Genomic DNA, 57,671 nt, shown 5'->3' with positions numbered 1-57,671 from the left:
TGCTGGACCGCGGGGATGCCGCCGCGGGACGCCCGCTGCTCCACGGCGACGCCGCCGCCCGGCTCCGGGAACTGGCCGTCAGGCGTGCGCCGCTCTACCGCGAGGTCGCCCGCGTCAGGGTGGGCGTCCAGGGCAGGAGCCCCGCACAGGTCACCCTCGCGGCCCTCGCGGCACTCGGGCTCCATCCGGCCGCCTGACCCCCGCCGGAGCGCACCCGCGTCCGGACGCAGGCTCCGCCGCCCGCTCCGCTACCCGCGGCGAACGGCGTTCACCCGGCCGCCGCCTGCGCCTCCAGCTTCACCACGCTTTTAAGAGGGGGAGGATGTCAAGCGCTCCATCAGCCGCTTGCCGCGGCCGGAGGAGGTGTCGAGCCGCGCCAAAGTCTCAGGTGTCGCGATCGAGCGCGCGACGGCGCTGTAGAGCACCGCGATCCGTTCCTCCAGATCACCGCGGTCGTTCATCACCTCCGACATGAGCTGGACCCCGCCGAACGCTCCGACGATCATCTGCGCGGCGTCGTTCACCTCGACGTCCGGCAGCAGTTCGCCCAGCCGCTCCGCCTCGGTGAGAATCCTCAGGTGCTCCTCGATCCACGCCTGGTACGGGACCCGGCGGTTGATCTCGTGCACCTGGTCCACCGCGAGCCGGATGCTGCCCTGCAGCAGCCGGTCGAAGGTCAGCCGGTGAGCCACCAGCAGCCCGATGTCCATGGCCTCCTGCAACTGCACCGTGGGCTCGCGGGGCGGCACCTCCAGATACTGGATCTGGCCGCTCACCTGCTCGTCCAGCACGGCCTGGGCGAGTTCCACCTTGGACGTGAAGTGGAAGTAGAAGGCCCCCTTCGTCACCCCGCACCGGTTGTAGACGTCCTGGATCGTGGCCCCCGCGTAACCGTGTTCCGCGAAGACCTCCCCGGCCGCATCCAAGATCGCCCGTCGTGTCCTGAGCGCTCGCTCCTGCCGTGCCACGCGACCTCCCCTCTGTACTCGGGCCGCCCAGGGCGGAACGGCTTCCTGTGACCTACGGCGAGCCCGCTCCCGATCTCGACATTCACAAAAACAAACCCGCATGCCTGTACCTTATCGGCCGCAATGGGGATCATCCAGAGCCCCTGGACCATGCGTCCCCCACCCGCCGGGAAATCACCCGCGCCGCCACCCCGCCACCCCGGTCCGCCGGACCCGGCAACCGCCGGACCCGGCCCGGGCGACCGGCGGCCCGACGCGGCAGAAGAAACACCCGGGAAGCCCCTCACCCTCCTCCATGGAGGAGGCCGGCACCACCATGAACGACGCCCACGCTGAAGGCATTGTGCAAAGTGCCGCCCAGCAGCAGAGCACCGGCGGACTGCAGAACCTGGTCCTGGGCGATGACGTGCTGGCACATCGTGTTCAGATCCCGCAGCCAGCGGTCCAGCACGGAAGGCCGGTACACAGCGGCCGTAGCCGCCAGGTCGAACAGCTCCGACACCACCGACCGGGCAGTACGAAAGGCGTTCAACCGCGCCAGCACCGTAGCCGCCTGCTCCTCACGGGTCGGCACATCCCCGGCCTCAAGGATCTCCCACTGCTCACGCAGACTGCCGTAGACGGCATACCGGGCCGCCGACAGATCCATCTCGGCCCGCGCGACGACCGTCTGGACACGGTAGGTCTCCGACCACGGCATCCCGGTGGCACTGTCGACCCTGGTGGCAGCCATCTGCCGGATGTGGTCGATCGCCGCGCGAGCCACGCCCAGCGGCACACCAGGCATGTTCCGCAGCACCGCGTCCGCGGTGGCCGCGGCCCCGGTGATCCGGGGCGCCGCGAAACTGAACGTGTACTCCTCCGGCACAAACAGGTCGTCCGCGCGGTAGTCCCTGCTGCCGGAGGCGGCCAGACCCGTGCTGTACCAGGTGTCCTGGACCAGAAAGTCCCCCACGGGCGCCACGACGATCCGCCAGTTGCCCGGCGCACCGGCCGGACCGGCCTCCAACTCGCCGTCCCGCGTGACCAGAACACCGCCCACGACCCAGGTGCTGTGGGTGATGCCACTGCCGAAACGCCACTGCCCGGTCACCCGGTAGCCGCCCGGCACCCGCTCGGCCCGGCCCATCGGCATGATCGCACCGGCGGTGACGGCATCAGGATCGGCCAGCAGTCGGCGCGCCACATCCTCACCGAGAAAACCCGCGTAGATCGGAGTGTCCATACCGATCATCGCGCACCAGGCGGCGGACGCGTCCCCCGTGGCAAGAGCCTCGATGACCTCCGTCTGCTCGACCGCGTCAAGCTCGGGACCACCCCACGCCCTGGGCACGGCCATCCGGAACACCCCGGTCCCACGCAGCAGATCGACCACGTCGGGCGGCAGTCGCCGGCCGTTCTCCATCTCCTGCGAGCGTTCCCGCAGCCTCGGCGCGAGGGCCCGCGCCCGCGCCAGAACGTCCTCCGCCGTGACAGGGACCCCCTGCGCCGCGGAGGCGGAGGCGGAGTCCAGCAGATCCATCAGGCTCATGTGCCGCTCTCCCAGCGTCCGTTGTCTCTCATACGGCTCGGATGTGTGCCATGCCGTCCGGCCCGGCCCGGACGGCATGGCGGCCCGCACGGTGCGGGCGGTGCTCACGCGTACCGCCCGGCGGCGATGACATGGTGGGGGTCGACGGCGTCCTTCAGCCGCCGGGCGAACGCCCGCGCCCCCACCCCCGGGGTCAGCCGGCCGGCCCAGCCGCTGTGCTCGATGTCGAGGCGGTAGGGAACGAACCCCTCGGCCGTGAAGAGCTCATAGAGCCGCTCCAGAGCCCCATGAGCGCGCGCGGCCTGCTCGGCGTCACGGGCGAACCCCATCGTCACGACACAGTCGACGACATCGGCGTTGAGAGCGTTGAACGTGACACCGCAGCGGATCCCGCTCTCCCCGCGCACCTGCCCGACCAGCTCATGAGCCCGTTCCAGCGCCGGCCCGGTGAAGGGAACCAACGGCAGAAAGAGCAGAAAGCCGCCCTCCTCGTCGAACCGGCCGGCGGGCAGGCCCGTCTTCGCCTCGAACAGGGTGTCCGTCGTGTCGGGGTCACCGGCATAGGCCCGCTCCACCCGTACGGCGCCGTCGTGGTTGCCGGCGGCCGGATCGGTGGCGTCGGTGTCCGACACCGCGCTGAACAGACCGGACCGCACCGCTTCGGCGACGATGATCCCGGACAGCGCGTCCACCGCCTCAGCGGTCCCGTCGACACACACATGCACCAGATACTGCCCGGCCGGGCCGGCATAGGCCCTGGCCGCGGTCTCGTCGTACATCTTCACCACGCCACGGGTCAGGCCCTGGCTCACCCAGCGGCGCACCTCCGCGGTCGCGCACCGCACCTTGTCGGGAGTGAAGTTGAGCCGGACCACCCGCAGCGCCTCGGGCCTCGGCAGCAGCCGCACCGTGGCCGCGGTGACCACCCCGAGACTGGACTGGACGAACAGCTGCACCAGCGAAGGACCGAGACCGTGGACGTGGACCGGGGTCGCCCAGCCGGGCTCGGGCCACCAGCCGACCCGGATCAGCTCACCGCTCGGCAGAACGACCTCAACGCCCGTCAGATCCTCCGTGCGCTGGTGGCGCAGCCCCACACCACGGTCCAGGGCGTTACCCACCACACTGGTGTGCGCGGAGGAAGCGGTCACGTTCACCATGCGTTCGGTGCCCTGCAGGAGCTTCGCGAGCCGGGCCTGGCTCACACCGGGCTCCACCACAGCCCAGCCCCGGGCCACGTCGATGCCGCGGATCCGGTCGAGACCGGACAGATCGAGCACGACCGCCCCGTCCCCGGCAGGCTCACGCGAACCCAGTCCCCAGTTGCCCCCGGTACTGAAAACATGCAGAGGAACGCGGGCCCCGCCGTCCGCGAACAGCCCGACGACCCGCTGCACCTCCTCGGCGGTACGCGGACGCACCACACCATGGACATCCCGCGCCCGGTACAACCCGGCGTTCGGCCCCAGCACGGAGGCCGGCCCCCCACCGCTCCCATCCCAAGAACGTGTGACCCGGTCGGCGCCCACGACGCGTGCGGCCCTGTCCAGCACAACCTCCACGCCCGCACCGGCGGACGCCTCGGGCTGCAGATCGGTCACAGAACGAACGGTCATGGACACACCTCGGTTCCATCGCGCGTGAAGCGGTGAGGTCTACAGCGCCTGGGCAGACACGGCAGGCACCTACCGCCACGCTAGAAACCACGCCCCCGCACCTTCCCGGCGATCGCGCACGGACTCTGACGATTTCGCGCACGCGTTCGGGACCACGCCGTTCCGGCCTGCCGGAACGCGACGCGGATGGCTGTGCGGTTCGCGCTGCCGTGAGCGGTTCGCGGTGAAGCGCGGGCCGTCGGGCCCGTCGACGACAGCCACATCCCGCTCAGAACACGCCCCGAGCGCGGCGCCTTCCGAGGCCGGCATCGCAGGAAATCCGGTCCACCGTTTCGTCCCGCCCCCCGCCCCCGCCGCCCTCCCGGCTGCCGCTCTACTTGTTGCCGCGCAGTCTTCGGGCGCTGTCCCGGTCGAGGGTCGTCCCCGTCGTGGGGCGGCGGGACTTCGTCGTGAGCCGCTTGATGTCCTGGCCGAGCTGTTCGTTACGGGTCCTGCTGTGTTCGGCGTACTGCTGTTGCAGGTAGGCGGGCATGCCGGGTGGTGGCGGGGCCTGGCCCGCGGCGGTGACGGTCGCGATGATCTCGCCGACGTTCCAGGCCCTTTTGGCCTTGCTCCACAGGCTCATGCGACCACCGCCAGGCCTTCGTCGCCCTGCACGCCCGTGTCCCGGGCCGTGGCCCGTCCAGGCTCGGTGCCGGTCCAGGACGCCGCCTGAGCCAGTGCCAGGTCCAGGCCGTCGAGGGACAGGCGTGGGGCGGCAAGCGGGCTGCCGTAGCCGCAGTGCTGGTGGACTGAGCGGGCGTAGCGGATGGCCTGGTCCTGGGTGCTTTCGGTGACTCTTCGGTTCGCCTCGGCCCGCAGCCGTGCGCTGTCACGGAGCAACTGGCCCACGAGCCGGGCGGCCTGGCGCAGCAGGATCTCCCGCTTGGCACTCAACGCCTCCTCGGTTCGGTGGGTGCCGTGCAGTTGCGGGGCCAGGACGTCGATCGCCTCGGTCGTCGTCGAGCCGTCCGCGAACTCCGACTGGTAGGACAGATAGGCCACCGCGCCGATCACGAGGGCGAACAGCGTAGCCATGACGGCGGTCAGGAACCGATCGTCGGAGGGACCGTCGAGGACGAGCCGCCAGGCCATGGCGACACCGAGGGTCAGTGCCAGCACACCGCACAGGAGGAGTTCGGCGGCGAGGGTCTTCACGCCACCCTTGGGCGAGCCGCCCTTGGGAGAGCCGGCCCCGGAGGCGCCGCCCCTGGCGAAGTCCCATCCTCCGTGCGCGGCGCGGTACGCGCGGTGGCGCCTGCCGAACAGTTTCATCGTCAATGCGACCCCGACCGTGCCCAGGATCCCGAACAGCAGCGCGGTGACGGCTCTGAGGACGCTGTCGGCGGACTGCCAGGCCCTGCGCAGGTCGACGTTGAGGAACTTGGCCATCAGGAAGGTCAGGACGATGACATCGAGCGCGAGGAGCCCCAGCAGGAGCTTCCTGACCCGGGGCGGGATCCGCCGGTGTGCCCGGGAGCCCGCCTGTTCCTGTTCCTCGACGAGCGCCGACCACTCGGCGTGGCGGCCGTGTGCCTCGGCCGCGCTGTAGGACTCGCCGTGCGGGCCGACGTAGCGGCGCGCGCGCAGGGCGGTGAGCTGGTGATCGATGAACCGGGCCTCGGCATGCAGGCCCTGGATCGTCGCGACCGTGGGTTCGATGGTGCCGGCGATCTCCGCCTTGGCCCAGGTGTCGGCGCGGTGCTCGGCGGCCCTGCGCAGACTGTCCTCGGCGTGGGTCCATTCCTCGGCCGGGCGGTCCCGCCCGATCCGCCGGGCCTCGCCGACGAGTTCATGGCAGCGGACGATCTTCGTGAACGGCATGGGGCCCATCCCCAGCGCGGAGGTGAGCGTCTGGCGGGGCGGGATCCGCAGGCGCCCCCGGAACCCCTGGGCGCTTCCGGCATTCTTGCTGCTTCTGGTGCTTTCAGGGCTGGTCGGTGTCATGACGGGTCGGGTCCTTCTTTCGGGGTGACGGTGATCTCCACCCGCCGGTTCTGGCGGGCGAGTTGCTCGGCGAAGACACCGCCGGGCATGTTGTCGACGCGGGGACGGGTGGAACCGGCCCCCTCGACCGAGCCGATGAGGGCGGGGGAGACACCGAGCCGGACGAGGCGGTCGCCGACGGCCCGCGCCCGCTGGGTGGACAGGGCGAAGCCGCTCGCCGCCGTGCCCACTTGGGCGGTGTGGCCGGTGATCCGTACGACGACGTCGGCGCCGCAGTGTTCGAGGCTGTCCGCGATCGGTCTCAGGTAACGGTCGGCGTCGGCTTTGAGGTGCGCGTCGTCCGCGGCGAACGTCACCGACGTCGGCACCACGTAGGTGCCTTTGCAGGAGGTGGGGGTCGCACCGACCGGCACCACCGGGACGGGCCGCTGCGACGACGACATCAGCCGTGGCACGTCGTCGTCGCGCACCGTGCACGAGGCCGCCCCCGAGGCCTGGCACACCGCCCGCCACAGCGCGGTGATCCGCTGCGCCGCCGGCAGCGGCAGCTCGGGCTGGGTGCCGTAGGCGATGCCCAGGCCGACGAACTCGACGTGCCGGCCGGACGCGTCGGGCACCAGTGCGCGGCTCTTCAGGTCCCGCAGGACGGTGTCGGGGTCGAAGTTCCAGCCGAGCGTGCGCAGATCCAGTGGATCGGCGGTCTGGACGCCCGACGACACGAGGACGACCGTGCCGCCGTCGGGGGTGGCGCGCAGGGCCCGGCGGTAGGTGCCCAGGAGGTCCAGGCCGTCCGCCGCCGGCCGGCCCCCGGTCAGTGCCGAGCGCAGCTTCGCCGCCTTGGCCAGGACTCTCTCCCGGGCGGTGGCCTGGTCCTGTTCGACCTCCCGCGCGTCGCGCAGGGGGGTCAGATCGACCTCGGTCACCTGCGGGTTGGTCGACACGACCACGGAGACCTTCCCGTCGCCGGGGTCGAGTGCGCGCAGGCCGTGGCGTACGGCGAGGTCTTCCAGTACCGGGGCCCAGGGCGCCGGTTCGGCCATGCTGCCGGTGACGGCGATGGTCAACGGCGTCGGGGCGGGCCCGGATCCGCAGGCGGTGAGGGTGCAGGCGGCGAGGGCCGCAAGCAGGAGCAGGACACGCAGTACCGGCCGGCGCCCCCTCATGCCGCACCTGCCCAACGCACCACGGACGTCAGGTGCCAGCCGCCCGAACAGTGGGAGCAGCGGTAGGCCCGGACCACCGTCCATTGGGGGCGCATGCCGTTGAGTTCGGCCCGGGCCCTGGACTCCCGGGCCGCTGCCAGGAGGAGCTTGGCGTCCTTGCGTTCGCCGAGACGTCGCTTGCCGGTGGTGGCGCAGACCGGCCAGCTCCGCCGGGGCCTGCGCGGTCGTCGTGTGATGGCCATGGATTCCTCCGTCGCCGATCGCGGCGTGGGGACGGCCGTGCAACCGCCCCACCGTTGGCGAGAAGGAATAGCGCGCGGCCTTGCGACGGACTCGTGGAAATCGTGAACAGCCCAGCTCACCGGGGCAGTTCGGCACGAAGGCGCGAAAACCACCGCCACGGCGACGCCGAGGCAACCGGCCTCCGGCAAGCAACCGGCATGCACACCGAAGCCACCGAGACGCGCATACCGGCTCCGCCGAGGACCCGGTGCGTGCTCACGCCGCCGGGCCGGTAAAGTCGTGATCTTCGGATGGCGAAGCCGGCCGGAGTCCCCCTGAGGCTGTGCTCACAACGATGAACGCCCACGACACTCCCGTACGACGCCGACTCGACGGTGCGCTGGACGGTTTGGCTGTCACCTTCCGCGGGATGACGGCCCGCGCCGGGGAGACGCAGTGCGACTGCCACTGGGGCAGCGAAGAAGACCTTGCGCAGTTGAAGGTCCCCGAGGTGGAGCTGGACCCGGACCTTCTGGGGCGCACCTGGCGGGCATACGACTGGGAGGACCACGGCGCGGTGCTGCGCCGCATCCTTCCTCAGTTCGCCAGGGCTCTGGTCAGCGGCCTCGTGGAGCCCTTCTTCGGCATGGGAGAGGCCGGACGTTCCTTCGCTCGCGGTCGCTGGCAGCAGTGGCCCGCGCAGCAGAGCGCGGCGGTATGGGAGTTCCTGCACGCCTGGTGGGCATACAGCCTCACCGAACCGGAGCCTGCCGTGCCCGCGCACGAGGTCCTCGGGCTGTGCGCCGAGGCATCCGCCACGCTCGGTCCGTGGCTCACCGCCTGGGAGACACTGGAGCACCGCGTGGCCGACCAGCGTCTGGCCGAAGCGGCCGCCCACTGGGAGTACGACCTGCTGGGCGACCAGCTTCCCTGGGATGCGTGGGACAACGCCGACGCCCTGCGCACCGAACTCGCGAACTGGCTGGTCCGCCACGCACCTGCCCGCCTGCGGGCCCAGAACGTCCCCGAGGAGCTGCTCCACCGGATCCGTCTGATCGGTCTTCGCGGTCCCGCCCGCTGGGAGGACCCGCACTGGCCCGGTCACCGGTACTGAGCCGCCCCTCGCCCTCCAATGCTGCCTGCCGGGTACCGAGAGGCGCTCGAACGGGGCCGCGTCACCGCATCTAACAGAGCCCCCAACACCCCCACCCCCGCGGAGTCGTGAAAACCGCGACCCCCCGCGCGATGGCTGTCCCACACTGTGCGCAGCGCCCAGCCCGACGAACGTCACGGGGGTACGAAGAATGTCGTTGTCCCAGCAAGACCGGTTGTCGCTCGTCGACTTCCTGCCCGCGCAGGACCGGCCAACCGGTCCGTGGGGCCAGATCCTGTGGGACCTGACCGCGCCCGCCCCGATGAGCCTGTGGTCGACGCGGGTGACCGCGGCCCGTATCCACCGCTACGACCGTGTCCGGCCGTTCGCGACCCGCGGGTTCCTGCTCGCCGTGCTCGCCGTGCTGCTCGGCCTCGCCGACGGCACCCGGCCGGTCGTGTGGGCTTTGCTGTCGGTCGGCGTGGTGCAGACACTGCTGGAGATCCACCTCCACGGCCAGGCGCACGGCGGCGCCCGCTCACAATTCGCCCTGGTCCGGCTGCTGCTCGACTGGCAGGACAACTGGCAGTGGGAGCGCACGCTGCTCAACGCCACCGGGGTGCTCGGCGGGATCGCCGTGCCCGCGAACGTGATCGCCGTGCTGTTCTTCACGGGCCCCGGCGACCCGGGCTGGGTCAAGGTCGCCGCCCTGGCGGTCGCGCTCGCCTACGCCAACTCCGGCATCTTCCATGTGCTCACCGACGGCACCTACTACTCGGCCAACCAGAGCCTGCCCCGGTTCCTGGTCAGCCTGCGGGCATACGGCTGGCTGCTGGTGACGGGGGTGCTCGTGGCCGTGGTGGGACTGTCGGTGCATCTCGGGCGGTGGAGCCCGCAGATGGAGCCGCTGGCGTGGGCGGCGTGCGTACTGCCCTACCTCGTGGGCATGAAGGCGCGCGACTGCGACCGGCTCCTGCGGGCGAGCGGCGAGGAGGTGGCCGTGGCGATGAACGAGGCCCGCAGCCGGCTGGCGCAGGACTTCCACGACATGCACACCGGGGCCCGCTCGCTGTTCCGGTCCCTGGCCGACGACGAAGCGGTCAGCGCCCAGGTCAGGGTCGATGCCGCCGACTTCGCACCCATGATCACCCTGGTCAAGGAGATGGCCGACGAGAGTGCCTGGGACGCCGGGGACAAGGAGATCGCCCTGGAGGCGGTCATCGAACAACTCGCACGCGACCACACCCTGCGCATCACCACCGAGTTGCGGCTCGGCGAGCTGCGCGCCGCCAACCGGGAGCTCGTGCGACAGCTGATCACCACGGTCGTCAGCAACGCCGCCCAGGCCATGGCGCGCCACGAGATCCACGACCGGCCGGTCACGGTGTCGGGCCAGGTGTCGGACGGCATGATCCACCTCAGCATCCGCGATCCGCTCCCGCTGATTCAGGACACCTCGTGGTGCGTGGACGGCAGCACACTGGCGTTCATGCGGGACAGGCTGCGACGCCTCGGTGGCGACATCACGCAGTCCGCGGTGGCCGGCGGCAAGGAGATCCGCAGCGTATGGAGTGTCCGCCCCCCGAGGCTCAAGAGGGAGTCCACCCGATGACGATGAAATATCTCCTGATCGACGACCAGGGCAAACGCAGCCGGGTGTTCGACCAGCAGGTGTCCGTACCCGGCCGGCTCGAGTTCGAGATCATGGACGACCCCGAGCTCCTGTTGGACTGGAGCACGCAGGAACTGCGGGGGTTCAGCGGCGCGATCGTCGACTTCCATCTGAACACCCCCTCCGGCCCCGGCTACCGCCCGTTGACCATCGTCGACCCCGCCCTCTGCGACGGACCGGTCGAGGTGCGCACCGGCCTGGGCGCCATGCTGTACCTGAGGCAGCACGTCCCGGACATGACCCTGTACGGCATGACCGAGCTGACCCACGGCCACGCGCAACTGTTCCTGGCCGCGGCTGCGGTGTGGCTGGCCGCGGATCCACTGAACGTGAACGAGCCACCGGAGATCCTGCGCCGGGTGCTCCTGGCCCCCGACGGTGAACAGGCGCACCTGCAGGCCTCGCACCGCCAGATGCGCGACTCCACCGGGCCCTTCCGCCGGCTGATGGACAGCTGTCTGAACCGCAAGCACCTCGACGAGACCTACGACTGGCTGCGCTGCTACCGCCTGTGCAACGGACCACGGGCGCACCGCCAGGTCGCGGGTACCGTGAACCGTCTGATGGGTCGGCGGATCTCGGCCGACCCGGAGAAGACGTTCTTCCCGATGATGACGCAGTGGCAGACCGACCTCGAGGCGTTCGTGCGGGCCTGGGGCCAGGACACGTCGGGCTGGCCGGACGTGTCGGCGGGCGTCTCCGCGAAGACCTGGGCGCAGCACAATCCGGTGCTGGACTACGTGAAGTCGGGCGCGTACGACACGTTCTTCAACTCCCCGGACGTGCGAGCGGCGTTGACACGCCACCGCATCAACGAGAAGAAGGAGGCCCAGCCGTGACACCCACCCCCACAACGGCCCCTGCATGGGAGCCGGTCCGTGTGGCCACCGCCGACGGCCCCGGCGGCGAGACGCTGCTCGGTGTCGTGGACGGCCGGCGCGGCGCCGACGACCCGACGTTCGTGGTCGCGCAGGGCTTCCTGGCGTTCGTGGAACCCTTCGAGATGCAGCGGTTCCAGCTGATCGCCTCGATGCTGCGGGCACGGCTCGTGGTCGTGGAGACCCCGGGCGCCGGTTTCGCCGCCTCCCGGCTGCTGCCCGGCGAGCGACGCGCGCTGCTGCGAGGCGACTTCACGGTCCCCGCACGGCGGATGCTGCGGGCGGCCACCGAAGTCATCGGCGCAGACGGCCCCGCCGCCGCGACCGGCGTGCTGGGCTACTCACTGGGGGCGTCCTTCGCCGCCGCGATGGCCGCCGTCTCCGGTACGGCTCGGACGGGCCCGCCGCTGAGGACGGTCGTCCTGGTGGAGCCGGTCGCGATACGGCGATGGAGTGCCGTGGGCCTCATGGCGGCCGTGCGCCGCGAGAACCGTCTCGTCCAGCCGTACCTGGACCAGACGGCCACGGTGCCCGGCGCCGTCCGGCCCCTGGAGGCCCGCTCGGGTGACAGGCCGCTGACCCGGCGCCGCAGTGACCTGCTCCTCCTCGCGAACGCCCTGCGTGCTGCGCGCCTCGGCGAGGATCTCGCGGCCGCCGCGCAGGAGCCGGGCCCAAAGACGCGCCGGCTGGTCGTGGTGCGCGGCGAGCAGAGCGTGCTGTCGCCGCGGCAGGCGGTGCACAGCCTGATGACGGCCGCCGAGCGGCACGGGTTCAGGGCGCGGCTGCTGAGCGTTCCGGGCCCGCACGCCTTCTGGCACTCGCTGCCGGCCGTTGGCTTGGCGACGCCCCGACTGGGGACCGCTCTCGGGATGTCCCCCTCATGACCCTCCTCGCTCCCCTCCCGCCCCGGGCGGGCCGGACCGCCTGGCTCAGAGGTCTTGCCGCCGCCGCCCTCACGGCCGGCGTGGTCTGCCAGGTCGTGCAGCGAACGGACCCGACACCACCGCTGCTGTACTTCACTGTCGACTCGGCGGTACTGGCCGCGGCCGTCCAGGCCCGGCGGCTGGTGCGCGGGCCCGCAGGCGGTGTGTGGGGCGAACGGATCCGGGGCGCCGCGGTGGTCGGGGTGGTGCTCTCCTCGCTCGTCTACTTCACGGTGATCGCGCCGAGCAGCCCGTCGGGCACCTGGTTCGGCGCTCACGACGACGCGTGGGCCCGCACCGCCACGGTTCTCCTGCATGCCGTCGCACCGGTGGCGGTGGTCGCGGAGTTCCTGGCAAGCCCCTGCACCCTGGCCACGAGCCGGCACGAGGCCTTCCTGCTCACCTGCTGGCCGGCCGCTTATCTGGCCGTCGTGGGCAGCCTCGCCTGGTCCGGCACGGCAACGATGCCGTATCTCTTCCTGCGCCCTTCACAGTTCGGCGCCACGGCCGTCGCGACGGCCGTCGTCGTGCTCTACGGCATCACCCTCACTCTCGCCCTGGCCCTCCTCGCGGCGCGCTCCCACACCACGAAGTCCCGCACCAGAGCGTGACAAGCGCCATCCGCCCCTCCATGCCTTGAGTTCCGAGGCCCGTACGGCGGGCGGCCCGTGGTGCGCACACCAGCGGCGCGGCCCTGGTCGGTCGGCATCGAGCAGGATCAGAGACCCGAGAAAGCGCCTGCACTCCTCACAACCTCCCGAGACAGAACACCTAGCGGAGTGTGCGGAGCGTGTTGATGACGTCGTCGGCGCGGGTGTCCGGGTTGACGAAGGCCATGCGCAGAACCGTCGCGCCGTTCCAGAGGGTCGGCACGCACAGGACGGCGCCCGTTTCGGCAGCCCGGGCGGACCATGACGCGTAGTCCTGCGGGTCCCACCCCGGCCGTTCGAAGAGCACGACGGACAACTCGGGATCGATTGTCAGGCGTAGATGGTCACTGGCGCGTATGGCGTCGCTGACCAGTCGGCTGGTGGCCAGCGTCCGTTCCACGGCGTGCGCGTACAGGTCGGTTCCGTGGACGGCCAGGCTGAACCAGAACGGCAGACCGCGGGCACGGCGGCTGAGGTGCAGGGCCAGGTCCGCCGGATTGTGGACATCGCGGTCGATGGCGTCGAGATAGTGCGCCGACTGACGGTGCGCGGCGCGCGCCGGGGCCGGATCCCGGTAGAGCAGTGCACAGCAGTCGTAGGGTGCGAAGAGCCATTTGTGAGGATCGACGATGAAGCTGTCGGCGCGTTCGATGCCGGTGTAGAGATGCCGCACGCTGGGCGCCGCCAGGCCCGCTCCGCCGTAGGCGCCGTCGACGTGCAGCCACACGTGGTGGCGTTCGCACGCGTCGGCGATGTTGTCGAGATCGTCGATCAGGCCGGCATTCGTGGTCCCGGCCGTTGCGACCACGGCGAAGACGCCGGTGGTGGACTCCAGGACCGCGTTCACGGCGGATCCGGTGAGGTGCCCCCGCCGGTCCACCGGCGCGGTGACGATCTCCGCATCCATCGCGCGGGCGGCGGATGCGATCGAGGAGTGGGCGCTGTCGGCGCACACGATCTTCCAGCCGTCCGCCGGCCGGCCCCGCGAGGCGCCGGCGGCGGCGCGGGCCGTGATGAGAGCGGAGAGGTTGCCCAGGGTGCCGCCGCTGACGAAGCATCCTGCCGCGGCGGGGGGCCATCCGAGGAGCTGGGTGAGCCAGGTCAACGCCTCGTTCTCGGCGTGGATGGCGCCGGCTCCCGCTTCCCAGGTTCCCGCGAAGATGTTCGCCGCTGCGGTGACCGCCTCGAAGGCGAGTGCGGCACGAGTAGGCGCTGCCGGGATGTACGCGAGGTTCGTCGGCCCGTTCTGGGCGCGCGTGGCGGGCGCCAGGACCTGGTCGAACAGTTCGAGGACCGCGGCTCCGCCGATTCCCCGGGGGGTGATGGCCGCACCGGCCGCGACAGTGAGGTCCCTGGCGGGGCGGGCGCCTGTCACCGGATCCGGAGCCTGCATGATGCGCCGCCACGCGTAGTCCATGGCGCTCGCCACGACCTCGTCCTCGTCCCCCCATACCCGGCGGCCGACACGGGGAGCCTTATTCACTGAGGTGCTTTCACACTGAGCATTTTGCATGGTGAGAACGTAGAAAGGCCTACCGAACTGCGCAATATGTGGAAAAAATATTGAGCAGAATGCTCAATGCTGCCCGCGTGTGATGTGAGATGCTGGGCAGCATGCGAAACGTCGACGCCCTCGACGCCCGAATCCTCCTGGCGCTCGACGCGGATCCACGGGCCACAACGATCGCTCTGGCCGACCGGCTCGGTCTGGCCCGCAACACCGTGCAGGCCCGTCTGAAGCGACTTGAGGAAGACGGCCGACTGAAGGAGCCCAGCCGGCGCGTGGACCCCGCAGCTCTCGGCTACCCCCTGCTGGCCCTGATCACGATGTCGATCAGCCAGCGCGTGGGGCAGCCCACCCAGGAGGCGATCCTGCGCATCCCCGAGGTGGTCGAACTGCTCGTCACCACGGGCGACGGCGATCTCCTCGCCCGTGTGGTCGCCCGGGACACCGAGGACCTGCACCGCATTACGAACCTGCTGCTCGAAGCGCCTGGCGTGGTCCGTTCCAACACCACCATCGTCCTGCTGGAGGTACAGCCCTTCAGTGTCCAATCCTTGCTGCAACGACACGCCGGCCCCTGACCTCACACACGGTGGCCCGCAACTCCGCACAGCGGCTGAGACGCGACCTGCCGACGGCGTCACATCCTGTCAGCGCACTGCGCTACATCGACTCCAGCGGCAGGCTCACGTATTTCCTTAGGTATCCGTAGCGATTCGTCATCCGCCTGTGTCATGCCGTGTGCTCGGTGTCGGTGTCGTATGTGAGTGCGTGGATCGAATGCGTGACCTTCCGCGGGGGGTGTCGTTGACCGGATGACAGCATCGCGGACGGGAAGGGGTATCGGTGAGCCGGAAACTGCCGCTCGCCGGGGGCGAGATCGCCCGTACCGCGTGCGCCCGTGGTCTGCTGCGTACCGGTGTGGAGGAGAAGACGGGTGAGCTCCTGTCCGCTGCGGTGCTGGCAGAGCGGGTGGGCTGGGCTGCTGATCTGGTGTCGGGCATGGTCGCCGCGCTGCTGGCCGAGCACTGGAACGCCGCCGATGTGGACGTGCTGGCCGCCGGTGAGGACGCCGCGGGCCGCCCGCTGCCGTCGAACGCCTGGATGGCCCTGCGCCGCCTGGGCTGGACGGCTGGCCCGGCCGGGGGCATCCGGGTCAATGACCGCATCGTGCGCATCGCCCAGGAGGCGGCCGGGCGCACGCTGCGTGCGGCGAAGTGGCGCGCCGACCTGACCGCCGGAGTGCTCGCGACCTGGCCCGCCGACCCCGCCAGGCGCACCCCCAAGGAGTGGGACCGGGTGCGTGCGGCGGTGCCCGGCGGGGAGTACCTGCCGTCCAGCGTCATCAAGGGCCGGACCCGGCAGATCACCGCGTTCGTCAAGCAGCACGGCCGGATGCCGGTGAACGTGTTCGAGGTGGAGGCCGCGCCCCGCATCGCACGGATGCTGCTGCTGTCCGCCTGCGACCAGCAGCAGGCCACCCTCGAACGCGCCGACGAGCCGGGCCGGGCGCTGCTGCGGCTGCAACTGCCCACCCGCCCGGACCCGCGGTCCTACAAGGACTGGACGTGGATCTCCTGCCCGCTCAGCCTGCCGCCGACGGTCCCCGCGGGTGCGGTGCTGCACCTGCCCACCCTGCGCATCCACCGGGGCCGGGTGCGGGCCGACCTCGCCTACACCCACGCCGTCCCCAGGACGCAGCGGAGCGGACACGCAGTCGCGCTCGGCGTGGACTGGGGACTGAACACCCTGCTGTCCGCCGGGGCCGCCCGGCTGCACGCCGACGGAACCATCACCGCCCTCGGCGGCGGCGGCATGTTCCGGGCGGCTGGTGTTCTTGCCAAGCAGCACCGGCTGCGCCGCCAGGGCGAGCAGCTGCACACCAAGGCCGGTCACTACCAGCGGCTCATCGCCGAAGACGAACAGCACGCCCTGACGGCCAGGCACCAGGTCCTGGCCGAGGAGATCCGGCACGTGTCCGGGCGCCGGTCGAACCTCAACGACGCCCTGGCCCGGGCTGGTGCACGGTGGGCTGTCGATCAGGCTCTCGCCGCCGGCGCGAGCCTGATCTACGTGGAGGACCTGCGCTCGATGGAGGCCCGGGGCATGGGCCGCACGATGAACACCCGGCTCTCCCAGGCCGTGCGCGGGCAGATCGTGGACCGGATGCGGCACCTGGCCGCCGAGACCGGTATCGCTGTGGTCACCGTCCCGGCCCGCAACACCTCGAAGCACTGCCCGCAGTGCCTGGAGGTGTTGCGGCACCGCAAGGCCCCCGACCGGCCCACCATTGCGGGCTGGAAGTGGGCCCTGTGCGGCTCCTGCGGCTGGCAGGGCGACCGCGATGCGGGCGCCTGGAAGCGCATCGCCGCCCGCGGCCTGACTCACCAGACCAAGACCGTCACCGACCGCACCACCGGTGCCATGGCCATCCGCACCGTGACCGACAAACTCGAAGCGGGCGCGGTCATCACACCCGCGCCGAAGACCAGCCGGACGGACCGGTCCAAGACCGGACCCACCCGGCACCGCACCACACGTCCGACGCCCAGGCGACGCCGGACACCCTCCCCCACCGGCCCTTCGGGTCCGGCGGGCCAGCGTCCGGAGGGACACTCCCCCACTCTCGACTTCGCTCGAGCGGGGGGACCCCCATCACGGACCGCAGACGGCTGCCCCGCGCAGCCGACCGGCACCAGGGCGTGACGACGATCAGCACACCCACCAACCGGCATCGGCCACGAGGGACAGCACTGGGCGCGGGCTTCCACCTGCACGCCCACGCCACCCCTCCACAGTGGGCAGACCCCATACCGGACACCACGTCCGACATGGGATCACTAAGCTGATCAGAGACGCTGCAGGAGAACATGCCGCTGCTCGGCTCACTCACCGACCGGGCCAGAGGCCTGACCGCCGATCCGCTGGCACCGGCCGGCGACGGGGTACGCGGCCATTTCATCAACGCCTATGTCACCGCCTTGGAGAAGAACCTGGCGTGACCGGGCAGGCACGACGAGTCGGACGACGAAGCCGCCCGCCCCGGACCCCGGGGCGGGCGGCTTCGTCCCGCAGTTCACCGATGCCCCGCAGTTCACCGATGCCTGAGGGCCGAATTCGCGGTAATGCCACGCGCGGCAGGGTGCCGTGGACGCCGGCGGCCCTGCGCTGGATGGGGCAGGGGATCGAACACGTCTGAACCCGCGCCGAGCCGGCGGATATGTGGAAGACGGGGATGGGTTCCGGCCCGAGCACCAGGTCGAGCCGGAACCATCAGGTACGGCCGGTGGTCTGCGCCGCAGGAGTCGGTCTCAGTCCAGGAACGACCTGCGCGGGTCGCTCAGGAGGCTCGGGGCAGTAGGCCGGTGCGGGCGAGGCCGCCGAGCCAGGCCGCGGAGGGTTTGGGGGTGCGTTCGAAGGTGTCGGGGTCGAAGGCGATGAGGCCGAAGGTGGGCTTGTAGGAGCCCCATTCGTAGTTGTCGAGGGCGCTCCAGTGGAGGTAGCCGCGTACGTCGAGGCCGTCCTCCATGGCGGCGGAGATCTCCTGGAGTGCTCCGGTGGTGTAGGCGATGCGGCGGGTGTCGTCGTCGGTGGCGATGCCGTTCTCGGTGACGATCAGGGGGACGTCGCCGACGATCTCGGCGGTGTGGCGCAGCGCGTGTCCGATGGCCTGCGGGTAGTACTCCCAGCCGGTGAGGGTGCGTTCGGCGTCGTCGGGGGCGGGGAGGGGGCCGTCGGTGGTGATCCTGGTGCGGGTGTAGGACTGGACGCCGATCCATTCGTCGTCGCGGGCGGCTTCGATGAAGACGTCTTCGCGGGGGTGGCTGTAGGCGGCGGTGGTGGCTTCGGCGCCCGGCAGGGCCTGGTAGACCTGGTTGGCGATGGACCAGCCGACCTGGATGTCGTCGGAGATCGCCTTGACTGCGGCCCTCGCGCGGTGGTGTGCCTTGATCAGGGCGTCGGTGGTGGCCTTGTCGGGCAGCACGAGTCCCGCCGTGGGAGGTGCTTCGGTGCCCAGTTCGCGGATGGCTCCGGCGACCGCGATCATGTTGGGTTCGTTGATGGTGCACACGTGCCGTACGCCCTCGCCGATGATCGGTGCGGTGGCCTGTACGTACCGCTCGAACCGTTCGACGGCGCCCTTGGCGGTCCAGCCGCCCCGCTCGGCGAACCAGTGCGGCACGGTGAAGTGGTGCAGGGTCACCATGGGGCGCAGGCCGCGTTCGAGCGCGCCGTCGACCATGCGCCGGTAGTGGGCGATCTCCGCCTTGGAGAAGTGGCCGGGTATGGGCTCGATGCGGGCCCATTCGATGCTGAAGCGGTAGTCGGTGAAGCCGAGCCGGGCCAGCAGGTCCATGTCCTCGCGCCACCGGTGGTAGCTGTCGGCGGCGTCGAGGCTGGGTTCGGCGACAGAGCCGCCGCTGTGCTCCATGTGCCACCAGTCGCTGTTGACGTTGTTGCCCTCGATCTGGTGGGCGGCGGTGGAGGCTCCCCACAGGAAGCCGTCGGGGAAGCGGAGACCGTCGGCGGTGACGTTCACGGCGGGCATGACGGGGCCTTTCCGGAGGGGAGGTCGGGTCAGCGCGGTGAGGGGCCGGGCCAGATGGCCGAGGCGTCGTCGCGGTGAGGGTCGGGCAGGCGGACCGGGCGGACGGGGACGGGGCGCTCGTGTCCTTCGGCGAAGGCTGTCCACGGGGCGGGGTGGCCGGAGTAGCACAGGGTGGTCAGGGCGAAGACGTTGTCGGCGTAGACCTCGATGTACTCCCCGACGGTGAGGATGCGCAAGGTGGTGGCGGGGTTTGTCAGGACGGTCTCGCCGAGCCGGGTCCCGTCGGGGCCGGTGATCCAGAGGTTCTTGCCGTCGCAGCCCACGGCGAGGGCGCAACGGCCGCCGCCGGGCGTGTCCGTGCGCAGGGTGATCTCGACCGGGCCGGAGATGTCGATGTCGCCGACCGCGTGCGGGGCGGGGCGGTCGGTCTCTTCGCCGAGCCAGCCGTCCAGGCCGGGCCACCATTGCAGTCGGGGCGCGCAATCGCCGTGAACGACAAGGGATTTGGGCTGGGCGAGCATGCCGCGGCACCGCTGCCCGGTGTCGGTGAGGCCGACTTGGCGGGGCGTGGTGTGCAGTACGACGCGGGAGCCGTCGGGCGCGGCGATGACGCGCGGGGCGTAGGTGCCGGTCGGGCCGAGCGGGCCGCGCCGGGTCCAGGGGCCCCGCAGGCTCGGGGCGGTCCACGCCTCGAAACCGCGGGTGGCGCCGATGGAGCCGAGCAGCAGCCAGGTTCCGTCGTCGAGGTGTTCCAGGACCGGGCACTCCAACTCGTCGACGTCGCCGGGTGAGATGAGCGGCGGGTGGACGGTCCAGTGCTCCAGGTCCTCGGAAGTGGCCAGCGCGACGCAGCCGCTGACCTCCACCGGGAGGGAGGCGTCGCTGGCGCAGACGACCATGACCCAGCCGTCCCTCTCGTCGTCGCGTACGACGAACGGGTCGCGCCAGCCCATGCGTTCACCGGTGCGGTACCAGCGCGGATCAGCCTCGACGACCGGCACGCTCCCGTGGCGGCGCCAGGCTGTGCCGTCGGTGCGCCCGGAGTGCGCCAGCCCGATGGACTGGAGGGGCCAGCCGCCCGGTGTGAGACCGCTGACGCCCGTGTAGAACATCGCCATTCCGTCGCCGTGAGGGATCGGATGCATCGTCCACACCGCCTGCTGGTCGAAGCGGCCCGGCAGACCGTTGCCGAAGGGGGTGCCCTGGGGCTGCCAGTGGACCAGGTCGGTGGAGGTGGCCCGGCCGTAGGAGGTCTCCATCCGCAGATGGTCGAAGTCCGTTGTCCAGGGCCCCTGCAGGTGCAGCACCGCGTACGTGCCGTCCTCGTCGCGCAGGACGGCGAAGTCGTTCACGCAGAGGCCGGGCGGGGCGTATCGCATGCACAGGTCCTGTCGCTCCACAGCGCCCAAACGTGTGCGCTGACGCTGGATAACAAAAAGGTCTCTTGAGAACCGGCCCAAGTAAATATGAACGCAAACGCTTGCGCAACAAGGTGGGCGGGTTTACGGTCACGTCACCCACAGATCACACCGATGTGAAATCAACGGGAGGTATCCGCCGTGACGGCCAGCATCACCGATGTCGCCCGCGCCGCCGGAGTCTCGGCGTCCACCGTGTCCCGCGCGCTGCGCGGCCGGCCGGGGGTGTCACAGGAGGTACGGGCGCAGATCACGGCCCTGGCCGCCCAACTCGGCTACACCGCCTCACGCTCCGCCTCCAGCCTGGCCAGCGGGCGCACCTACACCATCGGGGTCGTGGTCCCGTACGTGGGCCGCTGGTTCTTCGGCACCGTCCTGGATGCCGCCGAGCGCGAGTTCAGCGCCGCCGGCTACGACGTGCTGCTGTACAACCTGGGCTCGCCGGAGACACGCAAGCGCTTCTTCACCAAGCTGCCGGTCCGCAAGCGCGTGGACGCGGTGCTGTCGCTCCTCATTCCTGACGATGCGGAGTCCGCCGCACTGCGCTCACTGGGGGTGCCGCTGGCCACCACGGTCGGCGGCACCCGGCCCGGCTTCACCGTCGTCGGCATCGACGACCGGGCCGGCACCGAAAGCGCCGTACGGCATCTGGTCAACCTCGGCCACCGCCGCATCGGCATGATCAGCGGATCCAGCGGGCCGCTGCACTGGACCACCCCGATCGAACGCCGCAACGCCTACCTGGACGTACTGACCGAGGCCGGGATCGAGCACGACCCGGCCCTGGAGGCCGACGGTGACTACACCGTCGAGGGCGGCGAGCGGGCGATGACCGAGCTGCTGGCCGCCTCCCGGCCGCCGACCGCCGTGTTCGCGCAGTCCGACGAGATGGCGATGGGCGCCCTGCGCGCCCTGCGCCGCCACCGCCTCAGGGTCCCTGACGACGTGTCCGTCGTCGGCTTCGACGACCACGAACTCGCCGACGTGGTCGGCCTGACCACCGTCGCCCAGCCGGTCGCCGACCAGGGCGCCCAAGCCGCCCGGCTGCTGCTGCGCCAGCTGGACGAACCCGACACCGAACCGCCCGCCGAGCAGGTGCAGATGCCCATCCGCCTCGTCCTGCGCGAGACCACCGCCCCGCCCCGCCCGCGCGGCCCGCAGTAGCTGCCCGAAAGCCCCACACCCCCACGCCCGGCAAGCACATCGTCGAACCCTCGCCACAGCACGGAGGCACAGCCATGAGCTCGACCAGCAGAAAGCACCGCCGCACCGCATGTACGGCCCTGGCCCTGGCCCCCCTGGTGGCGCTGGCCGCCTGCGGCTCGGGCAGCGGCACCGATACCTCCGCCGAGGCCGGGAGCGGCAAGGGCACCATCAGTGTCTGGGCCCACCAGGGCCAGAAGAACGAGGTCAGTGCGCTGCAGAACGCGGTGAAAGCCTTCAACTCCTCACAGAGCAAGATCAAGGTCGACCTGAAGCTGATACCCGACGCCGACTACACCAAGACCATCACCGCCACCAACGCCTCCGAGCTGCCGGACGTGATGGAGTTCGACGGCCCGACCATGGCGAACTTCGTCTACAACAAGAAACTCGCCCCGATCGACACCTTCGTCTCCGCCAAGACCATGGACAACGCCACCGACGCGAACAAGGCGCAGGGCGAGATCGACGGCAAGCACTACGGCCTGGGCATGTTCGACTCGGGTCTCGGTATCTACGGCAACAAGAAGCTGCTGGACGCCGCCGGCGTGAAGTACCCGACCGGCCTGTCCGACGACTGGACAGCTGAGGAGTTCACCGCCGCGCTCAAGACGCTGAAGGCCAAGGACTCCGACGGCAAACCCCTCGACCTCCAGGAGAGCGGCGGCTATGCCAACGAGTGGGGCACCTACGGCTTCGCCCCGATCGTCTGGTCAGCCGGCGGCACCCTCCTCAAGGACGGCAAGGCCGAAGGCGCCCTCGACACTCCGGCCGTGGTCTCGGCCCTGAAGACCTTCCAGTCCTGGAAGACCTACGTCGACCCCAACACCGACGGCAACGCCTTCGCCAAGGACCGCGTCGCCCTGAGCTGGGTCGGCCACTGGATGTACCCCGCCTACAGCGAGGCCCTCGGCGACGACCTCGTCGTCCTGCCACTGCCCGACTTCGGCAACGGACCCAAGACCGGCCAGGGCTCCTGGGCCTGGGGCATCGGCGCCGACAGCAAGAACGCCAAAGCCGCCGGCACGTTCCTGGACACCCTCCTGGACGACACCAACGTCACCGCCATGACGACCGCCAACGGCGCGGTGCCCGCCACCAGGACCGCGCTCGCCAAGAGCAGCCTCTACCAGCAGGGCGGCCCGCTCCAGCTCTTCGCCGACCAGCTCGCCAAGCCCTGCGGCGACAGCGACATAACCTCCTCCTGCGTCGCCGTCACCCGCCCGGTGACCGCCGGATACCCCGTGATCACCTCGAAGTTCAGCGAGGCCCTGAACTCCATCTACGGCGGCGCCGACCCCAAGAGCGCCCTGGAAAAGGCCGCCCGCGCCATCGACCAGGACTTCTCCGACAACGCCGGCTACAAGATCCCGTAGAACCCAGCGGCCGGGGCGGGCACGGCAGCCGCGCCCGCCCCGCCGGGAACAGGACCTCCCGTGACATCCGTGGAACCCGCGCACACCGCACCGCCCGGCCCGGAGCAGACCTCATCCGTGACACCCGTGAAGCCCGCGCGGATGACGCGATCGGCGCGGCCGGGCCCCAAGAACCGCGACTGGCTGCACGGACTGCTCATGTCCGCCCCGGCCGTCGTCGGACTCATCGTCTTCGTCGGTGTGCCCTTCGGCTACGCCGTCGTCCTCTCCTTCTACAACGTCCGCCTCGGCTCCCCGCTGGAACCGACCTGGTTCGGGATCGAGCAGTACCGGCGCCTGTTCACCGACCCCGACCTGTCCGGCCCCTTCCTGCGGGCACTGCTGAACAACCTGACCTTCGCCGTCATCGTCGTACCCGTCCAGACCGCCCTCGCCCTCGCCCTCGCGATCCTGCTCAACCGCAAGCTCAAGGCCATCGGACTGTTCCGGTCCCTGTTCTTCATGCCGGTCGTCTTCCCCATGGCCCTGGTCGCCGTGATCTGGCGCCTCATACTCGCCCGCAGCGACCAGGGCATGCTCAACTCCGCACTGGACGCGGTGAGTTTCGGCAACTGGGGCGCCTTCGACTGGCTCGGCGACTCCGCCACCGCGATGGCCTCGATCATCGTGCTGTCCATCTGGCAGGGTGTCGGCTTCCAGATGGTCATCCTCCTGGCCGGCCTCCAGCAGATCCCGGGCGAACTCTACGAGGCCGCCGAACTCGACCGCGCCTCCCGCTGGCAGCAGTTCCGCCACGTCACCCTGCCCGGCATCCGCGGCACCCTCGTCTTCGTCGCCACGCTCACCTCCGTGCTCTCCTTCCGCGTCTTCGACCAGGTCTACGTCCTCGTCCGAGGCGGCGGGCTCGACGAGGACGCCACCCGCACCGTGATGTACCAGGCCGTCACCACCGCCTTCGACCAGAACAACATCGGCCAGGCGTCCGCGATCACCGTCGTCTTCTTCCTGATCGTCGTCGTCCTGACGCTCATCCAGCGCCGCGTCGTCCGGCCCGGAAACGAGGACTGACCCATGGGCACCACCCCTACGCCCCTGCGCCGCTTCATGGACTACGCCGTACTCAGCGTGCTGGCCTTCGTCTTCGTGCTGCCCGTGATCTACCTGTTCCTGGGCAGCCTCAAGCCGTCCGACGAGGTCCTCAACGGCCTGTCCGGCTTCCTGCCCACCAACCTGTCCTTCGACAACTATTCCGCCGTCCTGAGCAGCCTCAACTCCGACAGCACCGGCTACTTCTGGCGCTTCATGGGCATCTCGCTGCTGCTGGCCTTCGTCGTCGTCACCGGCGGCCTGTTCGTCAACTCGATGGCGGCGTACGGCCTTTCCCGGCTGAAGTGGCGCGGCAGGCAAGCCGTCTTCACACTCATCCTGCTGCTGATGCTGGTCCCGTTCGAGTCGGTGGCCGTCCCGCTCTTCTACATGTTCAACGACCAGCGCAACACCCTCTACATCCTGGCGCTCCCCTTCATCGCCAACGCCTTCTCCGTCTACCAGTTCCACACGTTCTTCCGCTCGATCCCACCGAGCATCGAGGAAGCCGCCCGCATCGACGGCGCGGGCCCCTGGCGCACCTTCTTCGCCATCATCGTCCCCATGTCGAAGCCGGCCTTCGCCTCCGTGGCGATCCTGACCTTCCTCATCCAGTGGGGCTCCTTCCTGTGGCCCGTACTGATGGTCTCCGACCCCTCGGTCCGGCCACTGCCGCTGGAGATGAGCGTCTTCCAGGGCCAGCAGCCCCCGGACTGGGGACAGATCCTCGCCTTCGGCGTCCTCCTGGTCCTGCCCGTCCTGGTGGTCTTCGCCTTCTTCCAACGCTGGTTCGTCCAGGGCGTCGCAAGCTCCGCCGTCAAGGGCTGAGGAAAAGCCGAGAACCTGCACCTCTCGGCCCCTACCCACGACAGGAGCCCTGCTCCCAGGCCCGGCGCCACCCCCGCACCGACCACACGAATCCCGCGGACGGCCGGTTCCAGGACGAAACACCGCCGGGTACGGCCGGCCGAACCGTACCCGGCAACCTCATGTCAGCAGACGCTCAGGTGCTGACACTCGCCCGCCGGCACGGTCACCCGCCCGCCGGCGCACGGTCCTTCTCCGTCCAGACCCCCGCTCAAGCGCCAACAGCCGGGTCAGGCGGAGCACACCCTGGTACAGGGACGGCAAGCGGATGCCTAAAGCCCCAGCACTTCCCCGTACTTGATGGCGCCGTGGGGCAGCGCGAAGCCGAACGGGGTCAGCGACTTGGCCAGCGGGTACGTCTCCTCCATGCTGCTCGGCACGAACCAGACGCCACCCGACCTGGGCTCACCGGCGTTCTCCCCGGGCGCGCTCACCGCGGTGTCCCACAGGCCGTCACGGTTGTAGTCACCGACGGCCACCTGGGCGCCGAAGCGGTCGCCTGCCTCGGCCGTGCCGGGCATGTTCGGAGTGCTCTGGCTGCGGGCCAGACCCCCGTAAGGGCCGTTCTCCGTACCGTTCATGACGACGTATCCGCCCGCGTCCTTCACGGTGCCCACGTCCTCACCGGGCACGCCGACCACCAGTTCCGGACGGTTGTCACCGTTCAGATCACCGGCGGCCAGCGCCGCGCCGAAGTCGTCGCCCGCCTCGGCGGTACCGCCGACCTCCGGATTCGACTGGGTGATGCAGTCGCTCTCGGTACCGAACTGCGCGGTCTTCGAGCCCTTGAACAGGAGCAGCGCACCGCCGAGCCGGTCCTGGCAATGCGTCGTCTCCGACTCGGGATTGGCCTGTACGAGGCCGACCACGAGGTCGTCGGTGCCGTCCCCGTCGAAGTCGGCGGCGGCGAGCGCGCTGCCGCGGTCGGCGTCGGCCCACCACCGGGCGGGCTTGGCCTGCTCGTCCCAGCGCGTGATGAAGGTGCCGGAGTCGTCCAGGGCCTGCCAGGCGGTGGCGAGGTCATCCCGGCCGTCGCCGTCGAAGTCGCCGGTGACCAGGTCGCGGGTGTCGCCGCCCATGCCGTAGTTGCGCAAGGTGGTGGTGGTCACCGGGGCGGCGGTGAGCGGGCCCGGGCGGAACCGGAGCGCGCCGGCCTCCTCGTCCTTCTCGCCGTACGCGAGGTCTGTGTCGCCGTCGCCGTCGTAGTCACCCGTGGCGATGGTGCTGCCGATGCTGCTGTACTCGGACACACCCCTGGCCACGGTGGTGCCCTTGACGTTCCACTCCGAGCCGTCCAGGACGGTGATGGTGCCCTCGTCCTTGAGCTGATCGGAGGTGAGCGACTCGCCGCTCGCGCCGACGACGAGCTCGAAGACACCGTCGCCGTTCACGTCGACGGGTGCCACGGAGGAGCCGAAGCGGTCGCCGGCCTCGGGCGTGCCGGGTATGCCGGCCTCAGCCTGGCTGAAGACACCGGTGGACTGGTACGGGCTCTGCGCGCCGCCATAGATCACGCTGACGTAGCCCGCCATGGCCTTGCCGTCCACCGTGGCGTTGGGCATGCCGACCGCGATGTCCGCGTATCCGTCACCGTTGAAATCGAACCGCGCAGTCGTCGCAGCCGCGGCGCTCCCGGCGAGCGGCAGGGTCAGGCCGGCTGCGGTGAGTGCCGCTACGGCGGCGGTAGCGGCCAGGGTGCGTGCGCGCACGGTGGACTCCCATAGTCGAAAGAGGAACTGAGGGCGAAGACTTACGGGGATGTGACTCACGAGGCATGCGAACGGTTGTGTGAAGGTGGCCGCCCGGTGGACACGGCCTGCTTCAGCTCGCGTTCGCCCCGAAGTCCGCCGGAGTGAAGCGCCGCGCAAGATCCAGGTCTGTCCCGGCCCGCCACCCCGCCGCGCGGAACAGGATGGCGTACGGCCTGTTCGGCCTCGCCCTCTGCGTGGTGGCGGGGCTGTCCTCCTGGATCACGGGGTGGACCACCGCCGAGACCGGCCGGGCATCCCGCCGCCCAGTCACACGGTCGACCGGGGCCGCGGGGACAGCCACCCGCACCTGTGCGACGGCTGCAAGACGCGGGCGCTCGAAGCGGAGCGGCACGCGGAACAGGCCGAGCAGGAGCGCCAGGAGCAGGAGTGCCAGGAGACGGAGAGGGCACAGGCCACAAAGGGCCGGCGGTCGGCGGCCGGCTCGGGCCCTGGCGCGGCTGACCCGGGCAAGCCACCCGTGCCAGCGCGAGGGCTTGCCCAGGGGCGCCTGGTCAGGCCCTCGTTGTCGGTGGCGGCTGCGAGGCTGAACCGTATGGACAGCGACGATGAGCAACTGCTGCGCGGCCGGATCTACGGAGCCGACCACGAACACCCGGGCCCGAAGCCGGGACGGCGCTACGCCGAACTGGTGGGCGGGCCGCTGGACGGACTGCTGCTCGACATCACCGGCTGGAGGCCGGAGGAGATCGACGGCGGTGTCTCCCTCCTCACGGAGCTCGGGCAGTTCGGTCCCGGGGGCCGGGCGCTGTACGACCCTCGCCCCGGCGACCCGGCCCGCTGGGACTGGGGCGGCGACAGCCCCTGACCAACCGCACCCGGCCGGGTGAATCCACCGCCCCGGCGGAACCTCAACTGCTCCGGACACTTGCTGATCAGCTTGCCCACCACGCCCGCGCGGGTGTGATTGAGGGGTTCGCAGTTGGTGTGGTGGGTTGGGTGTGAGCTGTGGTGTTGATGATTTTTTGAGAAGAGGGAAGGGCGTTTCTGGGGTCCTTCCGGCGATGGTCGCGAGGCTTCTGACCTGCGGTTGTTGGGGGTCTGTTGATAAGGCTGGTGTGGTGTTGGGGATGGTTTCTTGTACCTAATGGAACGGTGCGTGTTCGTGCTGGTCAGGGGCTTGCTGTGTGGTTGGGATGGCCGGTCGCTGGCGGGTGGGGCCGGGGAGTAGGTCGGTCATCGAGGCCGGGAGGACGGGGTGGCTGTGGAACGATCAGGGTGTAGTCCGGCGTGTCCTTGGGACGGTCAGCTCTCCGGTCGGGGCGCTGGCCTGGGCCGGCCGATAGGGGGTGGCGCCGGTGTCACAGGCGCAGGACCGTGAGGTTCCTCTGGAGCGGTTGTCCGGGCAACGCCCTGGCCCGACCGCCCTTGATAGGCAGCAGCGGATTCTGAGGCGTTTGCGCCGGTTCGGCCCCGGGCCCGCGGGCTGGTACGCCGATATCTGCACCCTGCTGGATGAGGATCTGCCGCTGCGTTCGACCGGGATGCTGGTTTCGCACCTGTTCCGGGAGCTGGAGAGCGCCCTGCGCGAGGTTCTCCTGCCCGATGCCATCCGGAAAGATCCGACCGCGGGCGGGGGGCAGCGGCACCTGTTCGAAGTGAAGGGTGTGCTGGACTGGTTGGGTATCCCAGCCGCCAACCCCGCGGCCGTCGTCTGGCTGGCAGAAGCGAGGAAACTGCACACCTACGCGCACCGGGTCCGTATGGAACAGACGCCGATGGACGCAGCGGTCCGTGTGCGCCTGGCCGAACTGGAGGACATGCTCGATGTGGTGCTCGACCGCTTCGAGACCCGCTACGTCACCGTGCTGCAGCGACTGGAGACCCTGGCTGCCGTCCGTGAGCCGGGCAAGGCCCATGTGAAGCTGCTCCTGAATGCCTTCCCCCAGGATTACTTGACCCAGGAACGCTTCTTTGGACTGCTGGACGCCCCCCGGTGGCTGCCGCACCTGCGCGGGTACGGACTCTTCAGTACGCCGCCGGCACCGGAAACCGACGACGAAGCGCGCACGGTGGTCTTTCCCGCCTGGCCCGCCTCAACGTATCTGGTGCGGATGACCAGCGTTGCCCCGGTAGACGTGGCGGCAATCGCCGAGCAGATCCCCTCGACGGATAACCCGCGGGTCAATCTCGATCTTGCGGAGGTGGCACTCCTGCTGCCCCCCGCGGACGCGGCGCGTCTGGTGCCGCGGGCGGTGGAAGCGATTCGTGGCCCCTACCTGATCGACCCGGACCATTACGCCCAACTCGCGGTTCGCTGCGCCCAGGGCGGTCACACCGAGCAGGCCCTGGCGGTGATGGCCGCGCTCCTGCAGGCCGCTCAGCACGGTGGCCGGATCGACGACTACGATCTCCAGGAGATTCTGCGCTCACACAACACCACCTTGGCCCGTCACCTGGGGGCAGCTTGGTTGGAGGCGCTGACCGACAGCCTGGCAAGTACGCTCCTTGCCACCGGAATGGACCCTGACCGCGCTGGCGGGGACGACCTGTCCGGCGTGTGGTACCCGGTGCTGGACCCGGGTCACGGGGGGATGCGCTCTGATGACCGTGCCCTGTTCACCGAGGCGGTCCGCGACACGGCCGACCATCTTGCGGCCACGGACATCCGCCGGGTTCTTTCCATCCTGGAGTCCCAGCCGTGGCTGGTCTTCCGCAGGCTCCGCCTGCATATTCTCCAGCGTCACGGCGCCGACGCTCCGGACGTGGTGGAGAGCAGTCTGACGGATCTTGACCAGATTGCTGCCGCCCGGTCGCAGCGTGAATGGGCACTCTTGGCGCGCGTCTTCGCCAGGTCGCTGGGCCGGGCCGCGCTTGAAGGGGTACTGGCCGTCATCGACGCTGGGCCGGACACCGAACGGTTCGTGGAGCGGTTCCGTAGCACTTCCGGTGGTGCTGAACCGCCAGAGCAGTACGTCGAGCAGTGGGCGGGCGCCTGGCAGCGAGACCGCTATGCCGCACTGGCCGATGTCCTGCCCGAGCAGCAGCTGCAGCGCTACCGAGAGTTGTGCGACAGCCTCGGTCCGGCACCGTCGTTGGACACGATTCCCCAGCCCCCGGCCTGGTCGGCGGCCGACGAGGAGGGTTCGCCGGAGAACCTGGCTGCGATGGCGGCCACTGATCTGATCAGCCACGCCCGGGAGTTCCAGCCCGCACCCACCCGGTTCGGCACGAACGCCGAAGCCTTCTGCAGTCAGCTGCAAGCCGCCGTGACCAGCCAGGCCCTCATCTACCAAGAGGACGCCCCGGAGTTCGCCGAGTTGGCCGATGATCATCTCGCCGCCGTCCTCGACGGATTCCGTACGGCTATTCAGGCTGGTCAGCAACTCACCTGGACCACCATCCTCCCGCTCGTGCAGTTGGCTACTGGCCGCCCTCACACCTCCGACACCGGCACCCTGAACCTGTCCGTCGCCCGGTTTGTGCTGGCGGGACTGGCGCTGCAGAGCACCCAGCAGATCTCTGCCCTGCTCGGCGACGCGCTGTGGGACGTACTTGAGTCGGTCTGGAGCGCCGCGAGGTCGCCGCAAGACGACCTTGACGGGGACCAGCGGTCTGTTTGGGACGAGAGTTTGGAAACAGCCTTGCGAGCCGCCGTCGAGTGGGCACTGTGGCGTCGCGAACACGGCACTGCCTTCCAGGTGCTGTTCACCGCCTTGGACACCCTGCTGCTGGACGTGGCTGGTACGCCCGCTGCCCCGGGCGCGGCCAGTCCCGTCGGCCGGGCCGTCGGATCCTTGATCAACCGACTCGATGCTCTCGACCCGGCGTGGACGCGACGCCGAATCGGGGTCCTGTTCAACCTCGACACCGCACTGGGCCGTGCCAGCTGGATGGCTTACCTGAGCAGCATGTCGTCGCTCACTGAGTCCGTGGTGGGCCTCCTCATGGACGTCTACCGCACCGCAGCCCGCACACCCGCAGTGGACGGTCAGGATCACCGGGACTTGCACCGGAGGCTGGGTGATCACCTCATGGCCATCTATCTGGCAGGTCTGCTCGGGCTGGACGAGAGCACCATGGCTGACTACCTGTGCTCCTCACCTGTGGCTGGAGTTCAGCTCGCTTCGTCGTTGAGTGAAGTCGTTCACCACCGTGATCTGTCGCCCGATACTCGCGACCGCATCATGCAGTGGTGGACCTGGCGCCTGACCGCTCGGGACGACAACGCAAATGAGCCTGCACCGCAACCCAAGGAGATCCACGCCCTGATCGGCCCACTGGTCCGCAATGACGCCTTCCCGGTCACCTGGCGCCTGCAACAGCTGAGCGTTGCCTTTGAGATGACCGGAAGCCTCGGCCGCGACCGGCGCATCTACTCATTCCTGGCTGAGGCAGTCACCGACCACCTGGGACCAGTCCTGGAACTGATGCACCGATGGGCCACCACGCTGGACAGGTACGACTACGCCCCACGGATCAGGGAGAGCGGAATCCGCGCCGTTCTGCTGGCCGGACTTGCCTCTCCCGAACACCAGGAACTGGCCCGCGACATCATCAACCGAGCTACCTATCGTGGGCACTACCAATTCGCACCCCTGCTCACGGACACCGATGACCAACCCGGCCTGTCCTGAACCAACCCATCAGCAGGGCGGTCGGCAGAGCGGCCCCTGCCGCGCCGATGGCTTGCGACGGGAGTGTCATGAATTAGGTGTGATCCTTCCCGAAGGAGTCATCTGATGAATGCGACGACAGGTCACCTGATTGAGGCCGTAGACCGCGTGTCGCTTGCCGTGGCCGACGGCAGTGTCCAGGGTGCCGACGTGAAGTCGATGCCGGTGTCTGAGAACGGTCTGTCCAGCGAATTGCTGGAGGAGCTGGCCGCGCTCGCGGCCGAGAAGGTCCATGGCGGCGAAGGGCTGCGGCTGATGGGCGAGGGCGGGCTGCTGCCCGAACTGGCCCAGCATCTGATGCAGGCCGCCCTGGAGGCCGAGATGGACGAGCACCTCGCCGCCGAGGCCGGCCGGGTCGGCGGGCGCGGGTCCCGCTCGGGCGGCAACATGCGCAACGGCTACCGGGCCAAGAAGGTCATGACGGAGGTCGGCGCCGTGACGGTGCAGGTCCCCAGAGACAGGCTGGGCACCTTCCGGCCCCGGCTGCTGCCCGTGCACGCCCGCCGCACCGGCGCGCTGGACGACCTGGTGCTCTCACTGACCGCGAAGGGCCTGACCTCCGGCGAGATCGTCTCCCACCTCGCCCAGACGTACGGGATGACGACCACGAAGGAGACCATCTCCACGATCACCGACAAGGCCCTGGAATCGATGGCGGAATGGCGCACCCGCCCGCTCGATCCGGTCTACCCTGTCGTCTTCATCGACGCCGTGCACGTCAAGATCAGGGACGGTCACGTCGCCAACCGGCCGGTCTACGTGGCCGTCGCGGTCACCGCGGACGGCTACCGCGAGATCCTCGGACTGTGGGCCGGCAACGGCGGCGAGGGCGCCAAGTACTGGCAGACCGTCCTGACCGAGATCAAGAACAGAGGCGTCCGCGACGTGCTCATGCTGGTCTGCGACGGGCTGAGCGCCCTGCCCGACGCGGTGAACACCGTCTGGCCCCAGACCGTCGTGCAGACCTGCGTGGTCCACCTCATCCGCGCCAGCCTGCGCTACGCATCGCGCCGCGACTGGGCCGAGGTCGCCCGCGACCTCAAGCCCGTCTACACCGCCGTCAACGAGGAAGAGGCCCGGCAACGGCTCGCGGACTTCGACGCCACGTGGGGCAAGCGCTACCCCTCGATCGCCGGCACCTGGCAGCGGGCCTGGAGCGAGTTCGTACCCTTCCTCGGCCTGCCCGACGCCATCCGCCAGGTCGTCTACACCACCAACGCCATCGAGTCCCTCAACGCCCGCTACCGGCGCGCGGCCCAGGCCTGCGGGCACTTCCCCAACGAGCAGGCCGCCCTCAAACGCCTCTACCTCGCCACCCTCGCCCTCGACCCCACCGGCCGCGGCCGCCAGCGCTGGAACAACCGCTGGAAGTCCGCCCTCAACGAGTTCGACGTCCTCTTCGACGGCCGCCTTACCGCCGGACGAGTGTAGGCCGAACAGCCCACCCACCAACTCGTAGGCCAAACAGACGAATCACACCTAATTCCTGATAGACCCCTTGCGACTTCTGAAAGACCGGTGCGAGTTGCGCTGGTCAGCGGCTTGGCACCGGAGCGGGTCTGCCGGTCCAGTAGAGGGCGGTGTCGATGTCGCGTGAGGTCCAGCCGTCGGAGGGTGCTTTGCCGTGGTGGAGGAGGTCGTCGAGGAGTTGGAGGTAGCGGCCGTAGCGTCCCGGTGTGGGGGTGAGGGTGAGGCCGAGGGTGTCGAGGGCGTGTTGGACGCGGCGGTCGTAGACGGCCATCCGCTGTGGTGCTGCTGCGGTGAGGATGGCTGAGGCGAGGGCGTCGCCGGTGCGGAAGCCGGGCAGTTCCCAGATGATGCCGCGCCCTGCGCGGGCGGCCTCGCCGCGGGTGAGGGCGGTGTCGCGGACGGCGGTGACGGCCCGCTCGGTGACGGCTCGTACGTGGGTGTCGGGCAGGGACATCAGTTCTGTCACCCACCGGGTCTGTGCGGAGAGCCGTTTCCAGACCACCAGGGCTGCGATGTCCGTCTTGCCGAGGCTGCCCGTGTGCTCGGTTCGCTGTGCGACGTCGTGGAAGACCTCGTCGTAGTGCGGTGAGACGTTGGCCAAGTAGCCGGCGCGGGCGGGGATCAGGACGTCCCATACCTGGCCGCAGACAGCAGCGAACTCCTCCTGGGCCGGTGTACCCCTCGTCTTCTTCACGTCCGCATCATGCCGTTGTCGCTGGTCGGCGGGTGCGGGGGCGTCTGTGTTCTTCGGCGAGGTGGTCGAGCTGGATGGCTTCGAGGGCTTTCTTGGTGATGTGTTCGGTGCCGTCGCAGATGGCGGTGATGGCGGCTTGGCGGATGAGGCGGGCGAGGCTGCCGATGCGGCCGGCGGTGCGTTGGTGGAGGTAGGAGGCGTGGCGGGGGAGTGTGCCGGGTGTGTGCTGGGTCAGGTCGAGGGCGTTCTCCATGTCGGTGATGAGGTCGGTGAAGGGACGGGTCTGGCCGTGGCGGGCGGGGAGGGGGCCGCAGGTGATGAGACTGGCGCGGCCGGCGAGCTGGGCGCCGCGCACTCCGGCGAACAGCGGGGTCGAGGCGACATCGATGCCGGTGTAGACGAAGGTCGCTCTGATGCGTTCGGTGAGGTCTTTCAGCAGGTCGGCGGCTTCGGCGCCGGTGGTCGTGCGCGGGTTGAGGCGGTGGATCTCGTCGATGAGGACCAGGCGGATGCCGACGGCGGTGTAGGTGTGGCAGACGGCCTCGGTGATCTGGGTCTGGGTCATGCGGGTGGTGACGGGGATGCCGAGGTAGCGGGCGAATTCGGTGGCGAGGGTCTTGGCGGTGGCGCCGGGCGGCACCAGCAGGTACGCGACCGGTATCTGCTGGTGGGTGCGTCCGGGCGGGGCGGGGTGTTTGCGGGTGTGCGCGAGGTGGCAGGTGCGTCCGACTTCGAGGAGGGCGGTCGTTTTCCCGGCCGCAGCGGGGCCGGTGACGATCAGTGAGGGCCGGGCGGTGGTCTGCTGGTGGCGGCCGAGCAGCATCAGGGTGCGGACCTGGGTGGCGAGGGTGTCGATGGCGGGGGTGCGGACGGTGACGAACGCGGAGTGGTAGGCGAGGCGTTCTTCCGTGCTGCGAGGGGCGTCGCCGGGCTGGGGCGGGGTGGGGGGCGGCGTGGTGGCGAAGTGCTGCCAGCCCTGCCAGGTGGTGATCGGCCACTCCGGTTCGGCTTCGTGGGCGTCCGGCCTCGGGGCGTCGGCGCGTGTGCGGGCAGGCTGGCCTGCCGGGCGGGGGGAGTGGCTGGTGGTGGTGTGTGGGCGGGTGGTCACCAGTTGAGGGCTTCCTGGGCGGGGTCGTAGAGGCCGAGTCCGGTGTACGGGACGGCGGGGTTGTTGTCGCCGTCGGTCTGCTCTGCGTCGTCGGGCAGGTCGTCGAGGTCGTCGAGGCTGTCGTCGTCCGAGCCGTCGGCCTGCGGGTCCGGGGTGTGGGGAGGGAGGGTGCCGGCCGTGGGCGGGGGTGTTTTCAGCGGTGCGGTGCGGGTGAGGAGGCGTTGCTCGGCGGGGGTGGCGGTGCGGGTGTGGGCGCGGCGCATGAGCTGGTCGAGGGCGTCGGCGAGGTCGGCTTCGTGGGTGTCGCGGTCGCTGTGGCGTGCGGTGATGGTTTTGATGTGTTGCCAGGTGGCGCTGTTGAACGGCTGGTGGATGTGGTCGCGGTGGATCCACGGGATCTCTGTCAGGTGTCCGTCGGGCAGGCGGATCCATACCTGGCGGGCGTCGTGGGGGTTGGTGTGGATCTCCCATTTGCCGCCGCGCGCTGTGACGGGGGAGGGCTGGCCGCGGTAGGGGGCGAGGACATCGTGGTCGTAGGTGCGGTGGTCGATACGGATGCCGCGTTCGGTGATGGCCTGCCAGCGCACCGGCAGCAGTTCGAGGTAGTCGTTGCCGCTCAGGGGGAGGGGCACATAGCCGGCCACGGCGATGAGCGCGGCCCACATCTGGTTCGGTGTCAGCGCCTTCTTCGGCAGGGTGGGGTGGCGCAGGCCTTCGTGGGGGCGGTGGTGGTAGTGGATCAGCCATTCGTCCAGCAGGTCCTGGAGCTGGGCGACGCTGAAGCAGGCCTCGGTTTCGGCGTCCGGTCCGCGGCGGGTGACGTTGGAGCCGGTGTAGCCGGGCAGGTGCTGGCACAGCAGGGCGTTGATGGTGCCGAAGGTGCGCTCGACGATGCCTTTGGCGGCGGGGGCGTGGGGCGGGGTGGGCTGGACGCTGATGCCGAGGGTCTCGCAGGCGGCGCTGAACGCCGTTGACAGGTAGACCTTGCCCCGGTCCACGACGATCGTCTCGGGCACCACGACCGGCCGGGCGGCTGCGCCCTGAAGGCGTTCGTCCAGACCCATCAGCCGCTGTAGCTGGGGGAGTTGGGTGTGGGCGAGGCGCAGGGCGTCGGGCCAGGAGGGGCGGGCCGGGTGGGGGACGGTCATCTCGGCGAGCAGCAGGGCGGCGTCGACGGCCTTGGTGCCGGCGGGTCGCAGGACGGCGGCGAGGATGGCGCGGGTGGCGACGTCGACGGCGATGGTGAGTTCGGGCCGGCCGGTGGTGCCGTCGTCGAAGACGGCCAGGACGTCCAGCCGGGTGGTGTCGACCTGCACCTGCTCGCCCGGCCGCAGCGCCACGGTCGGGGTGAACGCCCGTCCGCCGGTGGGGGAGGGGAGAGTGCGGGCGGGGCGGTGGGGGTGTTCGGCGGGATTGGCGAGCTGGTGGATGAGCCGGTAGAAGGTGGCCTGGGAGGGGGCGGGCACTGTGCCGCGGCCGTGCCGGTCGGTAAGGATCTGCGTGACCAGGGGCATCAGGCCCTTGACGGTGCCCTTGGAACGGCCGCGCTGGCGGCGCAGCGCTTCCTCGATGGCAGCGATGACGCGTTCGTCGGTGCGCCCGGTCGGGCTGGGGCGGCGGGTGGTGCGGTGGTCGACCAGCCCCCACAGTCCCTGCTTGCGGTAGGCCAGGCGCATGCGCTGCACCGTGGTCCGGGAGACAGGGCCGAAGCCGATCGCGGTCAGCTCCGCCGCCTTGGCCTCCTCGCGCTGCGCGAGCGTGAGCCGGTCGGGGTCGTACTCGGCCCGGGGCACCCCGTCGCTGTCCGTCCCGCCGGGCAGGCCGGACTCCACCTCGCGGATGTGCCGCTGCCAGGCCAGCGCCTTGCGCCGCGCGTCCTCGGGCGCGGTTTCGAACAGACCCCACTGCGTCACGGCCTGGGGCATCTCGGCGCCCACGATGGCGAAGGACGGGTCGGCGAACAGATGCCCGGCCACGACCGTCTCGTCTTTGCCTGTCTCACTGGCGAGGTGGACCTGCTGCCCCGCCACAGCGATGACCTGCCAGGTGCGGTCACGGAAGCGGATGTGCGCTCCGACCTGCAGCACCGGCCGGCCGCCACGTTGCACGCTCACCGTTCATCCCCGCTGCCCGGCCCACCGCGGCCGTTCGCACTGTCGGCGCCGGTGCTGACGAGGACCCGCTCGTTCAGCGGTACGTCCAGGGGCGTGCTGAGGTGTCCGTGCCACAGGGCGTGGAAGACGGCGGGCAGGACTTCGATCGGGTCGCCCACCGCTTCGGCGCCCTCGATCAGCGGCCGCGGCTGTGCGAACACCTCACGTACGGCGGCCGCGAGACGGGGACGGCCGGCGTTGCGGGGATGGCGGTAGCCGGCCAGCCATTTCAGATTCGCCGAAAGCGTCTTCTCCAGCGGCTCAAGGCGCCGGTAGCTCCAGCTGGCCTGCGCGCACGCCGCCTCAAGGACCGTCGCAGCCCGCTGCGCCCGCTCGCCGCCGGCCTCCGGGTGGCTGGGGCAGTCGGCCAGCAGGGCCGTGCCGTCGCGGTGACGGGCGAAGAGCTGCGGCACCCACGAACGGACCTGGCCCCGCGCGTCCCGCCACAGCAGACGGACCGGCCGCCCGGCCAGACCGACCACCTCGGGATCGCGGTCCAGCACCATCAACTGCGCCCGCATCGCGGCCGACCCGCACGCCACATGCCGGCCGGTCGAGGCCGACCACCACTGACCGGGCCCCCACCGCCGCCCCGGCACCACCGGGAACGCCGACACCGGCTCCAGCTCCTCGAAGGCCACCGCGAGAACCGCGTCGGCCCACCGTTGCTGGACCACCTGCCCGAGGGGGTCGACGAAGACTGCCTCCCACTCGGATCCGGTATCCGTCTGCATGTGCTGTGAGCGGCCGCCCGATGCGGCCGCTGCGTCCTTGCTGCCCACGCGCCCCAGTCAAGCCCGTCCTGCCTGTGCGGCGGGCGGCTTCACGGATTTTGATCACGAGTGCAGGGCGATGAGGTATTGCCCTGCGGATGACGGTCCGTACACGCCTCGTCTCCTGGCGCTTGCTCACCGTTCCTTCCCGGCCCCCCGTTTGCGGTGGGCCGGGAGTGCCTCGGCCAGGACATCGGCCGGTAGGCGGGCCCAGCGCGCCAGATCATCCAGTGCCATCCCGGCCGCGAGGGCTGCTGCTGCCGTCTCCTGTACGGCCTGCTCGATCAGCGTGGCGGCATGGCCGAGGTTGCCCAGCAACTGCTGCGCGGCGTCGGCGGTCTTGCCGTACTGGGCGCCGCGCAGCTGGGTCAGCTGCTCTTCTGCGTCGTTGACCAGGCTGGTGATCAGCGCCCGCTGCTCGGCCGGCACCGTAGAGCGCCACGTGGTGCCTGAACCGGGCGCGCTGCGTTCCTTCGACAGGACGCGCAACTGTCCGGCCATGGTGGCGGGCGAGTGCTCCTGCCGCAGCCACCACGGATCGTTGCCGTAGCCGGGCGGGCCCCCCGCGCCGCGGCGGATGCGGATGACGGCGCCCATCCACGAGGTCAGCGGGCCGCCGTAGTCGGTGGCAGCCAGCGGCCCCAGCCACCCCCGCCCGACCCGCTCGCCCAGCCGGTGGCAGAACGCCCCGTCGGCGGGCAGCGGCCGCGGCTGCCCGGCCCCGCTGTCGGTCCACGCCAGCTCGGCCATGGCCGGGTCCAGCAGCGCGTCGGCGACGGCCACCACCTCGGGGAAGACGGCCGCGTCCCGTCCCACGATCCGCCACCGCTCCAGCTCTGTCCCGGCGTTGCCGCCCGCGACCTGGTGCAGCCGCCGCGGCCAGATGACTTCGCGCTCCCAGTGCAGAGCCTGCTCCCACCACCGGGCCACCACCGCATAAGCCAGAGCGAACACCCTCGCCGGCTCGACTCCGGCCCGTGCCGCCCGCCGCGCCACACCCGTCCACCGCCGCTGCGCCGCGGCCACCTCCGGCACACCTCGCACGTCCAGATACTCAAGAGGCTGGTCGGCGTCCGCGTCCAGGAGCCACCGCCTGTGCCGGACACACACCCGCTCCCAGCGAGGCGCGTACCGCACCACCCGCACGGCCGTCCCCGTGCGCCGGGCCGCGCACAGGCGGCAGCCGAACGCCACCGGCCCGGCGACCGCACCCCCGGTCCGCCACGCCGCCGCCGGCACCCCGTCCTTTCCGGCCGACAGCTTGCCGTCCTCCTGTCCCCAGGACGGCAACGCCCGCGCCAGCACGTCTTCTCCGACGCCGCACAGGCCTGCCAGGAGCTGCCGTCCGGGCGCGTTCAGCAGCACCTCGGCGTCGGCCCGCGCACCCCCGCCATCTTGCCCCGGCGGATAGTTGCGCCACTGCCAGCACGACCGCAACACCTTCGCTTCCATCCCGTAGCGGCCTGCGATGCGGCAGATCAGCGACGAGGTCGTCTCCCCCTGCAGGGGAGCTGTCCGCAGGAGGCCGGGATGTTGGGTCACTCCACCACGGTCTCGTGTTCGCCGACCCGGGCGGGCGTTTTCGCAGGAGCCGGCCGGTCCTGGGCCCGTTGTCTGCTTGCTTCCCCAGGCCGCGGGTGTCCCTTTCCTGGAGCCGGCAGGTGTCGGTGGGGCGGGGGATTGGCCCGTTCGAGCGCATCGTGATGATCCGATCGCACTAAGCTACGCCTGTGGTGGTTGGCGAAGATGCTCAGGTGAAGGGCTTCTCGGGGGCCCGCAGAGCCAAGCAGTGGCTCGAGGGCACGATGCGCATCTTCGGCGCGTACGCGAACACGGACTCGGAGTCCTGCGGTCGCCGGCTGACTCTGTCCTGGCCGTACGGAGGCCGGACGTTCTCCTTCGATCTGGGGGGCGCCATGCGCGGTGACCCCTACCAGAACGACATGTTCTGCGCGGAGGTCAAGAACTACGCGCAACCCAGCGACCAGGGAACCCAGTTCGACGAGTTCCTCGCCAAGTGCTACGTGGCTGCCCAGGCCCAGCACCACCTCAGCGACCACTTCATGTGGATCACCTGGGCCCCCTTCCGCGCGAACTCCTGGTCCACCCTCAACTCACCCGGCCAGGTGGAGACCGCGGTCCTTCAGCACAGCAGTCGCGTTTTCGGCACCAGCGACCCCGAGGAAGCCCGAAAACTCCTGGACGTTGACCTCGCCCAGTCGGTCGCAGCACGCCTGTGGCTGATCGTGCTCTCGGACAAGCAGGAAACTCTCCTGCCGCTCAAGGACTGGGCAGCCATCGTCGCCGCCGAACTCACCCGCAGAGAGGGCTCGTGGTGAACATCGTCGAACAGTCGATCTCCCAGGCCATGGACGAGCCCGACGACCGGATGATGTTCACCCGGCTCAAAGACATCGTCGCCCGGCACCTGCGCCGCATGGACCCCGGCGCCACCGTCACCAAGACCGAGTTCTTCAACCACACCCATGTCCCCGACATGGTCCTCGAATGGCCCGGCAGACCCCGCACACCGCGCCGGTTCATCTACCTGCGCACCACATCCGACCAGCGCGAACTGGAGGACGACCTGCAGCGCCTTCCCCGTGCGGACCGGCCGGTGCTTCTGGCTCTCGGTCAACTGCCCACCGCACGGCAGCAGGGAGATCTTCCCCCGCTGCCCGGCAGCAGCACCGCGCTGCTCCTCGACGCTTCCGCGCTCGGCGCACTCCAGCCGGCCGACGACTCTCCCGGTATTCCCCGTCTCGTGTCCCGCTCCGTTCTTGAAGGCGGCCGCGGCACCCTCGACAAAGCGGCGACCGAGGAGTTCCTGGACACGGTCGTTCAGGGAGCTGAGGCCGCCCGTGCGGGAGAACGCGTTCCCACCCGCGACGCCGTCGACGCTCTCACCGCGCGGATGACCACCGACGTCGCCGACCGGATGTCAGCCTTCCTCGCTGCGCTCTGGCAGGGCGGCGGATCCACGCTCGCCAGCTTCCCCGCGCCGCAGCGAGGCGTCGGCCATCTCGACGAGACGGCCCTGATGTACCTGCTGGAATCCGAGGACATCACCGACGCCGCGTTCTGGAACCGGGTCGTCCGCATGATCAGTCTCCCTATCCTGCTGCGCACCCCGGCCGCCGGCACCGGCAACCTTCAGCACCTGATGCGTGAGGCGATCCAGCTCTGGACCAGCCGTGTCTGCATGATCGTGCCCGGCGCGGCAGACGCGGACATCAGCCCGTGGCGCTGGGCGGTGAAGGCCGGCCAGCTGATCCTGCAGACCCCGCGTTTCCATGTGCTCGTTGCCCAGTCCCGGCGCCAGCTCCCGCCCGGGCAGGAGCACGACCTGCCCCGCCTCGACGAGGTGAGGAACAGGGCAGACCGCTTCAGCATCCCGTTGACCTCTCTTCGCATGGTCGTCACGGACCGCCACGTCGGATACGGCGGCCCCGGCGACGACATCTCCCACGACGCCCAACTCGACGGCATCAGCGACGCACTGGGACAGGCCGAGGGAGTCATCGAAGCCGATGCCCGCATCCCCTCCGGCGAGACTCTCCAGTGCCTATTCGGCACCGGAATCGCCAGCGCCCGCGGCGCACGTACCCAGGTGTCGCTGGATGCCCTCCTCGGCACAACGACGCGCCTGCTCTCCGATCTCTCGAGCGACGAAGCGGAGAAGATCACGCAGCTCCTCGGCGCCCAAGGCCCGCCTCCCGACCAGCCATGGAGTCAGCCCAGCTTTGACGATGTATAGGACCTACGCGAGGTCTCCGACAGGGCTGCGGGCTCTGACAGAACCCGGTGACGGCAGGCAACGCACCGGACCCGCGCTCGCTTCGGCTGCGTCCCGTCCGTCGGCACCACTGACGACGGACGCCCGCCCGGCATCGCTGTCCGCCTGTCGGCCGAGTTGCCCGGCGCCTGTTCGACGCGCAGCAGGGTGATGCGTGCTTCAAGTACCGCGGGCACCGTGCCGAACAGCTTGGGGTCGAGTTCACCGACATCGACTACATCGACGTGTCGTTCTGATCTCGCAGGGCACCTGAGCGGTGGTCGGCCTGCGGCTGAGCCGACGCACCGTAGTTGTCACATAGGCACGCTTGTTGTCACCGGCGTAGTGGAGTACGTGCGGTGCGACTGTTCGGCATCACCGAGCAGACCGGCATGTGCTACCTCGGCGCGGCCCACCCGAAAAGCACCGCCAGGCTGCCCAGGTAGCCCGTCTGGTTCAGCTCTGAAGCGTGGCGAGCCAGTCGGTCAGCAGGTTGTTGACCTCGTCGGGGCGTTCCTGCTGGATCCAGTGGCCGCAGCCTTCCAGGAGGTGGGAGGCCGACAGGCGGGGGAGGGTGGTGGGGTAGGCGTCGATGGCGTCGGACATCCAGGTGGTGGAGGCGTCCAGGGCGCCGCCGATGAACAGGGACGGCTGCTTGATCGGGGCTCCGCGGTGCGGGGCGAGGTGTTCCCAGTCGCGGTCCATGTTGCGGTAGCGGTTGAGGGCGCCGGTCAGACCGGTGCGCTCGAACTCCCCGGCGTAGACGTCGAGGTCCTCCTCGCTCAACCATGCCGGGAGCGGGCCGACGGGGAAACGGTCGCGCAGCTGACAGCCCAGGGTGACGAAGTGGGGGTCGGGCTCGCCCTGGGCGGGCATGGTGTCGGCGGACAGGGCCGCGTAGAAGCCTGCGAGCCAGCCCCGGACGTCGGGCTCGATCTCCGTCTCGGCGCGGCCGGGCTCCTGGAAGTAGGAGACGTAGAACTCCTGCTCGGGGCCGCCGATCTGGCCGAAGATGTCGGTGGGGCGGGGGCCGCCGGGCGGCGCGTAGGGGACGCTCAGCAAGCCGACCGCGCGGAAGACTCCGGGGTGGAGCAGGGCGGAGGTGGCGGAGATGTTGGAGCCCCAGTCGTGGCCGACGATCACCGCGCTCTCCTCGCCGAGGGCGCGCACGACGGCGACGTTGTCCTCCACCAGGTCGAGCATTCGGTAGGCGTCGATCGCGGCGGGCTTGGAGGAGCGGCCGTAGCCGCGCACGTCGATCGCCACTGCCCGGTACCCGGCCGCGGCGAGGGCAGGGAGTTGGCGGCGCCAGGAGTACCAGGACTCGGGGAAGCCGTGCACGAGCAGGATCAACGGGCCGGTGCCCTGCTCGACCAGGTGCAGGCGCCCGGCCGGGGCCTCGACGGTGCGGTGGCGGAGCTCGGCGGTCGGCTCGGGCTGCATGCGCTCCTCCTCGGTTCGCGGGCGGACGCGGCTACCCATCGATCATGCGACGTGGCACCCGCCCGACGCGATCAGCCTTGCCCATTTGGCAAACTTGCAGGACAGAGGGGTGGAGCGGCACGGCAAGAAGGAGCGGGAAGGTGGCAGTCGACGACTTGGACGGCACGCTGGCCGCGATGGGGCCCCGGTTGCGGGCCGCGCGCGAGCACCACGGCGCGACGCTCGCCGGTGTCAGCTACGCGACCGGCATCTCGACCAGCACGCTGTCCCGGATCGAGACCGGCCGGCGCAAACCCACCCTGGAGGTACTGCTGCAACTGTCGAAGGAGTACGGCGTCTCCCTGGACGAACTGGCCGGCACCGCGCCCGCCCCCGCGGCCGAGCTGCGGGGGCGGGCGCCGCTGAACTTCGGGGATGACAAGGCGGTGCTGCCGTTGACCCGGTACGTCGGCGGCCTGCACGCCCACAAGCACGTCCTGCCCGCTGTCGAGGGTCCGCCCGCACGGCCGCGGCAGGTCTCCCACGAGGGCTACGAGTGGTTGTGCGTCCTGTACGGGCGGCTGTGGCTCGCACTCGGCAACCAAGACCTCGTCCTGACTGCCGGGGACGTCGTCGAGTTCGACACCCGCACCCCCCACGGAGTCGCAAACGCCAGATCCACCGGACCGGTCGAGTATCTGATCATGTTCGGGCCTCAAGGAGAACGTCTACGGCTGCGCACCCCTCCAGGGGTCGCGGGACTGGTGACAGAAAGGCTGCTGAGTGAGCAGTTGTGACAAGCCGCGTGCCTCCTCGGTGACAACCACGCTGCTTCGGTCGGCCTCATTCGCCACGTCATCCGGCTCTACCGGTGACAACTACTGAGCTTCGGCTCAGCGGCATATGGTCTGGCTGCGTCGCGCGGGGGCCTGGTGATTTCCGGGCGGTATCAGTTTGCCGGGGCTCTGCTCTCGCTCTGCCGATTGTCAGTGCTCCGTGGGATTCTTTGAGTACGCCAGTGACGGACCGAGTGGAGAGTGTTGAGGTGTGTGCCATGGCCGTGCGTGTTCGGCATGCAGATCCACCCGCGCCGTCCGGGTGCCGGTGGTGTGGTGAGGAAAAGAGCAGACACGGCCGACGGTGGGTGGCTTCTGCGGGAGTGCACTCGTGGGAGGCGCCCACCCGTGAGCAGCGTCTGAGCAGGATGAAAGCCCGCCGTTCAGCGCGGCTGGCTCATTCGTCCTCGGACCAGTGACGCAGCCCGGCCTCGCTGGCCACCTTGATCGCGTCATTGAACGACTTCACCAGGGCTGGCGGAACATCTGAGGGCTGCCGCAGTCGCTGTGCCAGCTCGACGACCATGCTCTCCTTTTTACGCGGAGCCTGCTCGGAGTGCTGGTACAGCAGGGTGTGAAGCGACTTGCTGAACTTGCCGGTCCGGCGCAGGTCTGCGACGTCCTTGGACATCCACTGCTGCTCGTCCGTGCGAGGCCATTCGGCGTTCATGGTGTCGGCCCACTGATCGTCGCTGAAGACGTCCTCCAGCTCGTTCGGGTCTCCGAGGAAGAGGCAGTCCTTCTCAGTGAAACCGTACTTCTCCAGACGATTGAGGCTGAACTCCTTTTCCTTGTCGCGGATCGAGTCGCCGTCGACCAGGAACATGACGGTGCGCTTGTGCTTTTTGAGGAATTTGGCGAAGTTGAGGGCGCCGTCGTTGCCGCCGCAGTCCCACAGCGCGATGCCCGCGGACTGGATCGGGTAGCCGAACGCCAACTTGAACAGTGCCGGCAGTGCCGCGTACTCGGTGGGGCCCTCCACGCCGACGAAACACCGTTCGTGCAGGAGGACACTGTTGCGGAAGCCCAGGGAAACCGCCATGTTCGACAGGAAGCGCCGGGTGTCCTCGTCGCTGTCCTCTGCGCCGAGCGATTGTACGTAGGCTCGTCCGACCCTGCTGTTGAGATGCACGATGTCCTGGATGTCGACACCGTCGATCAGGTTCAGGGAATGGGTGGCAACGATCACGGTGGACTGCGCGGCGGACGCCGACACCTTGATCATGTCCATGATGCGACGCTGGTGCTCATAGTCGAGGTGCGTGTCGGGCTCGTCATAGGCGATGATCACACCGCCTGTGACGCCGCCCTCCGCTGCTTCCGAGAGGAGCTGCTGGCTGGCCTCCCACAGGGCCAGCGAAATCCGGCGGGACCGGCCGGCCCCGGCCGCAGCCAGTGACACGGCTCGTTGGCCGGGTGCCGCAGCGGTCATCGAGACGCCACTGACGGTCGGCCGGAACTGTACGGTCGGCTCCAGGGAGAAAGAGTCGAGGGAGCATCGTTCCTCGACCAATTTCTGCAGACGGGCGGCATCGTCCTTGAGCAGGCCGGAGAAATCGGTCTCCAGATCGGTGATCTTCTGCCGGGTCTCCTCACGCAGGGTGTACTCGCGTAACTTCGCCGTCAGGATGCTGCGGACCACGGTGTCGGGAGTCTCCGCGGCATCGCCCCGGAAATACAGGAGCTGCGGCAGGGAGCTGACGACGTGCTCGGGCGCCTGCGCCCAACCGGCAACCGTCGGGGCTGAGGCCACATGCTCCTCGAGAACCTCGGTCCAGCTCGCTTTGACGTTCGGCTGGCCCTCACGCAACTTGACGCCTACATCGGAGGCAAGGCTGCGGAGCTCAGGCACCTTCAGAGAGGAGATGTTCCGTAGCGCGGGGTTCTGCGGCACCTGCGCCAGCCACTCAAGTGAGACGCCTTCGCCTTCCACGTGCCGACGGCGCACCTGGATGGAAGAGGCGAGACCCAGGGCCTTCTTCTCGGCGTCGGACAGGTCGAACCGGCCTTCCACCGTCACCGCGATCGGCTCCGCGGCGTCATCGTCCGATGGCAGGGCAGCGCGCGCGGGTTCACTCTCGGCAAACTGAGAGATGTCACTGTCTGCAAGAGGGCGCTCGCCGAGCAGGAAAGCGATGGCGTCCAGAGCTGCTGTCTTCCCGCAGTCGTTGTGCCCCGTCAGAATGGTCTGCTTGTGGATTGGGATGCCCTGGACGTCGCCCAGCGAGCGGAAATTGGTGACGCTGAGTTCGACGAGTCGCACAATGCTCCCTTGCTGTACGGCATGGACACGCGGGTGGCCAGCAGCCGTCAACGCGCCGTTGAAACACACCACTTTGGGACGAGGTGGGAAAACTCTAGCGTCTGATGAGACATGAGAGAGCTGGGATCCCAACGTTGCAGAGGGCGCGGCAGCGTACGAGAGCGGCCGAAGATCCTATACCGGACGACGGGAGCGTCTGTGGCGGCGATGGGAGGGCTGGTCTGATGTCTTTGGTAGCGATGCGGCCCGGGAACCGAGGCGAAACTTCGCCGCCCAGAAGCCCCTGGGGGAGTTGAGCAGTCCATCCTCAGGCGGCCTTTCAGGAACACGATGATGGCGTGGCACGCCGCGCCGAAAAATGTGTGTCTGCGCGCGCCGCCACGTCACCACCGAGCCGGTGCCCCTGCGGATCATCCGCAGTGATGCAGTTCACAATGCGAATTGATGGATGGTCATGCATGGTCGCTGACCGGCTTGTTGGACACCATGATCTCATCCAGCGATGCCGGTGTGGGTGAGGAGGTGTTGTTGGTCGGGGTGGAGGGTGCTCCATTGAGCGCGTTGGGTGTTGGCCCAGTGTTGGAGTGTGTCGGGGGCGGGTTCGTTTCCGCTGGTCGTGGCGCGGTATTGCTGCCAGGTGCGGTGCCAGGTGTAGGGCCAGGGTGGGTTCCACCACGGGTCCAGGGCGGTGAGCGCCTCAATGGTGGCGGTGGAGAGGACGCCGGCGCGGGCTTTGCGGCGTTGCTGGCCCAGCCATCTGCCGAGGGGGAAGCCGTCTTGTCGGGTGTGCTTGTCCGGGGTGAGGTGGCCGTGTCGGGCGGCGTAGGCGCGTGCGTGGTCGATTCCGGGGCTGGCGGGGTAGGAGCGTGTGGCCGGGGCGGGTCGTTCGCCTACGACAGCATCGGGTGTGATGCCGAGGACGGTCAGGAGGTCCTGCTGGCCGGGGTGGAGATGCTCCCAGGACTCCTGCTGGACACGGATCCAGCGGCAAAGGCCTCGTGAGAGGTTCGTGGCCGGTACGCCGTCGGCACCCGTGGCTTCCGTGCGGAGGCGGTGGTAGGCCTGCTGCCATTGCAGGGGCCAGGGCGGATTCCACCACGGATCGATCAGGGTCAGGGCTTCGGCCCGGGTGGGGGAGAGGCGGCCCTGACCGGCGCGTCGTCGTTGCCAGGCCAGCCACTTCCCCAGCGGGAACCCGTCGAGGACGGTGCTGACGGGTGCGGCGATATGGCCGTATCCGGCGGCGTAGGCGCGGGCTTGTGCGAGCACAGTGTCCAGCAGACCGGGCCCAACGCGGGGAGCCGGTGGTTGGGCGGCTCGGGCTGTCTCGGCGGTGATACCGATCTTGGTCAGCAGGCGGTGCTGTTCGGGGTGGAGTGTGCCGTAGCCGGTGCACTGACGCCTCAGCCAGTCGGCCAGCTCCTTCTCAAGGTCCGCAATGCCGCTACCACCGCCGCCGGCTGCGGACTCTGACCGCTCGCGTACGCGAGTCCAATTGCGTTGCCACTCCAAGGACCAGGTCGGGTTCCACCAGGGGTCGAGCGCTGCGAGGAGCGTGCTGACCGGCCATGTCCCGCCTGTACTGCGATGGTGCTCCCGCGCCTGGTGGCGCTGTTCGCTCAGCCACCGGCCCAGCGGAAACCCCTCAGGACAAGCTTTCAGGGGCGTGGCGAGGTGGCCGTGTGCGGCGGCGTACGTGCGCGCGTGGGCCAGCCCGGGGCCCGTACCGCAGAGCTGGGCGATGATCTCGTGGGGGCAAGCGGCGGCGGTCTCGGCGGTGATGCCGATCTCCGCCAGCAGGCGCTGCTGCAGCGGATGCAACTGCTTGTAGCCGGTGCACTGTACGGACAGCCATGTGGCCCAGCCGTCACTGCCGTCCGGCCAGCTCCCTTCTGCGGCCCCTTGGCGCCGGTCTCGGGCATGAGCGCGGATCAGGTGCCAGGTTCGCTGCCACGCCAAGGGCCACGGCGGGTTCCACCACACGTCGATCGCGTCGAGTACCTGGAGGTGCGCGCCGGGTTCGTCCTGGCGGCGGGTGAGGCAACGCTGGGCAGTGAGCCACTTCCCGAGCAAAAACCCTTGGTACGAGATGTTCTTGGTGGCCAGGGCCAGGCATCCGTGTTCGGCGGCGAAGGCGCGCGCACAGTCAACAGCCTTATCGATGCCTGCTGTCCGGCTCGTTCGGCGCGGGCGTGCGCTACCGGCGGCCTGGGCCGTGAGGCCTATGTCGGCCAGCAGACGGCGTTGTTCGGGGTGGAGTGAGCTGTAGTCGGTGCACTGCAGGTACAGCCATTCCCCGGTCAGCATGTGGGTGTCGGGGAAGCCGTCGGCGGCGTTGAGGGGGCCGTGGCGTCTGACGTGGTCGCGGGCGCGGTAGTAGGAGCGCTGCCACTTCACCGACCAGGGGATGTTCCACCACGGATCCACCTCCTTGAGGGCGGCGGCCTTTTCTTCAGGCAGGACCAAGGCGTGGGCCTGCTGGTTGTGCACCCATTTCCCCAGGGCGAAGGAACCGACTCGGGTGTCGCGTTGGGTGGCGAGGTGGCCGTGCTGGGCGGCGTAGGTGCGCGCGTGGGCCAGGCCGGCGGCGAAGGCGCCCTCGGCGTGCACGCTGTGACCCCGCAGCCGTTTCTGAGCCGGCAGCCCCTCTGTGCCCGCGGTCTGCCGACGCTGGTAGCCCGCGAGAACGTCGGCGAGAGGCCGGGGCCGGAGCGCCAAGGGGACCTGCCACAGCCGCTGTTCGTCGTCTCCACTGCCGCCCTCGGTACGGATGCACTGGTACGTCCAGGCAAACAGCGCTCCGTGGGTACAGCCGGCCAGACGCTCGGTGAGCCACGAACGCCGCAAGCGATGGCCCAGCTCGCCGGGCACGCAGGGCACATCAGCCAACCGGTAAGGGAGGTGACCACCACCGTCAGCAGCGACACGGAGCCGCCAGGCCCGGCTTGCCAGAAGCGTGGCGAGGGCGACGGTCTCTGGGTAGGTGACCAGATCCCGCGCCAGGATCCGCCACCGCTGCGGATCCTCGCCCGCGGGCATGGCCGCATCCAGCCGCATCGGCCACAGACGTTCCTCGGGCCACTCCTGCGCCCACCACCAGGCTGTGACCGCTTCCGCAACCTCGAACGCCGAACCAGCGACGGGGGAGCGGCGCAGCAGCCTGCGGTGATCCGCCTGCGCCTGGACCACCTCCGGGCATCCGGCCAACCCCACGACACGGCCCCCGCTGCCAGGCACGTTCATCAGCCAGCACCGGTGGCGTGGGCAGACTCGCTGGTGCGCCGCCAGGTACACCCGGGCTGGTGCAACGCGACCGGTCCGCGCAGCCACACAGCCCGGGCACGCCGGACCCCAGGCAGCAACCGTCTCCACCCCGTTGTAGAGCCGCACCGCCGGCCGCTCCTTCGAGGGGCCCAGCGGCTCCTCCCGCGTCCAGGCCGGCAACGCATGGCGTAAGCCCACCTGCGGCACACGACACAGCGCCGCGACCCGGTCCCGGGCCGCAGCGTTCAAGAACACCTCGCTGTCGCCCTGCAGAGCCCGGACGACGCCCTGCTGGCCAGCCACTTCGGTAACCGACGACAGCAGACTCCGCACCGTCAGGCCGTACCTGTCCGCGATCCGCCCCAGGAACGACAGCGTCATCTCACCCTGCAGGGGAGCCACCCGAAAGGCACCCGCAGCCAGCAACAGCGTCCCCACCCGCCCGTCTCTTGTGACAACTATCGTGCTTCGACTCAACAAGTGTGACTGAGCGCTCTAGTTGGCGGGTAAGCGTTGGCGGCACGAGCGAGGCCCGGGCGGTGTCCTTCGGGTTCCTCAGCCGTGACGCGGTCGTTGGAACCTGTCCACCAGGCGGTGTCCTGGCGATCCAGAGCGCTGGCGCCAGGTTTAGCCGAAAATGACGACGAACACGATCGCCTTACTGGCCGCGAAGGGCACTGAGCAAGCTAGTCAGCTCTGGCGGCTGCAGGGTCTTCCAAGCAACCGGGCTAACCCCTGGAGTCATCATGTGGCCATAAATGCGATCGCAGGTAACTATGGACTGTTCAGCGACGAATAGCAGACCCTCCCAGTCGGTGACATCAAAGCTCTCACCATCAATGAGGTCCAGTGGAAAATAAGCTACTGGCCATCGGCCGAATCGTGCATTTTCGAGCGATTGCCGCATCATGCTGAGGTGGGACGTCACTCCAGTCATGGCATGGGGGCCGCCTTCGAGAAAATCAAACCCGGGAGGCCCGGAATATCGAGAAAATGCCGCCTGCCGCTCCTGATCCGCTAGATCCCAGACCGCCTCGTAAGCCTTCATGAGGCGCGCAATCCGCTCGTCGAGAACCTTTGCTTTCGTCGCTGAGACCTCATCTTGAAAGTTCAGCCTGAAGTCTTCCAGGCTAGTCAAGGTGATATTTGTATTCTGGGTAGCGCGGATTGCTCCGGCTTGGAATCCGCTCTCGGAAAAAACAAGCCCGCGATCGGCTCCGATGTCATCGACTATTCCCTGGAGCGTGAGGATTCTCTCCTTCGGAATCCGTCGCTGCCATGCCTTGCACTCGACCAGCCAGAGAATATCCACCCCGGCAATACTCAGGCGGGCCACGACGTCGATGTCATGCCGACCTCGTGCACCTTCAATGGTTTCATCGACGCGCGTATCGAATCCGAGCTCGGACAAGAAGGAGGAGACTTCCTGTTGGTATTCCTGCCATTCTGGTGTCCGGCCCAATTGAACACTCCAGTAGGTGTAAGTGGCACTAGATTCTGGCTGCTTCGCCAGCGGCGCGCCCAGTTGCACCCGACCGCGCTGGAGGTCGGCCTCGCCGACCTCCACAGTTCTGACGACCCCCGACCGGAGCCAGTTGACAAGGATTCAGGCGAGGGTCAGGGGCTGGCTCGGACATGGGGGTGAGCCTAGTCGGCGCCAGCCTCACTGGTTCCAACTCTCGTGACCAGGTTCCCACTAGCGCGTCACGTCTCAGCACCGTCGACCGCCAGCGCACAACCCGCCAAGCAAACCGCTCACCCGCCAACTAGTAGACTGTCGCGGCTAATTTTTGGGATATAGATGGCGCAGTTTGATGCGTGCGTCGTGGGTGGTGAACTGCCAGTTCACCTGACGTTGGCCGGTGTTGGTGGCGTTCTGCCAGGCCGAGAGTTCGGTGTTGAGGATGTCGAGGTCGCTGATCCTGCGGTCGAGGCATTGCCGGGTCAGCGCGGAGAGTTCGATCTCGGCGATGTTGAGCCATGACCCGTGCTTGGGCGTGTGGTGGATCTCGAGGCGTTGGGCCAGGGCGAATGCCTCTTGTGGTTCGAATGCCTCGTACAGCGAGGCGATGCCGTGGGTGTTGAGGTTGTCCATCACGAGCACCACGGTCTCGGCGTCGGGGTAGTCCACGCTCAGCAGCTGCTTGACCTGGCCGGCCCAGTCGATCCGGGTCCGCCGGGACAGCGCCTGAACAGCACGCCACCCGCGCAGGGGTTCGACCCACACGAAGATCGAGCACGTGCCGCAGCGGATGTACTCGCTGTCCTGGCAGGCGTCGTGACCAGGGCGGGCCGGCAGCGGGTCGCGGGTATCGGCGAGGAGCTGGTAGGGCTTCTCGTCCATGCACACCACCGGACATGCCGGGTCGTAGGGCCGGGCATAGACAGCCAGCACGTCTTCCATCCGGGCCGCGAACTCCGCGTTCGTCCGTGGTGGGATGGTCCAGCACTTTCTCAGGTGAGGACGCAGTTCCGTTTTTTTAAGACCCGCCCGATGGTGGAGTGGTCCAGATCGGGGATGTCCTCGGTCAGCGCGACGTGCTTCTCCAGCAGACGCAGCGACCACCGGGTATAGCCCTGGGGTGGCTGCGAGCACGCCATCGCGATCAGCCGGGCTTCGACCTCGCCGGTCACCGGCGAGGGCACCGGCGGGAGGTCACGCCTCTTCCGCGCGATCGTGGCGTGCACATCGCCACCGGTCTCGGCGAAACGCTTGGCAACCAGCCGTAACGTCTCACCGGAGACGCCGAGCCGGGCCGCGATCGCCTCCTTGGAATCCACGTCACCCACCGAGACATCCAGTGCAAGCAGCACCCGCGCACGCATGATCATCGAGGCCCCGCGAACACCCGTCGTGGTCACCCGGACCAACTCCTCACGATCCTGCGCGCTCAGCCTGACCGGCCGCTTCTTCTGTGAACCCACGACGACAGTCCTGTCTGGCAAAAGGGAGGGAACCCACCTGACACCAGCCTCCCAACCAGACATGCCATAACTAAGCAGCGACACGCTACTAGGGTGCTCAGTCACAACAAGCAGGTGCCGGGCCGCGGCCGGCGCCAGGTCAGTAGTCGAGGTCGAGGTAGTCGATGTCGTTGAGGGTGACGTCGGAGAGTCCTGCGGCGCGCCCTCCGCCGTCCTGGAAATAGACGTCCTTAAATCCTTCGGCGATGATCCCCCGCATCTGCTGGTCGCTGGCCCCTGTGTCACGGGCGTCGAACAGGCGCTGCGCGTAGGCCGGGGGGAGGTGCACGGTCAGGCGGCGGAAGCGTCCGTCGTCGGTCGTGCCGACGGGTGCGGTGTACCCGAAGCGGGCCCTCGTCTCCACCGTGATGCCGCCGGAGGCCGCGGCATGTTTCTGCCGGCGCTTGCGCACCTGTGGCTGCCACCGCTGCCGTACCGCGTCGTCGAGTTTCGCGGCGACGTCGGCGCGGGCGTGCTTGCGGGCGCCGCGCCGGTAGCGGTTGACGGAGTCGGCGGTGACCCCGAGCTCCTGCGCGACGGCCTTCGCACTGCCCAACTGCTTGAGCAGGAACCCGATCTGACCTTTCAGCGTCTTCGGCGGCTCGCGGGTGAAGGACTCCCGGTCGGCCCGCTCGATCGCGTCGTCGATCTCCCCCACGGCCTTACTCTCCTTCGTCGAGGACGGCGTCGCCGCCCTTGATGTGGCGGGCCGGGTTGAGGCCCTTCTCCATGAGGTCGACCGCCCACAGCATCGTCTGGACGCCCTCCAGCTTCGCCAGGCCCGGCGTCGGTCCGAGGCGGAACCCGCCGGGCTGTGGCTTCCCGGACGTCGCGTACGGCAGGAAGTCCAGCGGGCTGTCCCCCGGGGAGGGGTAGACGACGCAGTCGGACAGCACGGCGAGCGGGTACAGGCCCGTCATCCGAGCCATGTTGTTGAGCTTGCGGTGCATGTTGACGCGGGCCTTGCTGATGACGGCGGCGCGGATGTCGGGGCGCCAGGTCGGGCGCTGCATGGCCGGCCACGGGTCGCCGTCCTTGTAGGACTTGCCCTGGGGGCGCTCGCGGAGCTTGCCGACGCCGCCCTTCACGGTGGCCTTGATGGCACCGAGGACGGCGGTCAGGGCCGGGTCGATCTGCTTGTGCTGCTCCATCGCGGCGAGGAAGGCCCGGTCGTCCAGGTCCTTCGTGACGCCGAGGTCGGCGAGGGTGTCGACGTAGGCGGTCTTGAGGCGGTCGTGCCACGGGTCCAGGTAGGCGCCGGTCTCGCGGCGCAGGTACGCCTCGATCGGGTGCACGTCGTAGCCGAGCTCCTGGGCGTAGGCAAGGGTGTGCGTCTGGTACCAGGCCGGGCCGGTCGGTCGGCTGCCGTCCGGAGTGAACGGCGAGGGCAGGCGCGGGTCCAGCTCGATGTGGGACAGGTCCGCCAGCCAGCTCCCGGGGATCTTCGGGTTGAACTTCGGGGCATGGAAGTGGTCCGGCGCGGAGAGACCGACGACCAGGCGGGCCGCGGCGGCGAGGAACGCCGTGTTGAGGTCCAGGCCGACCGCGTACGGCAGCGTGCACTCCTCATCGCTGAGCGTCTCCACCGACCGCACCCACTGGTACGCCTCTTCGTTGAGGAAGCCGCCGGTCCAGCCGCTGTTCACGACGACGGGGTGTTCCGGGGTGGCCTCCGGTGGCGCGGGGTCCATCGGCTCGGTGCCCAGGGAGCCCGCGTTGTGGCCGGACACCCAGTTCCCGGTCTGAGGGTCCTGCACGGCCTTCGTCGGCGGGCGCAGCGCGGTCATCAGCTCCAGGCCCGAGACGGCCGTGGAGCCGCGCGGGGTGATGACCCGCTGGGCGTAGATTCCGAGGACGCGGGCGATGTCGGCCGGCTCCATCTCACAGACGCCGGGCCACGACCGGGGATCGAGGGCGTCCCACGACAGGATGGCGAGCTGCACGCACTGCCGCTCACGTCCCTGCGCCTTGCGGTAGACCCTTGCCCACGGGCCGAACCCGCGCTGCGTCAACTGCCATTTCGCCTTCGCGACCTGCTTGACCACCGGGTGGTCGTCGGGCAGGCGCAGGGAGCGGCGCTGCTCGTGGCCCTCCAGGCGCTCCGACAGCCCCAGCTTTACGGCGGCCGCGGCGGTGAGCACGATCAGCGGATCGCTGTCCTTGCCGTACCGGTTGAGCTTCGCGGCACCGAGGCCGGACTCGCGCAGCGTCCACTCCACCAGCTCCACCACCGTGGTCGCCGGGCAGTCGAGCACGATCCCGTCGACGCCGTACGCGGAACCGTCACCGTCCAGCACCGCGAGCGGACCATGCGGGAACCGCGAGTCGGCTACGGGCGCGGAACGCTTCTTCGCCGGACGGCGCGACGTCGCCGACTCAGCCTGGACGACGGGCACCTCCACTACGGCGGGCGCCTCGGGCACGGCCGGGCCGGTGAACGTCTCCGCAACCGGTTCCGGGTTGAGCGCGGGAGCCGCGGCGGGCGTGACAGCGGGAGCTCCGTGGGCCGGGTACTTCGCGGCCCACCCGTTCAGCAGCCGCTGGTAGGCATCCAGGCGCGGCGACTTTGGCTCCGAGCGGCCGTTCTCCCAGTTCTTCACCGACTGGGTCGTCGTCTTCAACGTGGTGGCGAGGCGGGCCTGGGTGATGCCGGCGGCCTCACGGAGCCGGGCACGCTCCGCCGGAGGCGGGAGATGCGGCTCCTCGTTCAACAGCGCGTCGACGGACGCGAACAGCTCTTCCTCAGATGCCATTCCCTGCACCTTCACATCAGGACCCGATACTGCTTAACCAAAAACTTATCCCACTCCTTAACCTTCCCGTGCCCACTCCAACCCCAGCGCGGCGAGCGCGGCGAGTTTGTCGAAGGTGAGCTTCGCGCGACGGCTTTTGCTGTTGCTGAGGAACACTCCGAGTCGGACTTCTGTCCCGTCCTCCAACTGCTCTGTGTGGCCTCTGGGGACGGTCACGGAGCCCTCCCGCGCCTTGTACTGCGCCAGGGCTGCAATACCCCGTTCGAAGGCTCCAGAGGCGCCCTGGGGGGCCTTGGCGGGCGTTTCCTGCTCTGGTGGGAGCGGTACGACACCAAGTTGCTCCAGGCGCTCGCGCTGCCCGTCCATCAGCGAAGCCCACACCGCCGGTTGGCGCTGTTTCGCGGCCCATCGTCCGATGTCCATGCCGTGGACCGTGACGCCGGGCAGGACATCGGCCTGGCCCTGTTCGTCGCGTACGAGTTCGCGCACGGCCGCGTAGTGGCGTTGCCATTCGGCCGGCCACTCGGGGTTCCAGTCTTCGTCGACGGCTTCGAGTGCTGTCTTCCAGTCGGGGTGGTCGTCCAGCGCACCAGGACGCCGCAAATTCGCGAGCCACATCCCCAATGGTCTATCCAGCATGGCCGCCGTGCGGGGGGCGCAGAGTGTCCAGTGTTGGTCGTAGTACGCCTTCGCGGCTTCCAGGTTCTCCTGGAACCTCTCATCGGCCATCGACCACACCATGCCGAGCCGCTCCAGGCGCTGCGCGCGCTGCCCGTTCATCTCCCCGGCCCCGTACGCCCGTCGCTGCTCCGCCACCCACTGTCCAAGAGGTGTCGCGCCCTCGCGGTGTCCGTAGGGCACCCTCGCGTTCCCGACCCGCTCGACGTACGTCTTCAGCTTCGCCCAGCCGCGGGCCCAGTCCTGACGTTCGGTGTCGATGACGTTGAAGGAAACCCAGTCCGCGACCATCACCGGGTCGCGCGGAGCGGCGAAACGGAGCAGCAGGCGGGATTCGTCCTCGCCTTCCTCGGGCGGCGTACCGATGTGCTGGGACGGTTGCGCGACGTCCTTCTGCGGCTCCTGGGGGATCGCCAGCAATTCGATTGCCTCTTCGTCGTGAGCGCGTAGACCTTCCAATACCTTCACCAACGGGCGATACGACCCGGAGGTGAACATATCCTCAGGTGTCTCTTCCGGCTGGAGGAATACCGGCACGATCAGAGAGGCGAGCTTGCCCTGTCCCGGCTTCTGACGCAAAGCGCGCCCGATAGCCTGGACAATGTCATGCGGCGCGCCCTTGGGATCCAGGAGAGCCACGGAATCCACGGCGCGAATATCAACGCCCTCACCCAATACGCGGCAATTCGAGAGAATGGCACGCAGTGCCGTGGTGCCGAATTTTCCCAGGACTCCGCGCCGGCGCTCGGGTACGTGCTCGCCGCAGAGCCAGTCGGCCCAGATCTGAGCCGGGTACCGCTCAGGCTGGTCGGCGTGCAGCTTGGCCGCAACCCGCTCCAGGCCCTCCGCGTACGCCTGTGCCTCGATGGTGCGGTGGTGGAAGGTGATGCACGTCGACAGGTCGTGCTGCGCCATGGTGTGCAACAGCGCCGCCTGCAAGGCCCCGAGCCGCTGACCCCGCACCTCCTCACTGCGCCGCTCCTCACCCATCAGCCGCTCCGGGGTGACGACCGGGTCCTGGAGCTCCAGGACGATGATCTGGTACCGGGCCAGCAGCCCGCGCGACACCGCCGACGCGAGCGAGAGTTTGTAGAGGACGGGCCCGAAGACGGTCTCGTCGTCCATGGAGGCCGCCATCTCCCGCGGCAGCCGGTCGCGCACCCCCTCAGCGACCTCGCGGTTCAGCCGCTCTTCCCAGATCCGCGGCGTCGCCGTCAGGTACAGCCGGCGCGCCGACGGAATGACTCGCTGGTCGTGCACCGTGGCCCAGGCCTTACCCATCGAGCCACTTGTCCTGTGGGCCTCATCAACCACCGTCAGGTCCATGGGAGACAACCGCTGCCCGTAGGCGCCCTCGAACGCCTCGGAAAGGACACCGAGGCTGGCATACGTCGCGAAGACGGTGACCGGCCCCTGCCCATGCCACAGGGCGAGCTGTACCGGATTCGTTGTGCTCCGGACCTTGAGATTCCACAATTCCGGATCGTCCTGAAGAGAACACACCGCGACCGCCGGGCCCGTGTGCCCGGCGGCATTCCACGTCTGAACCGTCTGGGACAGCAAATCCAGCGTCGGCACCAGAACGAGAATGCGGCCCTTGGGCGCGAGCCGCTTTGCCGCCGCAGCCGCGATGATGGTCTTTCCCGTTCCGCACGCCGCGTGTACCTGTCCGCGCAGGCCATTCCCAGGAATCCCGCCCGGCGGGATATCGAGACCGCGCACAATGGCGGCAACGGCCTCGATCTGGTGGTCACGTAGTTTCACGGCCATTCCCGTGTTCTCCTTTTCGCGGAATGAAGCGCGTATCAGATTGGAGATTCCCGGAGCGGCGAATGGCCCAGGGGCGATGCTGTCTGTTCCCAGACTCTACACAGTGCACGAGTATGATGCATCACTCTTGCGTCAACTTCCGCACTCTAGGGTGACACGTGGCCGATTCCCGCCTTCCAGTGATCGATCGGGGTGTATGCTCGCGAGGTTCGGTGGGGTTGCGTACGGACAGTTGAGAACGGGGGAGGGGTTCGGGTGGAGCGCAGTGGAGCCCGTCACTACGGTGGGGCTGGCACTTCGTCAGGCCGACGATCCGTCACATGCGTTGCAGAGGTGGTAGCTGGGAATCCCAGACCCTACACAGTCCCACACGCGATGCACCTCCCCTTGCTGCCAGCCCAGGCGACCGCGCTTGCGCGGGTGCCCCAATTCGCGCTTGCGCGAATTGCATTCCGTTCCAGAATTCCGTTTACGGAATTCCATTCCCGCGCTTGCGCGGGAATTCGAATTGCGCTTGCGCAATTCGTGCACTATGCAGCGCGCCAGCGCTGCATATCCGCCGGTAAGCACACCGTTCGTCCCCTCCGGATGCAGGTGTTGCTGTAAGAGCACAGCGAGTCTTGGTGTTTTTAGGCATAAGTGAAACGCTTTCGCGTTT

Annotated in this window: 45 protein-coding genes and 1 pseudogene (1 of these 46 running past the window's edge); 19 read left to right on the top strand and 27 right to left on the bottom strand. The window is 69.3% G+C overall.

Features of this window, described 5'->3' with window-relative positions; all coding sequences use genetic code 11:
* A protein-coding gene (locus tag OG622_RS00230) for a shikimate kinase (protein ID WP_371572180.1) crosses the window boundary here: on the top strand, nucleotides 1-197 show its end. Its footprint begins 319 nt before the window's first position; only the last 197 of its 516 coding nucleotides appear in the window; its start codon lies off the left edge, out of view; its stop codon occupies nucleotides 195-197.
* A 111-nt stretch (nucleotides 198-308) separates the two neighbouring features.
* Here OG622_RS00230 and OG622_RS00225 read toward each other — a convergent pair whose 3' ends face one another.
* The 7 genes from OG622_RS00225 to OG622_RS00195 all read right to left on the bottom strand — a co-directional run bounded on the left by OG622_RS00225 (nucleotide 309) and on the right by OG622_RS00195 (nucleotide 7,506).
* Nucleotides 309-968, bottom strand: a complete 660-nt coding sequence (locus tag OG622_RS00225) for a ScbR family autoregulator-binding transcription factor (protein WP_371572179.1) — start codon at nucleotides 966-968, stop codon at nucleotides 309-311.
* Nucleotides 969-1,251: 283 nt separating this feature from the next.
* Nucleotides 1,252-2,499, bottom strand: a complete 1,248-nt coding sequence (locus OG622_RS00220) for an acyl-CoA dehydrogenase family protein (RefSeq protein WP_371572178.1) — start codon at nucleotides 2,497-2,499, stop codon at nucleotides 1,252-1,254.
* Between the two features lie 104 nt (nucleotides 2,500-2,603).
* The gene (locus OG622_RS00215; RefSeq protein WP_371572177.1) at nucleotides 2,604-4,115 is read right to left on the bottom strand and encodes an FAD-binding oxidoreductase; all 1,512 of its coding nucleotides are present in this window, start codon (nucleotides 4,113-4,115) and stop codon (nucleotides 2,604-2,606) included.
* Nucleotides 4,116-4,488: 373 nt separating this feature from the next.
* On the bottom strand, nucleotides 4,489-4,740 hold the full coding sequence (locus OG622_RS00210; protein WP_371572176.1) for a hypothetical protein: 252 nt from the start codon (nucleotides 4,738-4,740) through the stop codon (nucleotides 4,489-4,491).
* Nucleotides 4,737-6,101 (bottom strand): hypothetical protein, encoded by a 1,365-nt coding sequence (locus OG622_RS00205; protein WP_371572175.1) that lies wholly within the window; start codon nucleotides 6,099-6,101, stop codon nucleotides 4,737-4,739. Before OG622_RS00205 ends, OG622_RS00210 begins: the two co-directional genes overlap by 4 nt.
* Complete coding sequence (locus OG622_RS00200) at nucleotides 6,098-7,264, bottom strand: OmpA family protein (RefSeq protein ID WP_371572174.1); 1,167 nt, start codon at nucleotides 7,262-7,264, stop codon at nucleotides 6,098-6,100. Before OG622_RS00200 ends, OG622_RS00205 begins: the two co-directional genes overlap by 4 nt.
* Nucleotides 7,261-7,506 carry a hypothetical protein gene (locus OG622_RS00195; protein WP_371572173.1) on the bottom strand — a complete coding sequence of 82 codons (246 nt, stop codon included), beginning with the start codon at nucleotides 7,504-7,506 and terminating at the stop codon, nucleotides 7,261-7,263. The genes OG622_RS00200 and OG622_RS00195 overlap by 4 nt, the downstream gene beginning before the upstream one ends.
* A 335-nt stretch (nucleotides 7,507-7,841) precedes the next feature.
* Here OG622_RS00195 and OG622_RS00190 point away from each other — a divergent pair, with 335 nt between their 5' ends.
* The 5 genes from OG622_RS00190 to OG622_RS00170 all read left to right on the top strand — a co-directional run bounded on the left by OG622_RS00190 (nucleotide 7,842) and on the right by OG622_RS00170 (nucleotide 12,663).
* Nucleotides 7,842-8,600 (top strand): hypothetical protein, encoded by a 759-nt coding sequence (locus tag OG622_RS00190; RefSeq protein WP_371572172.1) that lies wholly within the window; start codon nucleotides 7,842-7,844, stop codon nucleotides 8,598-8,600.
* Between the two features lie 190 nt (nucleotides 8,601-8,790).
* Entirely contained in the window at nucleotides 8,791-10,191 is a 1,401-nt protein-coding gene (locus OG622_RS00185; RefSeq protein ID WP_371572171.1) for a sensor histidine kinase, read from the top strand.
* Complete coding sequence (locus tag OG622_RS00180) at nucleotides 10,188-11,090, top strand: hypothetical protein (RefSeq protein ID WP_371572170.1); 903 nt, start codon at nucleotides 10,188-10,190, stop codon at nucleotides 11,088-11,090. Before OG622_RS00185 ends, OG622_RS00180 begins: the two co-directional genes overlap by 4 nt.
* Entirely contained in the window at nucleotides 11,087-12,013 is a 927-nt protein-coding gene (locus OG622_RS00175; protein ID WP_371572169.1) for a hypothetical protein, read from the top strand. Before OG622_RS00180 ends, OG622_RS00175 begins: the two co-directional genes overlap by 4 nt.
* The gene (locus OG622_RS00170) at nucleotides 12,010-12,663 is read left to right on the top strand and encodes a hypothetical protein (RefSeq protein ID WP_371572168.1); all 654 of its coding nucleotides are present in this window, start codon (nucleotides 12,010-12,012) and stop codon (nucleotides 12,661-12,663) included. Before OG622_RS00175 ends, OG622_RS00170 begins: the two co-directional genes overlap by 4 nt.
* Nucleotides 12,664-12,823: 160 nt before the next feature.
* On the opposite strand, the gene OG622_RS00165 is transcribed toward OG622_RS00170, so the two are convergent.
* Entirely contained in the window at nucleotides 12,824-14,185 is a 1,362-nt protein-coding gene (locus OG622_RS00165; protein ID WP_371572167.1) for an aspartate aminotransferase family protein, read from the bottom strand.
* A gap of 131 nt (nucleotides 14,186-14,316) precedes the next feature.
* On the opposite strand from OG622_RS00165, the gene OG622_RS00160 reads away from it, so the two are divergent.
* The 3 genes from OG622_RS00160 (at nucleotide 14,317) to OG622_RS00150 (ending at nucleotide 17,208) form a co-directional block, all read left to right on the top strand.
* The gene (locus OG622_RS00160; RefSeq protein WP_371572166.1) at nucleotides 14,317-14,787 is read left to right on the top strand and encodes an Lrp/AsnC family transcriptional regulator; all 471 of its coding nucleotides are present in this window, start codon (nucleotides 14,317-14,319) and stop codon (nucleotides 14,785-14,787) included.
* A 265-nt stretch (nucleotides 14,788-15,052) separates the two neighbouring features.
* Nucleotides 15,053-16,912: a zinc ribbon domain-containing protein gene (locus tag OG622_RS00155; RefSeq protein WP_371572165.1), complete on the top strand. Its 1,860-nt coding sequence runs from the start codon at nucleotides 15,053-15,055 to the stop codon at nucleotides 16,910-16,912.
* Between the two features lie 164 nt (nucleotides 16,913-17,076).
* Nucleotides 17,077-17,208: a hypothetical protein gene (locus OG622_RS00150; RefSeq protein WP_371572164.1), complete on the top strand. Its 132-nt coding sequence runs from the start codon at nucleotides 17,077-17,079 to the stop codon at nucleotides 17,206-17,208.
* A gap of 338 nt (nucleotides 17,209-17,546) precedes the next feature.
* On the opposite strand, the gene OG622_RS00145 is transcribed toward OG622_RS00150, so the two are convergent.
* Together OG622_RS00145 and OG622_RS00140 are read right to left on the bottom strand one after the other, a co-directional pair.
* Nucleotides 17,547-18,755 (bottom strand): glycoside hydrolase family 1 protein, encoded by a 1,209-nt coding sequence (locus tag OG622_RS00145; RefSeq protein ID WP_371572163.1) that lies wholly within the window; start codon nucleotides 18,753-18,755, stop codon nucleotides 17,547-17,549.
* Between the two features lie 29 nt (nucleotides 18,756-18,784).
* Complete coding sequence (locus tag OG622_RS00140; protein WP_371572162.1) at nucleotides 18,785-20,134, bottom strand: mucin-1; 1,350 nt, start codon at nucleotides 20,132-20,134, stop codon at nucleotides 18,785-18,787.
* Nucleotides 20,135-20,314: 180 nt separating this feature from the next.
* Here OG622_RS00140 and OG622_RS00135 point away from each other — a divergent pair, with 180 nt between their 5' ends.
* The 4 genes from OG622_RS00135 to OG622_RS00120 all read left to right on the top strand — a co-directional run bounded on the left by OG622_RS00135 (nucleotide 20,315) and on the right by OG622_RS00120 (nucleotide 24,666).
* A complete protein-coding gene (locus tag OG622_RS00135; RefSeq protein ID WP_371572161.1) occupies nucleotides 20,315-21,337 on the top strand; it encodes a LacI family DNA-binding transcriptional regulator in 1,023 nt (340 codons plus the stop codon).
* A 74-nt stretch (nucleotides 21,338-21,411) separates the two neighbouring features.
* On the top strand, nucleotides 21,412-22,752 hold the full coding sequence (locus OG622_RS00130; RefSeq protein ID WP_371572160.1) for a sugar ABC transporter substrate-binding protein: 1,341 nt from the start codon (nucleotides 21,412-21,414) through the stop codon (nucleotides 22,750-22,752).
* Nucleotides 22,753-22,812: 60 nt separating this feature from the next.
* Nucleotides 22,813-23,820 (top strand): carbohydrate ABC transporter permease, encoded by a 1,008-nt coding sequence (locus OG622_RS00125; protein WP_371572159.1) that lies wholly within the window; start codon nucleotides 22,813-22,815, stop codon nucleotides 23,818-23,820.
* Between the two features lie 3 nt (nucleotides 23,821-23,823).
* The gene (locus tag OG622_RS00120; protein ID WP_371572158.1) at nucleotides 23,824-24,666 is read left to right on the top strand and encodes a carbohydrate ABC transporter permease; all 843 of its coding nucleotides are present in this window, start codon (nucleotides 23,824-23,826) and stop codon (nucleotides 24,664-24,666) included.
* 311 nt (nucleotides 24,667-24,977) lie between these two features.
* Here OG622_RS00120 and OG622_RS00115 read toward each other — a convergent pair whose 3' ends face one another.
* Nucleotides 24,978-26,414, bottom strand: a complete 1,437-nt coding sequence (locus OG622_RS00115; protein WP_371572157.1) for an FG-GAP and VCBS repeat-containing protein — start codon at nucleotides 26,412-26,414, stop codon at nucleotides 24,978-24,980.
* A gap of 595 nt (nucleotides 26,415-27,009) precedes the next feature.
* On the opposite strand from OG622_RS00115, the gene OG622_RS00110 reads away from it, so the two are divergent.
* The 3 genes from OG622_RS00110 to OG622_RS00100 all read left to right on the top strand — a co-directional run bounded on the left by OG622_RS00110 (nucleotide 27,010) and on the right by OG622_RS00100 (nucleotide 32,521).
* A complete protein-coding gene (locus OG622_RS00110; RefSeq protein ID WP_371572156.1) occupies nucleotides 27,010-27,282 on the top strand; it encodes a hypothetical protein in 273 nt (90 codons plus the stop codon).
* A gap of 490 nt (nucleotides 27,283-27,772) precedes the next feature.
* A complete protein-coding gene (locus OG622_RS00105) occupies nucleotides 27,773-31,051 on the top strand; it encodes a hypothetical protein (protein WP_371572155.1) in 3,279 nt (1,092 codons plus the stop codon).
* A 198-nt stretch (nucleotides 31,052-31,249) separates the two neighbouring features.
* Nucleotides 31,250-32,521 carry an IS256 family transposase gene (locus OG622_RS00100; RefSeq protein ID WP_371583964.1) on the top strand — a complete coding sequence of 424 codons (1,272 nt, stop codon included), beginning with the start codon at nucleotides 31,250-31,252 and terminating at the stop codon, nucleotides 32,519-32,521.
* Nucleotides 32,522-32,624: 103 nt separating this feature from the next.
* Here OG622_RS00100 and OG622_RS00095 read toward each other — a convergent pair whose 3' ends face one another.
* From OG622_RS00095 to OG622_RS00075, 5 genes are all read right to left on the bottom strand, one after another.
* Nucleotides 32,625-33,254 carry a hypothetical protein gene (locus OG622_RS00095; RefSeq protein WP_371572154.1) on the bottom strand — a complete coding sequence of 210 codons (630 nt, stop codon included), beginning with the start codon at nucleotides 33,252-33,254 and terminating at the stop codon, nucleotides 32,625-32,627.
* 7 nt (nucleotides 33,255-33,261) lie between these two features.
* A complete protein-coding gene (locus tag OG622_RS00090; RefSeq protein WP_371583963.1) occupies nucleotides 33,262-34,245 on the bottom strand; it encodes a TniB family NTP-binding protein in 984 nt (327 codons plus the stop codon).
* Between the two features lie 113 nt (nucleotides 34,246-34,358).
* Entirely contained in the window at nucleotides 34,359-36,476 is a 2,118-nt protein-coding gene (locus tag OG622_RS00085) for a Mu transposase C-terminal domain-containing protein (RefSeq protein ID WP_371572153.1), read from the bottom strand.
* The gene (locus OG622_RS00080) at nucleotides 36,473-37,249 is read right to left on the bottom strand and encodes a TnsA-like heteromeric transposase endonuclease subunit (protein ID WP_371583962.1); all 777 of its coding nucleotides are present in this window, start codon (nucleotides 37,247-37,249) and stop codon (nucleotides 36,473-36,475) included. Before OG622_RS00080 ends, OG622_RS00085 begins: the two co-directional genes overlap by 4 nt.
* 174 nt (nucleotides 37,250-37,423) lie before the next feature.
* Entirely contained in the window at nucleotides 37,424-38,830 is a 1,407-nt protein-coding gene (locus tag OG622_RS00075; protein ID WP_371572152.1) for a DNA-binding protein, read from the bottom strand.
* Between the two features lie 188 nt (nucleotides 38,831-39,018).
* Here OG622_RS00075 and OG622_RS00070 point away from each other — a divergent pair, with 188 nt between their 5' ends.
* A complete protein-coding gene (locus OG622_RS00070) occupies nucleotides 39,019-39,627 on the top strand; it encodes a hypothetical protein (RefSeq protein WP_371572151.1) in 609 nt (202 codons plus the stop codon).
* On the top strand, nucleotides 39,621-41,045 hold the full coding sequence (locus tag OG622_RS00065) for a hypothetical protein (protein WP_371572150.1): 1,425 nt from the start codon (nucleotides 39,621-39,623) through the stop codon (nucleotides 41,043-41,045). Before OG622_RS00070 ends, OG622_RS00065 begins: the two co-directional genes overlap by 7 nt.
* A gap of 474 nt (nucleotides 41,046-41,519) precedes the next feature.
* Here OG622_RS00065 and OG622_RS00060 read toward each other — a convergent pair whose 3' ends face one another.
* Entirely contained in the window at nucleotides 41,520-42,506 is a 987-nt protein-coding gene (locus OG622_RS00060) for an alpha/beta fold hydrolase (RefSeq protein WP_371572149.1), read from the bottom strand.
* A gap of 140 nt (nucleotides 42,507-42,646) precedes the next feature.
* Between OG622_RS00060 and OG622_RS00055 the strand changes: the two genes are divergently transcribed.
* The gene (locus tag OG622_RS00055; RefSeq protein ID WP_371572148.1) at nucleotides 42,647-43,282 is read left to right on the top strand and encodes a helix-turn-helix domain-containing protein; all 636 of its coding nucleotides are present in this window, start codon (nucleotides 42,647-42,649) and stop codon (nucleotides 43,280-43,282) included.
* Between the two features lie 436 nt (nucleotides 43,283-43,718).
* Here OG622_RS00055 and OG622_RS00050 read toward each other — a convergent pair whose 3' ends face one another.
* The 10 genes and pseudogenes from OG622_RS00050 to OG622_RS00005 all read right to left on the bottom strand — a co-directional run.
* Complete coding sequence (locus OG622_RS00050) at nucleotides 43,719-45,584, bottom strand: ATP-dependent endonuclease (protein ID WP_371572147.1); 1,866 nt, start codon at nucleotides 45,582-45,584, stop codon at nucleotides 43,719-43,721.
* A gap of 492 nt (nucleotides 45,585-46,076) precedes the next feature.
* Nucleotides 46,077-48,827: a helicase associated domain-containing protein gene (locus OG622_RS00045; protein WP_371583961.1), complete on the bottom strand. Its 2,751-nt coding sequence runs from the start codon at nucleotides 48,825-48,827 to the stop codon at nucleotides 46,077-46,079.
* Nucleotides 48,828-48,839: 12 nt separating this feature from the next.
* Nucleotides 48,840-49,250, bottom strand: a pseudogene (locus OG622_RS00040) (TniQ family protein); the annotation flags it as partial.
* 256 nt (nucleotides 49,251-49,506) lie between these two features.
* The gene (locus OG622_RS00035) at nucleotides 49,507-50,415 is read right to left on the bottom strand and encodes a restriction endonuclease (RefSeq protein WP_371572146.1); all 909 of its coding nucleotides are present in this window, start codon (nucleotides 50,413-50,415) and stop codon (nucleotides 49,507-49,509) included.
* 216 nt (nucleotides 50,416-50,631) lie between these two features.
* A complete protein-coding gene (locus tag OG622_RS00030; protein WP_371572145.1) occupies nucleotides 50,632-51,414 on the bottom strand; it encodes an IS630 family transposase in 783 nt (260 codons plus the stop codon).
* On the bottom strand, nucleotides 51,303-51,773 hold the full coding sequence (locus tag OG622_RS00025; protein WP_371572144.1) for a helix-turn-helix domain-containing protein: 471 nt from the start codon (nucleotides 51,771-51,773) through the stop codon (nucleotides 51,303-51,305). Before OG622_RS00025 ends, OG622_RS00030 begins: the two co-directional genes overlap by 112 nt.
* A gap of 139 nt (nucleotides 51,774-51,912) precedes the next feature.
* Nucleotides 51,913-52,470, bottom strand: coding sequence for an XRE family transcriptional regulator (locus tag OG622_RS00020; RefSeq protein ID WP_371572143.1), 558 nt, complete (start codon nucleotides 52,468-52,470; stop codon nucleotides 51,913-51,915).
* A gap of 4 nt (nucleotides 52,471-52,474) precedes the next feature.
* A complete protein-coding gene (locus tag OG622_RS00015) occupies nucleotides 52,475-54,565 on the bottom strand; it encodes a helix-turn-helix domain-containing protein (RefSeq protein WP_371572142.1) in 2,091 nt (696 codons plus the stop codon).
* A 57-nt stretch (nucleotides 54,566-54,622) separates the two neighbouring features.
* Nucleotides 54,623-57,013 (bottom strand): Helicase associated domain protein, encoded by a 2,391-nt coding sequence (locus tag OG622_RS00010; protein WP_371572141.1) that lies wholly within the window; start codon nucleotides 57,011-57,013, stop codon nucleotides 54,623-54,625.
* 300 nt (nucleotides 57,014-57,313) lie between these two features.
* Nucleotides 57,314-57,671, bottom strand: a 358-nt coding sequence (locus tag OG622_RS00005; protein WP_371572140.1) for a hypothetical protein, incomplete at its 5' end; no start/stop codon positions are given.

The sequence above is a fragment of the Streptomyces sp. NBC_01314 genome (assembly GCF_041435215.1).
GTDB lineage: Bacteria > Actinomycetota > Actinomycetes > Streptomycetales > Streptomycetaceae > Streptomyces.
This window is presented reverse-complemented; position numbering and strand designations above follow the sequence as displayed.

Bases quoted from the DNA above. Each gene is read 5' to 3' on its own strand.
- OG622_RS00220 (WP_371572178.1), bottom strand. From the start codon at position 2,499: ATGAGCCTGATGGATCTGCTGGACTCCGCCTCCGCCTCCGCGGCGCAG.
- OG622_RS00215 (WP_371572177.1), bottom strand. From the start codon at position 4,115: ATGACCGTTCGTTCTGTGACCGATCTGCAGCCCGAGGCGTCCGCCGGT.
- OG622_RS00210 (WP_371572176.1), bottom strand. From the start codon at position 4,740: ATGAGCCTGTGGAGCAAGGCCAAAAGGGCCTGGAACGTCGGCGAGATC.
- OG622_RS00205 (WP_371572175.1), bottom strand. From the start codon at position 6,101: ATGACACCGACCAGCCCTGAAAGCACCAGAAGCAGCAAGAATGCCGGA.
- OG622_RS00200 (WP_371572174.1), bottom strand. From the start codon at position 7,264: ATGAGGGGGCGCCGGCCGGTACTGCGTGTCCTGCTCCTGCTTGCGGCC.
- OG622_RS00195 (WP_371572173.1), bottom strand. From the start codon at position 7,506: ATGGCCATCACACGACGACCGCGCAGGCCCCGGCGGAGCTGGCCGGTC.
- OG622_RS00190 (WP_371572172.1), top strand. From the start codon at position 7,842: ATGAACGCCCACGACACTCCCGTACGACGCCGACTCGACGGTGCGCTG.
- OG622_RS00185 (WP_371572171.1), top strand. From the start codon at position 8,791: ATGTCGTTGTCCCAGCAAGACCGGTTGTCGCTCGTCGACTTCCTGCCC.
- OG622_RS00180 (WP_371572170.1), top strand. From the start codon at position 10,188: ATGACGATGAAATATCTCCTGATCGACGACCAGGGCAAACGCAGCCGG.
- OG622_RS00170 (WP_371572168.1), top strand. From the start codon at position 12,010: ATGACCCTCCTCGCTCCCCTCCCGCCCCGGGCGGGCCGGACCGCCTGG.
- OG622_RS00160 (WP_371572166.1), top strand. From the start codon at position 14,317: ATGCGAAACGTCGACGCCCTCGACGCCCGAATCCTCCTGGCGCTCGAC.
- OG622_RS00150 (WP_371572164.1), top strand. From the start codon at position 17,077: ATGCCGCTGCTCGGCTCACTCACCGACCGGGCCAGAGGCCTGACCGCC.
- OG622_RS00145 (WP_371572163.1), bottom strand. From the start codon at position 18,755: ATGCCCGCCGTGAACGTCACCGCCGACGGTCTCCGCTTCCCCGACGGC.
- OG622_RS00140 (WP_371572162.1), bottom strand. From the start codon at position 20,134: ATGCGATACGCCCCGCCCGGCCTCTGCGTGAACGACTTCGCCGTCCTG.
- OG622_RS00130 (WP_371572160.1), top strand. From the start codon at position 21,412: ATGAGCTCGACCAGCAGAAAGCACCGCCGCACCGCATGTACGGCCCTG.
- OG622_RS00120 (WP_371572158.1), top strand. From the start codon at position 23,824: ATGGGCACCACCCCTACGCCCCTGCGCCGCTTCATGGACTACGCCGTA.
- OG622_RS00110 (WP_371572156.1), top strand. From the start codon at position 27,010: ATGGACAGCGACGATGAGCAACTGCTGCGCGGCCGGATCTACGGAGCC.
- OG622_RS00100 (WP_371583964.1), top strand. From the start codon at position 31,250: ATGCCGGTGTCTGAGAACGGTCTGTCCAGCGAATTGCTGGAGGAGCTG.
- OG622_RS00080 (WP_371583962.1), bottom strand. From the start codon at position 37,249: ATGCAGACGGATACCGGATCCGAGTGGGAGGCAGTCTTCGTCGACCCC.
- OG622_RS00060 (WP_371572149.1), bottom strand. From the start codon at position 42,506: ATGCAGCCCGAGCCGACCGCCGAGCTCCGCCACCGCACCGTCGAGGCC.
- OG622_RS00045 (WP_371583961.1), bottom strand. From the start codon at position 48,827: ATGAACGTGCCTGGCAGCGGGGGCCGTGTCGTGGGGTTGGCCGGATGC.
- OG622_RS00015 (WP_371572142.1), bottom strand. From the start codon at position 54,565: ATGGCATCTGAGGAAGAGCTGTTCGCGTCCGTCGACGCGCTGTTGAAC.
- OG622_RS00010 (WP_371572141.1), bottom strand. From the start codon at position 57,013: ATGGCCGTGAAACTACGTGACCACCAGATCGAGGCCGTTGCCGCCATT.